The 57,671-nt window shown below is 55.3% G+C and carries 38 protein-coding genes (2 of these 38 cut by a window edge); 20 read left to right on the forward strand and 18 right to left on the reverse strand.

Annotated elements, in window-relative coordinates:
* The 5 genes from hypD to P4G45_RS02120 all read right to left on the reverse strand — a co-directional run.
* A protein-coding gene (gene hypD / locus P4G45_RS02100; protein WP_348268048.1) for a hydrogenase formation protein HypD crosses the window boundary here: on the reverse strand, window positions 1-217 show its start. It extends 929 nt beyond the left edge of the window; only the first 217 of its 1,146 coding nucleotides appear in the window; the start codon lies at window positions 215-217; the stop codon falls past the left edge of the window.
* Window positions 214-570, reverse strand: coding sequence for a HypC/HybG/HupF family hydrogenase formation chaperone (locus tag P4G45_RS02105; protein ID WP_348268049.1), 357 nt, complete (start codon window positions 568-570; stop codon window positions 214-216). Before P4G45_RS02105 ends, hypD begins: the two co-directional genes overlap by 4 nt.
* Window positions 545-2,893, reverse strand: coding sequence for a carbamoyltransferase HypF (hypF, locus tag P4G45_RS02110; RefSeq protein ID WP_348268050.1), 2,349 nt, complete (start codon window positions 2,891-2,893; stop codon window positions 545-547). The genes P4G45_RS02105 and hypF overlap by 26 nt, the downstream gene beginning before the upstream one ends.
* Window positions 2,894-3,059: 166 nt before the next feature.
* Window positions 3,060-5,024, reverse strand: coding sequence for a hypothetical protein (locus tag P4G45_RS02115; protein ID WP_348268051.1), 1,965 nt, complete (start codon window positions 5,022-5,024; stop codon window positions 3,060-3,062).
* A gap of 101 nt (window positions 5,025-5,125) precedes the next feature.
* Window positions 5,126-5,911 carry a glycosyltransferase family 2 protein gene (locus P4G45_RS02120; protein WP_348268052.1) on the reverse strand — a complete coding sequence of 262 codons (786 nt, stop codon included), beginning with the start codon at window positions 5,909-5,911 and terminating at the stop codon, window positions 5,126-5,128.
* Window positions 5,912-6,444: 533 nt separating this feature from the next.
* Between P4G45_RS02120 and galE the strand changes: the two genes are divergently transcribed.
* Window positions 6,445-7,536 carry a UDP-glucose 4-epimerase GalE gene (gene galE / locus P4G45_RS02125; protein ID WP_348268053.1) on the forward strand — a complete coding sequence of 364 codons (1,092 nt, stop codon included), beginning with the start codon at window positions 6,445-6,447 and terminating at the stop codon, window positions 7,534-7,536.
* A gap of 138 nt (window positions 7,537-7,674) precedes the next feature.
* Here the strand turns inward: galE and P4G45_RS02130 are convergent, their stop codons facing one another.
* On the reverse strand, window positions 7,675-7,995 hold the full coding sequence (locus P4G45_RS02130) for a substrate-binding domain-containing protein (RefSeq protein WP_373695292.1): 321 nt from the start codon (window positions 7,993-7,995) through the stop codon (window positions 7,675-7,677).
* 67 nt (window positions 7,996-8,062) lie between these two features.
* Between P4G45_RS02130 and P4G45_RS16940 the strand changes: the two genes are divergently transcribed.
* The 4 genes from P4G45_RS16940 to P4G45_RS02140 all read left to right on the forward strand — a co-directional run bounded on the left by P4G45_RS16940 (window position 8,063) and on the right by P4G45_RS02140 (window position 13,398).
* Window positions 8,063-8,227 (forward strand): EamA family transporter, encoded by a 165-nt coding sequence (locus P4G45_RS16940; protein WP_373695293.1) that lies wholly within the window; start codon window positions 8,063-8,065, stop codon window positions 8,225-8,227.
* Window positions 8,228-8,281: 54 nt separating this feature from the next.
* Window positions 8,282-8,623, forward strand: coding sequence for an EamA family transporter (locus P4G45_RS16945; protein ID WP_373694141.1), 342 nt, complete (start codon window positions 8,282-8,284; stop codon window positions 8,621-8,623).
* Between the two features lie 212 nt (window positions 8,624-8,835).
* Window positions 8,836-11,424 carry a glycoside hydrolase family 3 C-terminal domain-containing protein gene (locus P4G45_RS02135; protein WP_348268054.1) on the forward strand — a complete coding sequence of 863 codons (2,589 nt, stop codon included), beginning with the start codon at window positions 8,836-8,838 and terminating at the stop codon, window positions 11,422-11,424.
* Window positions 11,425-11,535: 111 nt separating this feature from the next.
* On the forward strand, window positions 11,536-13,398 hold the full coding sequence (locus P4G45_RS02140; protein WP_348268055.1) for a beta-L-arabinofuranosidase domain-containing protein: 1,863 nt from the start codon (window positions 11,536-11,538) through the stop codon (window positions 13,396-13,398).
* A gap of 536 nt (window positions 13,399-13,934) precedes the next feature.
* On the opposite strand, the gene P4G45_RS16950 is transcribed toward P4G45_RS02140, so the two are convergent.
* On the reverse strand, window positions 13,935-15,086 hold the full coding sequence (locus P4G45_RS16950) for an AGE family epimerase/isomerase (RefSeq protein WP_373694142.1): 1,152 nt from the start codon (window positions 15,084-15,086) through the stop codon (window positions 13,935-13,937).
* 532 nt (window positions 15,087-15,618) lie between these two features.
* On the opposite strand from P4G45_RS16950, the gene P4G45_RS02145 reads away from it, so the two are divergent.
* Window positions 15,619-18,024 (forward strand): glycoside hydrolase family 38 C-terminal domain-containing protein, encoded by a 2,406-nt coding sequence (locus P4G45_RS02145; RefSeq protein ID WP_348268056.1) that lies wholly within the window; start codon window positions 15,619-15,621, stop codon window positions 18,022-18,024.
* A gap of 10 nt (window positions 18,025-18,034) precedes the next feature.
* Window positions 18,035-19,033 (forward strand): ROK family protein, encoded by a 999-nt coding sequence (locus P4G45_RS02150; RefSeq protein ID WP_348268057.1) that lies wholly within the window; start codon window positions 18,035-18,037, stop codon window positions 19,031-19,033.
* A 93-nt stretch (window positions 19,034-19,126) separates the two neighbouring features.
* Here P4G45_RS02150 and P4G45_RS02155 read toward each other — a convergent pair whose 3' ends face one another.
* The 4 genes from P4G45_RS02155 to P4G45_RS02170 form a co-directional block, all read right to left on the reverse strand.
* Complete coding sequence (locus tag P4G45_RS02155) at window positions 19,127-20,500, reverse strand: sugar porter family MFS transporter (RefSeq protein ID WP_348268058.1); 1,374 nt, start codon at window positions 20,498-20,500, stop codon at window positions 19,127-19,129.
* A gap of 256 nt (window positions 20,501-20,756) precedes the next feature.
* Window positions 20,757-24,221, reverse strand: a complete 3,465-nt coding sequence (locus P4G45_RS02160; protein ID WP_348268059.1) for a glycoside hydrolase family 38 C-terminal domain-containing protein — start codon at window positions 24,219-24,221, stop codon at window positions 20,757-20,759.
* A gap of 123 nt (window positions 24,222-24,344) precedes the next feature.
* Complete coding sequence (locus P4G45_RS02165; protein WP_348268060.1) at window positions 24,345-27,812, reverse strand: carboxypeptidase regulatory-like domain-containing protein; 3,468 nt, start codon at window positions 27,810-27,812, stop codon at window positions 24,345-24,347.
* 810 nt (window positions 27,813-28,622) lie between these two features.
* Window positions 28,623-29,678, reverse strand: coding sequence for a LacI family DNA-binding transcriptional regulator (locus P4G45_RS02170; RefSeq protein ID WP_348268061.1), 1,056 nt, complete (start codon window positions 29,676-29,678; stop codon window positions 28,623-28,625).
* Window positions 29,679-30,191: 513 nt separating this feature from the next.
* Here P4G45_RS02170 and P4G45_RS16955 point away from each other — a divergent pair.
* Window positions 30,192-30,389: a protein phosphatase 2C domain-containing protein gene (locus P4G45_RS16955; protein ID WP_373694143.1), complete on the forward strand. Its 198-nt coding sequence runs from the start codon at window positions 30,192-30,194 to the stop codon at window positions 30,387-30,389.
* A gap of 387 nt (window positions 30,390-30,776) precedes the next feature.
* Entirely contained in the window at window positions 30,777-30,962 is a 186-nt protein-coding gene (locus P4G45_RS02175; protein WP_348268062.1) for a hypothetical protein, read from the forward strand.
* Window positions 30,963-31,147: 185 nt separating this feature from the next.
* Here the strand turns inward: P4G45_RS02175 and P4G45_RS02180 are convergent, their stop codons facing one another.
* A complete protein-coding gene (locus P4G45_RS02180) occupies window positions 31,148-32,026 on the reverse strand; it encodes a dihydrodipicolinate synthase family protein (RefSeq protein WP_348268063.1) in 879 nt (292 codons plus the stop codon).
* Between the two features lie 397 nt (window positions 32,027-32,423).
* Here P4G45_RS02180 and P4G45_RS02185 point away from each other — a divergent pair, with 397 nt between their 5' ends.
* Entirely contained in the window at window positions 32,424-33,704 is a 1,281-nt protein-coding gene (locus tag P4G45_RS02185) for an MFS transporter (RefSeq protein WP_348268064.1), read from the forward strand.
* Here the strand turns inward: P4G45_RS02185 and P4G45_RS02190 are convergent.
* Window positions 33,701-34,459 carry a GntR family transcriptional regulator gene (locus tag P4G45_RS02190; protein ID WP_348268065.1) on the reverse strand — a complete coding sequence of 253 codons (759 nt, stop codon included), beginning with the start codon at window positions 34,457-34,459 and terminating at the stop codon, window positions 33,701-33,703. The genes P4G45_RS02185 and P4G45_RS02190 overlap by 4 nt on opposite strands.
* A 542-nt stretch (window positions 34,460-35,001) precedes the next feature.
* On the opposite strand from P4G45_RS02190, the gene P4G45_RS02195 reads away from it, so the two are divergent.
* Together P4G45_RS02195 and P4G45_RS02200 are read left to right on the forward strand one after the other, a co-directional pair.
* Entirely contained in the window at window positions 35,002-37,491 is a 2,490-nt protein-coding gene (locus tag P4G45_RS02195; protein ID WP_348268066.1) for a hypothetical protein, read from the forward strand.
* Between the two features lie 3 nt (window positions 37,492-37,494).
* The gene (locus P4G45_RS02200; RefSeq protein WP_348268067.1) at window positions 37,495-38,328 is read left to right on the forward strand and encodes an aldolase/citrate lyase family protein; all 834 of its coding nucleotides are present in this window, start codon (window positions 37,495-37,497) and stop codon (window positions 38,326-38,328) included.
* A 432-nt stretch (window positions 38,329-38,760) separates the two neighbouring features.
* On the opposite strand, the gene P4G45_RS02205 is transcribed toward P4G45_RS02200, so the two are convergent.
* Window positions 38,761-39,618 (reverse strand): AraC family transcriptional regulator, encoded by an 858-nt coding sequence (locus P4G45_RS02205; RefSeq protein WP_348268068.1) that lies wholly within the window; start codon window positions 39,616-39,618, stop codon window positions 38,761-38,763.
* A gap of 143 nt (window positions 39,619-39,761) precedes the next feature.
* Between P4G45_RS02205 and P4G45_RS02210 the strand changes: the two genes are divergently transcribed.
* Both P4G45_RS02210 and P4G45_RS02215 read left to right on the forward strand, forming a co-directional pair.
* Window positions 39,762-39,929: a hypothetical protein gene (locus P4G45_RS02210; RefSeq protein WP_348268069.1), complete on the forward strand. Its 168-nt coding sequence runs from the start codon at window positions 39,762-39,764 to the stop codon at window positions 39,927-39,929.
* Window positions 39,930-40,170: 241 nt separating this feature from the next.
* On the forward strand, window positions 40,171-41,775 hold the full coding sequence (locus P4G45_RS02215; RefSeq protein ID WP_348268070.1) for an EAL domain-containing protein: 1,605 nt from the start codon (window positions 40,171-40,173) through the stop codon (window positions 41,773-41,775).
* 452 nt (window positions 41,776-42,227) lie between these two features.
* On the opposite strand, the gene P4G45_RS02220 is transcribed toward P4G45_RS02215, so the two are convergent.
* Window positions 42,228-42,716: a metal-dependent transcriptional regulator gene (locus tag P4G45_RS02220; protein ID WP_348268071.1), complete on the reverse strand. Its 489-nt coding sequence runs from the start codon at window positions 42,714-42,716 to the stop codon at window positions 42,228-42,230.
* 64 nt (window positions 42,717-42,780) lie between these two features.
* On the opposite strand from P4G45_RS02220, the gene P4G45_RS02225 reads away from it, so the two are divergent.
* Complete coding sequence (locus tag P4G45_RS02225; RefSeq protein ID WP_348268072.1) at window positions 42,781-46,269, forward strand: TonB-dependent receptor; 3,489 nt, start codon at window positions 42,781-42,783, stop codon at window positions 46,267-46,269.
* Between the two features lie 221 nt (window positions 46,270-46,490).
* Here the strand turns inward: P4G45_RS02225 and P4G45_RS02230 are convergent, their stop codons facing one another.
* Window positions 46,491-48,770, reverse strand: coding sequence for a TonB-dependent receptor (locus P4G45_RS02230; RefSeq protein ID WP_348268073.1), 2,280 nt, complete (start codon window positions 48,768-48,770; stop codon window positions 46,491-46,493).
* Window positions 48,771-49,357: 587 nt separating this feature from the next.
* Between P4G45_RS02230 and P4G45_RS02235 the strand changes: the two genes are divergently transcribed.
* Window positions 49,358-51,337 carry a TonB-dependent receptor gene (locus P4G45_RS02235; protein ID WP_348268074.1) on the forward strand — a complete coding sequence of 660 codons (1,980 nt, stop codon included), beginning with the start codon at window positions 49,358-49,360 and terminating at the stop codon, window positions 51,335-51,337.
* Window positions 51,338-51,684: 347 nt separating this feature from the next.
* Here the strand turns inward: P4G45_RS02235 and P4G45_RS16960 are convergent, their stop codons facing one another.
* Entirely contained in the window at window positions 51,685-51,903 is a 219-nt protein-coding gene (locus P4G45_RS16960) for an Ig-like domain-containing protein (RefSeq protein WP_373694144.1), read from the reverse strand.
* Between the two features lie 621 nt (window positions 51,904-52,524).
* Between P4G45_RS16960 and P4G45_RS16965 the strand changes: the two genes are divergently transcribed.
* The 3 genes from P4G45_RS16965 to P4G45_RS02245 all read left to right on the forward strand — a co-directional run bounded on the left by P4G45_RS16965 (window position 52,525) and on the right by P4G45_RS02245 (window position 53,652).
* Window positions 52,525-52,806, forward strand: coding sequence for a hypothetical protein (locus P4G45_RS16965; protein WP_373694145.1), 282 nt, complete (start codon window positions 52,525-52,527; stop codon window positions 52,804-52,806).
* 115 nt (window positions 52,807-52,921) lie between these two features.
* Entirely contained in the window at window positions 52,922-53,518 is a 597-nt protein-coding gene (locus tag P4G45_RS02240) for a hypothetical protein (RefSeq protein WP_348268075.1), read from the forward strand.
* Window positions 53,464-53,652 carry an MFS transporter gene (locus P4G45_RS02245; protein WP_348268076.1) on the forward strand — a complete coding sequence of 63 codons (189 nt, stop codon included), beginning with the start codon at window positions 53,464-53,466 and terminating at the stop codon, window positions 53,650-53,652. Before P4G45_RS02240 ends, P4G45_RS02245 begins: the two co-directional genes overlap by 55 nt.
* Window positions 53,653-53,874: 222 nt before the next feature.
* On the opposite strand, the gene P4G45_RS02250 is transcribed toward P4G45_RS02245, so the two are convergent.
* A complete protein-coding gene (locus P4G45_RS02250) occupies window positions 53,875-54,192 on the reverse strand; it encodes a substrate-binding domain-containing protein (protein ID WP_348268077.1) in 318 nt (105 codons plus the stop codon).
* 662 nt (window positions 54,193-54,854) lie between these two features.
* On the opposite strand from P4G45_RS02250, the gene P4G45_RS02255 reads away from it, so the two are divergent.
* A protein-coding gene (locus tag P4G45_RS02255) for a carboxypeptidase-like regulatory domain-containing protein (protein WP_348268078.1) crosses the window boundary here: on the forward strand, window positions 54,855-57,671 show its 5' portion. It continues 897 nt past the right edge of the window; the window shows 2,817 of its 3,714 coding nt (coding positions 1-2,817); it begins with the start codon at window positions 54,855-54,857; its stop codon lies beyond the right edge, outside the window.

The raw sequence follows: 57,671 nt of genomic DNA on the forward strand, positions 1-57,671 counted from the left end.
CGATCATCTCCAGCGGAGTCACGCAAACCGGACACCCCGGCCCATGCACCAGTTCGATTCCTTCGGGCAGCAGATGATCGATCCCATGCTTCACGATCGAATGCGTCTGTCCCCCACACACCTCCATCAGCACCCATGGCCGCGTCTGCACGCGCCGAATCTCCGCCACGATCTTCGCTGCCACATCACCATCGCGATACTCATCGAGATATTTCATTGTCGATCCCCCCCGCCGTTCGTGCCGCCTTTCATCCACGCGGGGGAGGACGGCTTGTCCGTCTCCGGGATCTCCTCGACCACGGGCGATTCCAACTCGGTTAGCTGATCCAGATCTTTCAGCGCCTGGTAGGTGCGCTCGGCCTCCGCTTCATCGACGCGGCTGATGGCGAAACCAACATGGACCAGGACGTATTCGCCCAGTTGCGTGTCGGGTACGTACTCCAGGCATGCTTCGCGAACAATGCCCCCGAACTGGACCTTGGCCATCCGCAAACCGCGTTGGTCGTAGGTCTCGACTACTTTGCCGGGAATCGCCAGGCACATGTTAGTCTCCTCGACGTAACAGTTCATTCGCGATAACGGCTTGTCCTAATGAAATACCGCCGTCGTTCGCGGGCACCAACGCGTGTAAGAATACTCCAAACCCCAAACGCCGCAACTCTCGCGCCGTAAGCCCCAGCAGAATTTGGTTCTGGAACACCCCGCCGCTCAGGCAGACGCGGTCCAATCCATCGCTCTTGCGAATGCAGCAGCAGACCTCGACGATGGCGGCGCTGAGCGTGTTGTGAAAGCAGGCGGCGATTTCGTTTGGCCGTCGCCCTCTGGCAAGATCTCTGACGACCGCCACGACGGTTTGACGAAGATCGACGACGATGGGTTCCGCTTGCTGCAGGCCGTATTCGTAGCGGTCCGTGACGCTTGGCTCCACGGCCATCTCCAGCGCGATGGCCGCCTGCCCTTCGAATGTGACCTCGGAACCTAATCCCAAGAGCGCTGCGACAGCATCGAACAGCCGCCCGCACGAGGAAGTCTGGACGGTTTGTATATGGCGCGAGATCATGGTGTCCACGAGATTGAGCTGTGCGCCAGGAACTGCTTTCAAAAAGGCAATCTCCTCAGGGATCTGGGATCCGAACGAATCCCGGAGATAGCTCAGGGCCATCCGCCAGGGCTGACGTATAGCCGCATCGCCGCCGGGCAACGGCACCGTGCGGAGGTGGCCGCGGCGCTCGAATCCGGCTAGATTGGCCACCAGAAATTCGCCGCCCCAGATCGTGCCATCGGTTCCAAGCCCGGTGCCGTCCATGGCGACGCCGATGACCTTTCCCCGAAGGTGATTTTCGGCCATGCAGCTGGCTATGTGTGCGTGATGATGCTGTACGGCAAATCTGCGATCGATGCCGGAGTCAAGCGCCATGCGTGTACTTCGATAGTCGGGATGCAGGTCATATGCAATGGCCGTAGGCGAAATCTGGAAGAGATGTTTCATCTTCTCCAGCGTCTCGCCGAAGAAGCACATGCTTTCGTAGTTTTCAAGGTCCCCGATGTGCTGGCTCAGGATGGCGTGTCTGCCTCGGGTAAGGCAGAACGTATTCTTCAGCTCAGCCCCTACGGCGAGGACTTGATTCAACTCAATATTCAGGTCGATGGCTAAGGGAACGAAGCCACGGGATCGACGCAGCACGCGTTCGCGCCGCTCGAAGATACGAACCACCGAATCGTCCACTCGCGTGGCTATGTCGCGGTTATGCAGCAGAAACCAATCGGCGATGCTCGACAGCCGCTGGAGCGCATCGGCATTCGATACCACAATCGGCTCTTCGCTGAGATTGCCGCTCGTCATGACGAGCGCGGTAAACTCCGACGCCGATCCCGGTGAATCGCTGAAGAGCAGGTAATGCAGTGGCGTATACGGGAGCATAATACCGAGCGTGTTGTTTCCCGGAGCGAGAACGTCCGGTAGATTGTTGCCACCTGCATCTTCAGGCGAGAGGCGGGACAGAACTACGATAGGCCTGCGCAGATGCTGAAGCGCGGCCTCGTCAGCAGGGGATACGGCGCAGATGCTCTTGATCGCTTGCAGATCGCGCGCCATCAGGGCAAAAGGTTTATCGGGGCGGCGCTTTCGTCGACGCAATTCAGCGGCCGCGGCGGCGTTGCTGGCATCGCATGCAAGCAGGAAGCCGCCCAATCCTTTGACGGCCACGATCTTGCCCTCCCGCAGCAGTTGCCTCGCCATGCGAATCGGTGGAAGCGAATCCTTGCCGGTAAAGGAACAGTCGTCCGGTGAAGCGCCGCTCGGGACAAGACATAGCGAAGGCCCGCAGACCGCGCAGGCGTTCGGTTGAGCGTGGAATCGCCGATCGGCTGGATCGCCGTATTCAGCGCTACACTCTTTGCACATCACGAACTCCGACATCGTTGTCTTCGGGCGATCGTAGGGAATGTCACGGATGATGGTGTAGCGCGGGCCACAGTGGGTGCAATTGGTGAAGGGATAGCCGAAGCGCCGGTTGGAAGGATCTCCGAAGTCGCGCCAGCAGGCATCGCAGGTGCCGGCGTCTGGAGAGACCAAGGCGAATTCACCGGGCTCCTCTCGGCTTTCAAGAATGTCGAATCCTTTGCGCCCTTCGGGCACAATTTCGGAAACGGTTAGATCTAGAATCTCTGCGAGTTGTGGCGGATGGAGTTTCAGGCTATCGATAAATGTTCGAATTGCGGAGGCGTCGCCCTCGACTTCTATCGTCACGCCCGATGAAGAATTGAAGACGAACCCGGCCAGTTCAAGTGACGTAGCAAGTTTGTAGACGAAAGGTCGAAAGCCGACTCCCTGCACGATGCCTCGAACCAGAATGTGGTGCCGTGTCTTCGAGCATGGGAGATAAGACTGCATATAGGCAATTCAGAATAGCCGACTTCCGGTTCGGATTTCACAAGCAAGAGAGTTGCTTTCGTTCTGTTCGGCTGGCAGCCATTTCTCAATGGGGATACGATCTCATTGAGGTTTTCTGCATCTCCTTCGAAATCTGCCGAAGGGAGCGTTGCGTGAGACCGCTTATTCAGCGCACGAACCGAAATTTGAGGCTTTCGTTCGTGTCCGAGGGATGCCATCGGGAGAGATACACAGCTGTATCTGCTCGGGAAAGGATGACAGCGTCGGCTCCCCGTAACCGGGTGGCATAGTTCGCGTGAATACCACTGTGCGCCGCCGGTCCAACGAATCGATACTTTAACACCACGCGCCAATCCGGCCACGAGTTTATAGCGAAGCCTCTCGTCACAAGCTCCATGGAGGAGTTCGAAAATACTGATGGGAGATTGCGGTGATGCGCAGCCAAAAGCTCTCTTCCAAAGGGAGGAAGCGGCTCAATCTCCTGTGTCACGTCAGGTGATACCGATTTCAGCATCGTTTCGCGATAATCCCGCGTGCGCAGCAATGTCGACCATGTCTCTGCAGCTTCCGGCGACAGCCGCAAGCCATCCAATAGGGCGGCAGTCCGAACGTTTTCCGGTGTGAGTAAACCACTATTGACGGAAGCGCCGCGGTCGATATAAATGATGTTGCCCCTATATGAATCCAGATACGACCTTCGGATTGGTGTGATGTCCTGGACAGGAAGCCCTGAATAGAATGTCAGAACTAAATGATCATTTGGAGCCGCGTAGAGTTTTGTTGTGCAATCCATAGGCATGCTCTTTAACTGGTCGAGCACGACAGCATCCGCTTTCCAGTCACCGGACGAAAACCCCTCGTGGAAATTCAGCCTGTGGCCCGTCACGAAGAAAATCACGAACAAGACCAAGGGAGCCAGCAGTACAGAACACCGCGGTGTCAGGGCACGGGCGATGGCCCCAGAGCACACGGACGCGAGGAGGAACAGCGGTCCCCAGTAACTCAGGTTTAACCTACTTGTGTCGAAACTTACGGCGGGCACGAATGCGACAAACGTCACGTATCCACAGATGCCCCATCCCCCAAGAAACAGCAGGACCGGCCCGAGTTGTCTTGCGGGGGCGGACACACGTTCAGAAGCCCGCGGCTTCATCAAAGCGATCCAGGCGGTCAGCAACGCGATTAAGATGCCGACTACCGCCGAGAACACGTGAACAGGAGGATATCGCCAAAAGTCGCCGGGAAGATTCAATAGCGGCCACGCACGAGGGATGTGCCCCTGTTGTCGGTAGAACCCCGTTGCGATGAACCACGGCAGCGTTCCTGCGGCCACAAGTCCGGTGAAAATGAGCAGTTTGCGTACGCCTGCTTCATGACGGCGGGCGATCAGGGGGGTTAGCAACAGACAAAAGAGCCCCGCCGCAAAGAAACTTAGCAGATGTGTGTAAAAGAGCAGCACAAATGCGAAGGCCGTAAGATAAACGTGTTTCCACTTGCCGTTCTTCACGAATAGCCACAGCGAAACAACGCATGCCGTCGTGAGGGCAACCTCGGCAGAGTAATAGCGGGCTTGGCGGGAGATGGCAAGATGATACGGGTAAATAGATCCCACAATCAGTCCTGCCCAGGCTGCGTCGGCACCATAGAGCAGCCTCCCTCCGACAAAAGCCACCCCGAGAAACAACACTCCAAAAAGAACCGCGGGTAATCGCGCCGCCTCGGTACGGCGCATGCGTTCACTTAAATCATGCTTTACCAAACATGTCCCATTTGCTTCATCCGGAGTAATTCCGTGAAGTAAAAACGATCCCGCTATGGCGTACAACGGAAGCCAGCCGTGATAAATGGCGACATGCTTGTCTGAGTAACTCAGATCGCGAAATTCGTACTCCGCGTTCCCGGGCCACGGTTGGATCAGAGTGTTCTCATAGATTGGAATGCCAAGATATGTATCTGTCGGATAGCCGTTTTTGACAATCGTCAGCGCATTGATCGAAGACTCGGCTTCATCCACCCAAAACGGTCGATCATTCAGATAAAGCATGCGAATGGCGAAAGATGCGACCAGCACGAGAGTGACCAGCGAAGCTTCGATAGTCCGTCTCTTTCGAGTTGAAGGGTCTTTTGCCATACTCAAATACTCATTACTCTCCTTTGCGGGTTGGGCCCCCGACGGATGCGAACGATTCTCCACTTCGGTTTGTCGCCTGCGGAAGTGGACCTCGACGAAGCTCACTTTCGGAAGCTGCAAAGATACAGAGAGACGGCGAATGTGAGCGTTCCCGCCGCGAGAAGGGCTATCAGGCGGATGGGGCGATAGATAACAGCGGTTTTGGTAATAATCCCCAAGAAACGGAGGCCGTCTCGGCCAGCCTTCAACTTGGAATCGCCCACACGCTCGTAATAGGGCATATCAATTTCCACAAGATTAATGCGAGCTCCGCGATCGAGCAGCGCACGTGCACTCATCGCCGGTGTGAAGTGCAGACCGCTGGGTAGGGGACGCAATCGGTTATAGGCCTCTCTCCGCACAATGCGCATGCCGCTGGCAGTGTCGCGAATGCGACGTCCGGAGAGCAGACTAAGCAGACCGGCGAAAATCAGATTGCCGGTCTGTCTGAGCAGTGGCATTTGGGTGCCGGCGGTCAGCCGGCATCCGAGTACGACGTCAGCGTGTTCGTTCCACAAAGATCGCGCGAGGCTGGCGAAAAACCTGGGATCGCAGGTGCCGTCAGCATCCAGAAAGGCGAGAAGGTCAGCATCCGATTGTTGCCATGCTTCTTGAATGGCCGCCCCATATCCCCGATTTTTTTTGAATACGATGAGTTGAACATCCGGAGCGTGTCGGCGAGCCAACTCGACTGTCCGATCTGTAGAGCCGTCGCTAATGACTGTGATGGCGACCTCTGTAATCGGCGTGTTGCCGATAATCTCGTCCCGCGCGTCGAGACAGCGCTTGATTATGTCTTCGATGCTCGCTTCTTCGTTCAGAGCTGGAATAGCGATGAGTAGCTTCATTGGATTACATCCATGCGCAAACTCTTGCACGCAGATAACCAAAAGCAAATAAAAATTCCGTTGATCCGGCAGGCTCCTTCATCAGTAGGACCGAGAACCAGACGGTTGGGCGGAAAGTTATGTACTGAGAAGCAGAGTAATTGCCTCCCATCGCAAAAAACTATGCAAACTATGCAAAAAAATGGGACTCCCATACCATGGACCGTCAAAGTTAGCCTCGATTTGAAAATAGATCTCTGAAAAAGCGGTCCTTAGTTTGGTCTTCCATTTGCTTTCAAAGGAGCACAAGAGTCAAGCAACGTACAGGGTGACGCCTCGCATGGTCACCTTCGGGTAGTTGCGATTCTGACGGTGGCTCGGTATTTGGTCGATCAGCATCAAGACCGCGCCGTCCACTCAGTGGAGCACCATGCTACCCCCAGCAACACTCTGACCCGGCGAGGCGGTCATCATTCCGCAGGAGAGAACATGAACAACTTGGGCTGTACTCGTATATTGCGGCTGGACTTAAACCAGAATTCCGTGAGTTTGTTGTGAGAGTCCTGTTGGTAGGGGGAGCCGGATACATAGGATCCCATGTTGCCCTGCGCCTTAGCGAGCGTGGCTTTGTCCCAGTCATTTACGACAACTTCAGCACTGGCCACCGGCGGTTCGTAGATCAATTTGAAGTCATTCAGGGCGAAATGGCCGATTGCGAATGTCTGCGTCACGCCCTTAAGAATATCGACGCCGTGATTCATTTTGCGGCCAAAGCCTATGTCGGCGAATCCATTCTCAAACCCAGGGAATACTACACAACCAACATGACCGACGCCTTAACTCTGCTCAATGCAACAGTAGACGCAGGAATAAGGAAATTTATCTTTTCTTCCAGCTGCGCCGTGTACGGAGTACCGGAGCAGCTGCCTATCCGAGAAACAACCCCAAGAATTCCAATCAATCCATATGGACAGACCAAGGCGGCTTTTGAAGATGCCTTGAGAAGCTATTCGGCAGCGTACGGCCTTAGATTTGTTGCTCTTCGATACTTCAATGCGGCTGGTGCAGACGAGTCGGGAACGCTGGGGGAAATGCGATCGACGGAAACCCACCTCATCCCACTCGTTTTGAAAGCAGCGTTACGGCGCTCCCAACAAGTGAACATTTTTGGGAATGACTATACGACCCCCGATGGCACTTGTATTCGTGACTATATCCACGTCAACGATCTCGCGTCTGCGCACGTCAGCGCTCTAGAGTTGTTGTTTAACGAAGGGGAGTCTGATGTTTTCAATCTAGGAACTGGGGTTGGATTTTCTGTTTTGGAAGTTATTGCGGCAGCGGAAAAAGTATCCTCCTTGCGTGTTCCACGGGCGATTCTCCCCAGGCGCACTGGCGATCCACCAATACTCGTTTGCGATGGAGAGCATGCGCGAAGGAAGCTTCATTGGTCCCCTCAACGTGGTTTGATTGAGATACTTAGAACCGCATGGAAGTGGCAGATTGCCAATCAGGCCGACGATCTGCTCTCAACCCCACTTCGGCAGTCCAGTGCCCAACATCGCCCCTTAAGCATCTACCACGCTCAGGATGCCTATCAATCGGCCGGACGGCAGTCCGTTAGTGATAAAGGTGCGAGTCGCTAGACCGAATTTCGTCTATCAATCTGCCCTTTACCTTCGGGACACCATCGATATCTATGTTTACTTGCTGTGTCGCGCTCCAGGGAGATGTTTCTCTCTCTTATCTCTGGATTATTCTCCAGATGTTTTATGAAACGCACTTTAGCGATTGAATGCCCGCAACTTGCCTTTTCGTGCAATGCCCCTGGACTTACGCACGACTAATTCGGTCTCCAAGGTATATCCCGCACCCTTATGGCGCTTGAGTTTGAGCATCTTTTCCAGGGCGACGAAAGCTTTTATCCCGAGTTGTTCGCGAGGTGCGTTTATCGTCGTGAGTGGCGGCCGCGCCAGAAAGGCGAAGGAGATATTGTCAATGCCCAGGATGGATATATCCTCAGGTACTCTGACGCCAGCTTCCTCAAGAGCGTTCATCGCCCCCATCGCAATGAGATCGCTGCCACAGAAAATAACAGCGGGCATTTCTTTTGCAGCGAGTACTCGCGTACAGCCGAAGCGCCAGCATCCACACGATAGTCACTGTTTGTGATTGGAAACGGCGTCATGCCTCTTTCAGTTAGTCACGGTCGCGACCGCTCTCTATCCCATGATTGCCGTGGTTCTCGCAGTCGTACTTCTTCGTGAGCGGTTTCGATTGGTTCAGGTAATTGGGCTGGGATTTGCCGTAGCTGCGATTGTGGTTTTCTCGCTATAGGAGTGTAGAGATGCATGTTCCACCTTGGTTTTGGTTTGGTCTAGTTACGCTCTTATGTTGGGGTATCGCCGGGTTACTACAAAAGCTCTCGACGAACCACATCTCCGCAGAGTCTTCTCTAATTTGGCTTGTGGTCGGCTTCCTGTTATTCGAGCCTTTTTTTATCCCGGTAAATCCGTATTCGCCTACTCTGCTGAGAATCTTACCTGGGCGCTCTTGAGCGGTGTATTAAATGCACTGGGTGCCTGGGCGCTCTTTGCCGCTTTGAAGAGTGGCGGTAAAGCATCTATTGTTGTCCCGGTTACTGCGTTGTACCCTCTGGTGGTCATCGCACTCGTTCCTTTCATCTTGAAGGAATCGATTACGACTTTCCAGCGCCGCCTTATCTCCAAGTAGTCGGATGTTGGCGAATCAATGAATGGACTGGTATTTCTATGCAAGGTCTTTATTTAGCCTAAGCAATCCAGGTTTTACTCATATCGTACGAGGCTAGGTACGATCCGTAGGAAGTCAACGATATTTCAACGAAAGAATGTCGAGGTATGTTCGTGATGAAAAAGCAATGGTTCGCAGGGTGTTTGTTCCTGGCAATTTCGAGTGTTGCTTCAATGGCGCAAGCTGTTCCTGCGGACTATGGGAACGATGCCCGGATCGACGCCCTGCTGCACAAGTTGACTCTCGAAGAGAAGATGAATCTCATTCGCGGCGAACGCGAAAATCCTGCGACCTATCAGGGCCAAGCAGGATTTCTTCCAGGAGTGCCGAGGCTTCATATACCGTCGCTACGATTCTCCGATGGCCCCCCGGGAGTGTTGACGCGCGTTCCTGCACAGGCTGAGACCGCGACAATGGGCGTCGCTGCCACCTTCAGCATAAAAGATGTGGAAGCAAATGGTGTTGTTATTGGACGTCAGGCGCGGTCGCTTGGGATAGATGTTGTGCTGCAGCCCTTCATCAACATGGACCGCGACATTACCTTTGAACGTGGCTACAACACTTTCGGGGAAGATCCTCTGTTGACGGGAGCGATGGGCGCTGCAGAGATTCGTGGAATTCAGTCTCAAGACGTCATGGCACAAGCAAAGCACTATCTTGCTTACGACTCTAATTCATACAACATGTTCGTCGATCAGCAGACCCTGCACGAGGTCTATGCCGCACCATTTGCAGACGCGGTGAAAGCAGGAGTGTCTTCCATAATGTGTTCGTATAACCGCATCAATGGATCATTCGCGTGCGGCAATGCAGACATCCTAAAGACTTTGTTAAAGGGACAACTCGGCTTTAAAGGCTTTGTTACATCAGATTGGGGAGCAGTCCACAGCGCCTCCTTTATCAACAATGGATTGGACATTGAGATGCCCGGCTTTAATGGCTTCTTCGAAACGGGTCCGGAGAGAAAAACCCTACATCGGAAGCCGAACGATGGGGCCATGGGCGGCATGGAGGTAGGGACGATCCCGGAGGAACCACCCGCAGTAGACCATTCAGGAGCGTTTCCAAAAGATTCAGACCACATGAAAATGCGTGATGCTTTGAAGGACGGCTCCGTCACAGAGGCTACGATCACAACTGCAGCGCGCCGTGTCCTCTATGAAATGGATAGGTTTGGATATCTGGATGGCCATCAGAAGCATACGATCACACCACAGGACATCGAGAAGAATGCATCGGTCATTCGTCAGACGGCGGAGGATGCGGCGGTTCTATTAAAGAACGATCATGCACTTCCATTGAAAGCCACTGAGTTGCAATCAGTGGCACTCATCGGTCCCGGAGCCGGCCAGGTCGCTGCAATCGGTGTTTTCGGCGAGCGGTCAGGAGGTTTAACCGAAAGGCAGATCGGGCCGTTGGACGCGTTGAGGAAGCTTGCGCCTGGTGCACATATAAGCTACTCCGTGGATGACGATATGACCGGTGTTCCCATCGAAGCATCAATGCTCTCGCATGATGGAAAGCCAGGCTTGTTGCGTACGGACGGTACGGGAACCACGACAGTCGATCCGCAACTCGACTTCACCAATAGCAACCATAAAGCGCTCGCTGCGAATGGAACCTTCACTTGGAAAGGCACTTTAACGGTACCCAGCGAAGGTGTGTATTGGATTTATCTTCAGGCACTCGGAGCAAGGGCGGCTTTGCAGATTGATGGAAAGGGAGTCGGTCGAACTGGGGCAAATCAGGGTGATGTCCACGGAGACATTCAACAAGCTACACAAGACAACATCTTTCCTACAACGGATGGACTTGACAACGTACGCCGAACAGTTCGATTGACTGCTGGATCGCATGACATTAAGGTCGAGGCTAGTGGCGACACGTCAGACAATCCAGAGCAGGTGCGGCTCAATTGGCTCACACCCGAACGGCGACTCCACGACCATCAAGCTGCTATTGAGATTGCAAAGAAGGTTCATACACCAATAGTGTTTCTATGGACGCGCGGCGAACCGAACTTCGGGTTACCAGGCGACCAGGACAAACTCGTCGAGGAGATCGCAGCGGTGAATCCCAATACGATCGTGGTTCTAAATGTAAGCCAGCCAATCGCCATGCCATGGCTCAGCAAAGTGAAGGCCGTGCTACAGATGTGGTGGCCAGGAGACGAGGGTGGTTGGGCGACTGCGGACATTCTGCTCGGGAAAGTGAATCCTGCTGGTCGGCTGCCTTTTACGTGGGCTAAAAAGATCGAAGATTACCCAGCGACAGATCCTGCTTATCCTGAGCGTTCGGCCAAAGGCGTCGCCGGCAAGACCACCTTCTCCGAAGGAGTGGATGTTGGCTATCGTTGGTTCGATAAGCAGAAGATCGAGCCTCTTTTTCCGTTTGGCTATGGTCTGTCCTACAGCACCTTTAACTATTCGGATCTAAAGGTAGCCAAAGCCGCGGATGGTGGGCTCGATGTCTCGGTGCGGGTCAAAAACGTCGGTCCTCTGAAGGGCGATGAAGTCCCTCAAGTGTATTTGGACGCCCCTTTGCAGCGTCCGGAAGGAGTTCAATTTGCCCCTAAGACGCTTGCTGCTTTTGAGCGTGTCACGCTTGGCGTTGGCGAAACCGAAGAAGTCAGAATGCATGTTGCGCCTCGTAGCCTCGAGTACTGGTCCGTCGCCGAGAATCGCTGGGTCCGATCAGGGGAGAGGCGGGTACGTGTCGGTGGATCGTCAAGGGACCTGAAGCTCGAATCGGTCGCGAAGTAAGGTGACGTTTGGTCGCCGAGCGCGGGGGAAATTGAGCCTCTTTTGGATTTCAGGTTTTTAGAGAACGTGAAGGATAGATAATGTTGCCATGGTCGAAAGGATTTGGTTCCAATGATTACTGATAGGCAAAGAACGGTAGGGATCTCGCGCAGACGCTTTTTTCAGACAGGTTCGCTGGCGGTTGCGGCTATTGCGGCACGAAGCCGTTCAGGCTGGGCTGCAGAGCTTCCACTGGGAACGCCACTTGCAGAGTTTGGCTATGGCGATGTCTCGATGGCTAGCGAGGCGCACGAATCGCAGCTAATGAACACGCATTCGGTGCTGATGGCACTGAGTGAGGATAGTCTGCTGAAACCGTTTCGGCAGATGTCCGGCATGCCTGCGCCCGGTGAAGACCTGGGTGGTTGGTACACTTACGACCCGAACTACGACTATCGTACGGGCTTCGATAAAGGGTTTGCTCCTGGTTGCACGTTTGGGCAATGGATATCGGCTCTCACACGTGTCTATGCCATTACGGGAGAGGAGGCGACACGCCAGAAGGTGCTGCGGCTTAATCGTCTTTACGCCGAAACCATTACCCCGAACCTCTTCGACAAGAATCGTTTCCCGGCGTATACCTACGACAAACTCTTGCTCGGGCTGCTCGATTCGCACGTTTACGTGAAGGACCCGCAGGCGCTCACAATTCTGGAGAAGACAACCGACACAGCGCTTCCGCGGATGCCGGGGCATGCGGTTGAACACGACCAACCGTGGCGCACGGATAAAGACCCTCATGACGCCTCATGGACCTGGGACGAATCGTATACCAATTCCGAGAACATGTTTCTCGCTTACCAGCGCGGTGCTGGGCGGCGGTATTATGATTTGGGTCTGCAGTATCTGGACGACAAGACGTGGTTCGATCCCTTGTCGCGCAATGAAAATGTCCTTGGTGGAAGACATGCGTACAGCTATGTTAATTCGCTGAGTTCAGCGATGATGGCGTATCTGGTAGCCGGTAGTCAGAAGCATCTGCACGCGGCGCGCAATGCATTCGCCATGCTGCAAGAGCAAAGTTTTGCAACTGGAGGATGGGGTCCGGACGAGCAGTTGCGCGTGCCGGGCAGCAACGACGTTTACAACAGTCTGACCAATACGCACCATAGTTTTGAAACTCCATGCGGTTCCTATGCGCATTTCAAATTGACACGCTATCTGATGCGTGTAACACGAGATGTTCGATACGGTGACAGTATGGAGCGCATGATGTACAACACCGTTCTTGGCGCACTGCCATTGCAGGAAAATGGCAAGAACTTTTACTACGCGGATTACAACTTTGATGCCAATCGGGAGTACAAGGAAGCGCATTGGGCGTGCTGCTCCGGTACGCTGCCGCAGGTGGCCGCAGATTACCGGATCAACATGTATTTTCGCGCGCCGGAGGCTGTGTATGTAAACCTCTATGTGCCTTCGACGCTGCGATGGAGCGAAAACGGGGCTGCACTGTCGCTGACCCAGGAAGGTGAATACCCGTATGAGGATAGAATTGCCTTCACGTTGACCAGCTCTCAACCCACAGAACTCACGCTTCACTTTCGCATTCCTGAATGGGCGGAGGGAGCGCAGATTTTCTTGAACGGAACACGGCAGAAGGAGCTCGCGATCCCGCGACAGTTTGCTGCGATTCGGCGCGAATGGAAGACGGGGGACCGCGTGGAACTGGAACTGCCGCTTAGGATGCGGCTCGAAACCATAGACGCGAAGTACCCCGATACGGTGGCACTGCTCCGCGGCCCCCTCGTCCTGATGGCAGTGAAAAGGGAACACGCGGCTCCGTTGCCGAAGATTACGAGGGAGCAGCTATTGGCGGCGAAGCGCGTAAGCGAACGGCAGTGGGAGGTGGCTTCATCCAACGGGCCAGTGAGTCTGATGCCGTTTACGTGGTTGGGTTCGCGGCCGTACACGACGTACTTGAAGGTGAGTTGACGGACCATTGGCACGAGCAGCGGACACAAACAGCAAACAACGAGACCGAAGAGGTCAACCGTCACCAACCCGACAAAATCGGATTGGAATGGGAGGACATCGACTTGAAGGAGGCAGAGATCACAATTGTCAGATCAATGGTTGATCAAGTCGAAGGTCCGCCAAAAGACTCTAGCCTCACGGCGTCCAATTCCGATGTCTCTCGAACTTGCATCCTCCCTCAATAACTGGAGAAACTAGACCAGTTATGCCAATACGAACGATTGGGTATTCGCCAGTCCTTCACCTCTCGGCGGAAACCATACTGACCGGATGCCGTCTTAAAAGGCATGTCTTGCCAGCAGCAAAAAAGGGCATGAATCGCGAAGCGGATGGGCTGGCACAGCTAGGCTGCAAAATTAGAAACGCGACTCTCGACACCAAGCGTTGATCGTGCAAATTGCGGTCAGACAAGACTACGATTGAAAAATCCCTCCTCCCCTTCGCTAAAAACGAAGGATGATGAGGCAAACTCGTGGCTTGATCATATGACTTGTTCAAGTGGGATCGGAATCGCTAGATAGCCGAGAACCATAGTGATCTTCACACTCAGAGAAGGCGCATACGAGATGGTAGAAACTACTAGAAGGTATGTAATCTACCAACAATTGGTCGTCAATGGTGAGTAGATCATTCCATCCACCAGGGTAAGCCGATCTAAGAAAAGTCTGGTAAAGAATGGTCAGCCACCTGTCGACGGAGGCATATCCATCGGTGGCTTTCCCGGAAAGCCCGGCTTTAATGGCCTCAGTATGAGGCCAAAGCCGAATGAACGGATCAATTACCACGCCGTCATCTCGAACCGCGCTCCACAACCCTCCTTTTTGAGAGCGTCCGTATATCGTAGCGGTGCTCCTCAATGCCTCAATACACGGAGATAAGGCGCAATCGAAGATTTGGCTGTATCTACTAAGGAGCCAAATCCACTCATAATGGTGTCCGGGTTCGAAAAGGCGTCCCCTATCCCCCTCGACAGGCAGCCAGTTAGACCTAAAGTATTCTGTGAGGATCCCTGTTGATGGTTGAAAGAGACGCGTCTCGAGAAGAGAAACCACCTTTTTACTTCGCAACCTGTAGTCATTCTTCGGTGCTACTACGTATAGCGCCAGAAGAGCTTCTAGGAGGTGCATGTGCGGATTTTGCCGAAGTTCAGACTGTGAAGAGTTGGGCAGACTGGATACATAACCTCCGCAACTACTCGCCATCGACGAATCCATAAAGCGCAGCGTATCGTCAGCCAGAACTAGGTAAAAGTCATCACCAGTGGATTCAAATGCAGCCGCTAGTCCGAGAAGCACAAAAGAGTGAGCATATAGGTCTCGAGTAGGATCAACGACAAGACCAGAATTATCGACCGACATGACCCAACCCGGACGACCATCGGCCTCGTAATAGTCCCGCACCATCGAGCGCGAAGCTCTAGCCACGAGATCACCTGCGCCAATCATCCAATTGTTTCGCTCGGCAGTCGCGTAAGAGTAAATTTGTCGCGCTTGCACCATTAGACGACGGGGCATATCACGAATCGGAGCCCCCTGGAGGCTCAGTCTCTCGTGGAATACGCTGCGGTCCTGATCAAAGCCGACTTGAGACCACAGTGGAAGCGCCGTATCGGTCAGCCATAGACGAGCGGTCGACCACGGGGTCATGTCCCTAGCTCTTATCGTAATCTTGTCTTTCACCTTGCGCCCCCCATGGACAGAATGTAATTGTGGTCTGGGCGAAAGAATAACTGCAACGCCAACAGTTTAGTCTCCTCGCGTCAGCTCTTTTTTGAAATTGATACCAATATCAAATGTGTTCCACGATGCACCGCTTGCGGCAGCCATGTCAAGAAGAATGGCAAAGAGTTTTATGCTGTCATCAATGATGAATACATAAAGGGAAGGTCTCCGCTTCAGTATTCTCTTGACATTGGCCAAAGCGAGAAGTTAAAGTCCGATTGACATGTTTGGAACCGATACCAATTCAAGCCGCCTATCTATCTTGACTGTACGCCGCACCTCTCCAGTGCGTGCTTTTACTTTGCAGCACTGGAAGGAACGCGCCCTCCGCTTTCTCCGCCCCGTATCCGCTGTGGGCCTGTTCAGTGTGCTCATATGCACCCCTTCCCTTGCACAGAATGCAACGACGCCAACACCAACGGAATGGGCACCGGAAGCGTCGCACCTTCGGTTGCACATGATTGGCAATTCGCATGTGGACGCGCCGTGGCTATGGCCTTTGTCCGAGGCGACGGCGGTTGTGCATAGCACCTTCCGTTCCGCCCTGGAGCGCATGAAGGAAGATCCAGAACTGACCATGACCACCAGTTCTTCGCAGTTTTATGAGTGGGTGGAGACGACGGATCCTGCCATGCTGGCGGAGATCAAGGCGCATGTGAAGTCCGGACGCTGGGATGTTGTCGGCGGATGGTGGGTCGAGCCGGATGTGAATGTACCGAACGGAGAATCGCTGATCCGTCAGGGCCTCTATGGTCAGCGTACCTTGGAGCGTATTTTCGGACGCCACGCGAATGTCGGTTATAACCCGGACTCCTTTGGCCACAATGGCAACATGCCGCAGATCCTGAAGCTGGAGGAGATGCCGTATTACGCATTCATGCGGCCCAACGCGCTTGAAAAGCCGGGCATTACGCAGAATTTGTTTCAGTGGCAGGGAATTGACGGAACACGCGCGCTCACGTATCGGATTCCCCTGTGGTATCACGACAATGCCGATGTACACGACCACATGGTGCCAACGGTAAAGGCACTTGCCGGCCAGCCGCAAAATACCTTCATGGAGTTTTTTGGCATCGGTGATCACGGGGGTGGCCCTACGAAGGCAAATTTGCAATCCATTCGTCAGATCCAGAAGGAGCCGGGCGCTCCGCACATCTTCTATTCAACCCCGGACAAGTACTTTGCGGAGGTCAGGTCAAAGCTTCCTGCGGGTATCCAAGTGTACAGCGGCGATCTGCAACATCATTCTGTGGGTACCTACACCGCTGGTTCCCAGATCAAGAAACTAAACCGTTCGACGGAAGCTGCCCTGCAAACGGCAGAGAAGTTTGCTGCGCTGGGCGCGGTCTCCTGGGGCGCACCGTATCCGAAGAATGATTTTGCGACGGCCTGGAAGCGCGTTCTGCTGCTCCAGTTCCATGACAGCATGGCGGCAACCACAATTCCGGAGCACGAAGACACTGCGCGCGATGGTTACGGACGGGCACGCGACATCGCTACGGACGCGCTCTATGCGTCGGTGCAACGTCTGGCATGGCAGGTGCCGACCGTGGATCCGGACTCGCAGTACATCGTCGTCTTCAACCCCCATGCATGGAATGCAAAGCTAAACGTGGAATACGATCTCGCCTGGAAGGATCAAACTCCCACCCGCGTGGAAGATGAGACCGGCAAGGCGGTCCCATTCCAGTGGATTCCAGCAACATCCGTGATCAACGGTCGTCAGCGGCTGGTCGCCACTGTGGATATGCCACCCATGGGCTACCGTCAGCTGCGGGTTCGCAAGCCTGCTGCGGAAGACATTCCTCTTGCTGTGAATGCGCCCAAAGTTACGGAAAACACACTGGAGAACGAGCACCTCCGTCTCAGCGTGGCACCTTCCGGCACTATCAGCCTGTTCGATAAAGATGCGAACCGTGAAGTCTTTGCAGACGCGAATAACGGACTACGCGCCGTAGTGCTGGATGACAACAACGACACCTGGGCGCATCAGGTACATGTCTATGACAAGGAAGTGGGCTCCTTCCAGCGGAAGGACCTCCGCATTCTCGAAAGCGGTCCGCTTCGTTCGCGGCTGCGGCAGACGCTGACCTATAACAACTCCACGCTTCGGTTGGATTTTATTCTGTATGCGGGCTCGCGGAATGTTGAGGTTCGCGCAACGCTGGATTGGCATGAGCATCTGAAGCTGCTCAGGTTTTCTTTCCCGGTGAATGTATCGAACCCGGATGCAACCTATGAAACGGCATACGGCGCCATTCATCGCGACAATCGCGGAGAAGAAGATCCCGGACAGCGCTGGATCGATGTTTCCGGACAGGGCGATGGCAAGCTCTATGGCTTTAGTGTGATCAATGACGCGAAGTATGGCTACAGCGTCCGCGGAAACGATCTAAATGTTTCCATTGCTCGCTCCGCAGTCTATGCAAACCATGAACCGCGTCAGCTGATTCCGGGAACGGACTACACCTGGATGGATCAGGGCGAGCAGTCCTTCCGCATGCTGCTGGTGCCGCACAGTGGATCATGGCAGCAGGCTGGTGTGGTTCGATCCGCAGAAGAACTGGTGGCAGAGGCTCCGATCATGTACCAGGGTATACACCCCGGTACGCGCCCCGGCGCCGCAAGCTTCCTTTCCGTCGATGCTTCTGACATTGTCGTGGAAGCCGTGAAGCAATCTGAAGATGGCGATGACCTGATCGTGCGCTCGTATGAGACGGATGGTCATGCCTCTCGCGCGACGCTGCAATTTCCCGCGCTAAAGAAGAGCTGGACCGGGGAATATCATCCGTACGAGATCAAGACTCTTCGTCTTAATCCACATACCGGAGCGATGAAAGAGGTTGACGCGCTTGAGCGGTGAAGCTGGGCACTTGTGCGCAAACATCGATACCCAGCAAACCCGTAAGACGGGGTTGCTGGGTATCGACATCGGAGGGACTAAGACCGCCATCGTTCTTTCGGCATCTCCTCCTAATGTGCTCTGGCGCGAGGAGTTTGAAACTCTGCCCGCTTTGGGTGCGGAACATGCAGTGCGAAGGATCTTGACTCTGGCGCGTCGCGGGGTAGAGGAGACCGGCTGCATCTCAGCGGCAATTGGAGTGAGTTGCGGAGGTCCTCTTGACCGCGTACGCGGCATCATTCAGAGGCCGCCAAACCTGCCCACATGGGATGACATCCCCATCAAAGATATTCTGGAACAGGAATTCGGTGTGCCCTGTTTCGTGGAAAATGATGCGAATGCGGGAGCGGTTGCAGAGAACCGGTTCGGCGCAGGGAAAGGCTGTCGGCACATGGTGTTTCTTACCATGGGAACAGGGCTTGGCGCCGGCCTCATCCTGAACGGTCAGATCTTTCATGGCGCAAATGCCATGGCGGGAGAGATCGGACATGTCCGGCTTACCGACTCCGGGCCGATGGGGTATGGCAAAACCGGGTCAGTCGAGGGCTGGGCCTCCGGTGGAGGCATGGCACAACACGCAGCCTCGTCTGTTCAGGAGGCGTTGCAGGCCGGAAAGTTCACCATGTTGGCAGAAGCGCTTCCGGATATTACAGCTCGCGATGTGGGACAGGCCCTGCTAGCAGGCGATTCTGTCGCAGCGCAGATCGTGCGTCGCACGGGATGGCGGCTGGGGGAAGCCCTTGCCATTCTTGTGGATGTTCTGAATCCCCAGCGAATTGTGATTGGAGGCCTGGCGCTCCGGTTTGGCGAGGCGCTGCTGGAACCTGCGCGGCAGCGGATGAGGGAAGAAGCGCTTGCCGACACGGCTGCCGTATGTGAGATTGTTTCGGCGGCGCTTGGGGAACGCATTGGCGATGTGGCCGCGTTGTGTGTAGCGATGGGCCTGCACACCAATCCGGATGCAGCATAAAGCAAAAGCCGGATTGGTGTGCGGGAAATGACGCGCTTCGTGCGTTTGAGCTTCGCTTAGACACGATCGACGGTGGATGAGAGAGTGCTTCGCTCAACAGGATGCCGAGCGAACTTCTGTGACAGGCTCGCGGCTATCTGGACTCTCCAGACGTTGTTGCAACTGTTCCAAGGTAGCCCCCTTGGTTTCAGGATAGACAAACAGCACCACGAAGAATTGCAATGCGCACATGGTCGCGAAAAAGTAGAAAGGAGTAGCCCGTGAGTAGTGCGCCACCACCCATGGAAACAGTCCGCTCACAATGGCATTCATCACCCAATGCGAGCCGCTACCAAGACTCTGTCCCTTGGAACGAACCAACGTGGGGAAGACTTCGGCGATGTAAACCCAGATGACCGCTCCCTGGGAAAGCGCGAAAAATCCGATGAATGCTACAAGGAGCCACACAATCCATGTGGGATGCATGCCAGAGTGGAAGAGAAGTGCGACTCCTAGAAGGCAGGAGAATGTTCCCACGGAGCCGATCAGAAGAAGCGTTTTGCGTCCCAGTTTATCGATGAGTGCCATGGCGATGAAGGTAGCAACCAGGTTCGAAAGCCCGATGAAGATTGATTGCGAGAAGGACGAGACCCGGCTCAGTCCTGCGGCAGAGAAGATGTCATTTGCGTAGTACAGGATCGCGTTGATGCCAGAGAGTTGATTGAACAATCCGATGCTGACGGCCAGAAAGATGGGCAGTCGCAGCGAGCGGGTGAATAATGGAGCCGCTGCCTCCTGTCGCTCGTGCCGGATGGACGAGCGGATATCTTCCAATTCCCGTTGAGGGTCTGCAGATCCCATCTGACGGATGACGCTTAACGCGTCCTCCAGGCTGTTTTGAGTGATGAGGAAGCGTGAACTCTGCGGAATGGTGAACAGCATGAAAAAGAAAAGCACCGCCGGTACAAGGGCAACGCCCAGTTCCCATCGCCATTCCGTTGCACCTAGATTGAGCGTAGCGATGTACCAGTTCGAGATGTACGCAACGAGGATGCCAATGACAATGTTGATCTGGAAGGCTCCCACGAGGCGGCCCCGCCACTCCGCAGGCGCAAGTTCCGCGATATAAACAGGGCCCAGAACGCTGGAGCCGCCGATGGCCACTCCTCCAACGAAGCGGGCAATCATCAATGCAGGCCAGCTCCATGCGAAGGCACAACCAAGTGCGGAGACAACGTAGAGTACAGCCAGCACGCGCAGCACGTTGCGTCCGCCAAAACGCTGTCCTACCGGACCGGCAGCAATGCATCCCAACACTGTACCCCACAGAGCGATGGAGACCGTGAGTCCCAGAGTCTCCGGTGTGAGATGAAAAACTCGCTGTAATTGCCCGGTGGTTCCCGAGATCACTACCGTATCAAAGCCGAAGAGCAAACCGCCCAGCGCACCCACTACGGTGCTTCGTAAAAGTTTTCCGGTAATCTGCACGAAAGTGTCTCCATTTCAGTTATTTTGGAATTGATTCCAGATTGGGGCAAACAGTGTAGCGCGTTAATCATGCGTCTGGCTAAATTTATCTCTGCACATGGCCGGTATGCGTTTCGGCCCCATGCAGACTTTTATCTACCATGCTGTGTACTGGGGCCACCGATGTTCCTGTCAAGGTGATCAGCGCATGGCCAGTTTGCCATCGGTATAAACGAGAAGGCGGATGCCATTTGCATCCACCTTCTTTCTTGCTGTTTTACTTGCCTTCTTGTTGTGGGTTTATCTCATGCCATGCGTGGCTGCCGCGTGATGGATAAACAAGACGCAGAGTATTGATGGAGTAAGGACTCGCGTCGAAGTCGACCTCGTTGCCATGCAGGACCACCCGCGCGCTGGAGTCGGTAACGGATTGTTCCATCAGGTTGGTTTCCACTGCTTGTGTGGCACCGGCAGGCACGGTGATCTTTGCGCGTGTCTTTTCCCCGGCCCATTCGTAGAAGCGAAGGATCAGGCTATCGTCGTCTTCGCTCTTCTTGATTGCTGTCATAACAAGATTATGAGACGCGATGCGGACGAGGGAATGATTCGCAGGAAGATCGCCAGTATGCGAATCGGTCTGAGAAGCCTTCATTGGATAGTTGAACTCGTAAGCACGCAAAACGGTGTCTGCCTGCTTCCATGAAGCGGCGTGTGGATAAAGAGAGTAACTGAAGTGGTGATGACCACGATCAGCCGTGGGATCGGGATAAAGCGGCGCACGTAGCATCGATAAGCGAAGCGTGTTACCAAGCGCGTCGTAGCCATACTTGGAATCGTTGATAAGGCTGAAGCCGTGCTCGTTGTCGCCTAGGTCGGCCCAGCGCTGTGCAGGCACTTCAAAGCGGGCGGCATCGATCGGATTATCGCGAGTCGTGGGGCGTTCAATGCTGCCATACGGAATCTCGTAGGTTGCTGTTGAGCTGGTTGCGGTAAGTGGGAAGCTGGCTTTGAGCAGGATGTGGGTTTCGTGCCAATCGATGTCGTTCACCACATCCACACGCGGCGTATTGGCGTAAAGAGTAATGTCCTGTACGAAGGTGGATTGGCTCCAGTGACGTGTGATGCGGATAACCTCGCGTAGCGGACCATGTTCGACGGTTTCGAGGCCGGTGAATTGGGTGATGTCAGTTTCCTGCTTGCTGTATTCCTTATCGATGTTCCATGCATCTTCCACGCGGATGCTATCGAGATTGGCTTCAGTGAGGCTGCGACCCGTGTCAACGAAAGTTTCCAGCTGGTTACCGCATTGGCCAGGCGCGATGCTCTCGAACTTCGCGTCCTTGCGATAGAGACTGGTGATACATCCCGTTTTGGGATCAAGCGTAACGCGCAGGAAGCTGTTCTCAAGCGTTGTGCCATGCATGGTGAGATCGCTTACAACATCGCGCCGGCCCGGAACAGCGTGCAATACGGTATATCCAATCGCAGGCACACTCTTCGGCTTCAGCAGCAAATGATAGGTATTGGTTGGCATATCGTGCGACAGCATCTGCATGGGTACAGGCTGGCCGCTGGCATCAAGCACTGTGATGCCGTTGGGCGTTGCTTGCGGCATCTGCACCGCTGCGGTGACTGTGTCGGAGCGATCCCAGCTCAAGCTGTTCCACACGATGATAGGAACACCAGGCTGTGCCGCGGTGTTGATATGACTTTGCAATTCGCGCAATGCGTTGCCCGTAGCCTCGTTGGCAATGCGATGCACTTCATCGTAATCGTGCTGCGCATCTTTGTAGGCCGCAGCGATTGCCGTTCCTGAAGCAACATCATGGAATTCGTTGAATGCCTTTTTCTTCCATGCCTGGGTAAAAGAGTCCCCCGGATAGCTGAGGCCGCCGAGCCATGCAAGAGAGGAATACTTTTCTGCATCAAGCAGCCACTGGTCGCTGTGCCGCATGTTCGCTTTCTGTGTGCTCTGGGTGGTGTAGGTGCCCCGATGGTGTTCGAGATAAATTTCATCGTTCCACACGGGCAAGCCAATTTTGCCTGCGGCTGGTGCCGGAAGCTGAGTGCTGCCTTTGGCAAGCGTTTTGTAATTCCACACGGGCAGGGCGGTAGTGGAGATGTGCGAGATCATGTCGTCGAAGAAAGCCTGTGAGGTGCGGAACTCGACTCGCGGATAGATACGGTTCGTGTTGGACCAGAGAATGCCATTTTGAACGGCTGTGCGGGCATCGTAGAGATTAAGGCGGCCAAGGCTGGGACCATAAACATGCATGAGTTCCTGCTGGCCAGGATTGAGCTGATTGGCGACGGCAACATCGTTTGCCATTTCGATGACTTCGGTATCCTGCACGATATCGTGTGGGAAGTAAGAGAGCACCCGGCTGCCATCCGGTGAATGCCACCAGAAGAGTTTGAGAGGAAGCTGATTGGTATCGTTGTAGCGAAGCTTCTGCGTCACAAAGTAGTCGATGCCGGATTTCTTATAGATCTGAGGAAGCTGCCAGTTGTAGCCGAAGGAGTCGACATTCCAGCCGATCTTGACGTTGAAGTTAAATTTCTTCTTGAAGTACTGCTTGCCTAGCAAAAGCTGACGGACCTGCGACTCTCCGTCGGTCATGTTCAGATCGGGTTCCACCCACATGCCTCCAACTGGCTCCCATCGCCCTTCTTTGACACGCTGTTGAATCTCGGCGAAGAGAGCAGGGAACTTCTGTTCCATCCACTCGTAGTACTGCGCACTGGATTGGGAGAAGATGTACTGCGGATATTCATGCATCATCTCAATCGCGTTGGCGAAGGTGAAGTGGACCTGGTCGACACCTTCCGAGGCGGTCCAAAGCCACGCGGCATCAATATGCGCATCGCCAGTGAGTTGGATAAGGAACTTCTTGAGTAGTGGCCGAAGTGGCTCCAACTCGTTTTGTGCCTCGTTCAGTGAGGCATCGAAGGCGGCTTGATCGTTGCGGTCAAGCGCCCTGAGGTTGACAGCAGTCGCAGCGGAATCAAGAAGCTTCTCCTGCGCTGCGCGTTGATTAGGATCTGTGATGAGGACCGGAAGAATCTGCGCAGCGGAAGCAAGCTCAGCGGCAAGCGCAGTGGGGTCAGGGCGATTGGCCCGGAAGTTGACATGGATGAAAGCGCCTTCAAAGTGCTTGATCTCAGTACTGGGCGGCATCTTCACGGCTATCAGAATTTTGTCGCCGGGTTTTGCATCCTCGATCAGCGTGCGCGGTCCAATGTATGTTCCCTCCGTGTCGAGATAGCCGTTGTAGTAGATCATCTCGTAGAGATAGCCGCGGCCCGGACCGTAGCCTCCGACGTCAACTTTAAGGGTAATGCGTGTGCCGGTGAGGTCATACCCATCGAGTGTCTTGGGGACTTCGATCCAGCGGCGCAGCCAGATCTCTTCCTTGGGTGCGGTGAAGGGGAGATGGACTGTCTTCCAATTGGAGGTGTCGAGGTTAGGACGTTCCCCGTGTTCGATAGGACCCTCATGGTATTGCCAGTCACGCGCGTCCAGGGAGGCAAACGAGGACAGGCGCTGAACCACCGCTTGTCCCTGAGGAGAGAGCTGGTAGGCTGACGCGACGTTCGACTGCGCGAGCTGCGGCCTGGTGAGAGTTGCAAGAAGGGCTAAGAGGGCAAGAAGGCGCGGCGTGAAATACATGTTGAGCGATCCACCTATTGCTTTGGGGGTAAGTTGAAGCATCGGGCTGCTCGTCATCAGCAGTGACTGCATGATGCACTCAGTGCCCATGGAATGGCAAAAGGGGCGGAGAAGCCATCGGCCCTTACCGCCCCTCTGGTTACGGAGGCCCACAACACCTGTGGTTGCAGGTGCCGCGGGGTTTTGGTTTGTGGTTTAAAACTCAGCCTTGAGAGAGAACTGAACAAATCGCGGCAGGTTGCTTTGGTCGCTTACACCCAGGATTCTTCCAAAGTTGGCGCTGTTCACGTCAGAGGTTGGGCCGTTGAAGAACTGTGGTGAGTTGAATGCGTTGATGAAATCCGTCCGGAAGACCGCATTCACCCGCTCGGCAACACGAATATTCCTGGCCAACGAGATATCCGAGTTGTGCACACCTGGCAGACGAACACTGGCCAGGCGCGTCTTCCATGTCTGCAGTTGATATGCCTGGCGGACTGTCCAGACAGGCGTATCACCGGATTGGCAATACTGTGTTGCACCGCTGGCTAGCTGAGTGCAATTGTTGAACCACCGGGCCAGAGTTGGATGGGCCAACCTGGGATTGCCCGTTGGAACGGAGTTTGTACTGTTGGTCAGGTCGAGCGGCATACCTGCCTGCAGACGCGTCAGAGAGCTGACATCCCATCCACTGATCGCCCAGCGAACAGGCGCTGCAAGATGCGATCCAAACGCGCGTCCCGTACCGAAGGGCAACTGCCAAAGAAGGCTGATCTGCATATTGCGCGGAACGTCCCAGGCTGCGATGACCTTCTGCAATCCTGTGTCTTGCGGGTTGGAGTAGAGCTTCTGATCCAGCTGCTTGGACAACGTGTATTGCACGGTGAAGTCCAGTCCGTAGGATAAGCGCTTTTGCAGAACGAACTGGCCGGCATCGTAGCTGGATGTTCCGATCGGAATGAACATTTCGGTGATGCCGCTGGTCCCGGTGATAGTGCCAACCAGGAACTGCGGATAGGGAGCAAGAAGCTGTTGCCTCTGAACTGTTTTGTTGTTCAGGGCCGTTCCGGGTAGCAGACCAGCGAACGGATTCGCCACGCTCTGCGTCAAGTAGGTCGCGCCAAATCCAACTGCGCTCAAAGGAACCGCGTTGATCTGGTGCGAGACAGGAAGACGCCCGAAGCGGGCTCCTACATACGACATGGTCAGCAGGAAATCCTTCGGGAACTGATGCTGAACTCCAAAGGAGAACTGTTGCACCGTGGGAGCTTTGCCGTTAGGACTTGCAAACGAAAAGCTCTGTCCCAGGTATGTCTTCAGTCCATTGGACGCATACGATGGCGACTGGACACTGCTGTTGGGGAACGGATCGGTCAGAGTGTTATAGGGAATCCCGGATTGAACCGAGGTCACCATGTTGGTCGTGTAGCTGAAGCCAGGTGCTTCTCCCGGATCGTTCATAGCCTGTCCATAGAGGAGTCCATATCCACCATGAAACACAGTGCTGTGACCTAGTTGATAGGAAGCGCCAAAACGCGGTCCCAGGTTACCCCATCTCTGGTTCGTGATGCCGCGCTGCTGACCATTCACGCCGGCAAACAGCAGGCCGCCATAGAGCGTCTGTCCTGTGACGGCAAGAGGATTGACGACGGTGGGATCAAAGGTCGCCAATCCGTTAAATCTATCGGTAATGGTTCCCAGATAATCCCAGCGGATTCCCAAATTCAACGTCAGGTTCTTCCTTACACGAATGTCGTTCTGGAGATACAAAGATGTCATCTTCATCTGACGTGTCGGGTAGCTGTTCTTATCGATCGTGCCCGTCTGTGGCGTGCCAAGCAGGAAGGATGCAAGGGCATTGCCGGATGTGGAACTGACGGACAGAGGAGTGGCACCGGTAAACGTCTGATCAAAAACAAATTTGCCAGAGCTGGCGCCAGGACTTTGTACGTTGTTTCGCAGCAAGCGAAGGTCAACTCCTGCACTCAAGTTGTTCGTCCCCGCGGATTTCGCAAGGGACGCACCAACGGTGTAGTTATAGCTCGTTGTCGTGTTTGCCGGAACTGCGCCTGCTCCGTTGTAGTTGGCCCAAGTGAACTGCGGAAACACGTTCGCCGACTGCCCTACATAGTCCGATGCGAAACCGAGGGCGCTGGGACCGGTCGTGGTGTCCTGTGTGGGGATGCTCGCTGTCTTGTAGCGTTCAAGGCCAACACGTGCATTCAGCACGGTGGTCGGGTTCAGAACTCGGGTAAGCTGTACCGTCCCGTTATGATTTTCGCGCGTGAAGGGATTGTTTGAAGTTGTATCTGCGGCGTTCAGCGTAGAAGTCGTCGAATAGCGGAAACCGCGTGCTTCCTGTAGCGCGTTGCGTGAGTATCGTCCGAAGATACGCGTAGCCGGGTTGATTGCATAATCAACCCGAATCATATGCTCCGGGAAAAAGTCTGTAAATTTGCGATTGTTAGGACCGTTGGTCAGATTGTTCAGCCCGGTAATGGGAATATTCTTCACATTGCCTGCCGGAAGCATCGCCAGTACTTTCAAGGCAATTGGATTCATCGGGTAGCTAAGATTCTTGAGGTTGTTGCCTGGAACCGCTTTGCGCCGCAACACACCGTTTGTATCGGTGTATGTGGAGTATGGATCATAAATGACTTGCAGGCTGCCATTCGCGTTATAGGTCTGAGAAAAGTCTCCGACCTTCTGAAGGTCTGTCGGAACAGAAACGATGAAGGGATCCGGGATCACCTGCCGAAGATCCTCGTACGTGTACATGGCGAAGAGCTTGTTCTTAATGATCGGCCCGCTGAGGCTGAAACCGAACGTGTTTACATGGGATGAGGAGCGCGGGGTGTGGGTGTAATTGTTATTGAATGAATTGGCATTTAGAACGGTGTTCTGAAAGTACTCCCAGGCAGAACCATGAATCTCGTTGGTACCGCTTTTAGACAGCATGTTGATGACACCGCCAAGCGTCCAGCCATATGCTGCATCGTAGTTGGTGGTTTGTACACGTACCTCGCTCGTGGCTTCCTGCGTCGGGATGTAAGAGGCCGTGGACGCGTTCTGGAGTGAGCTCATACCATCCACCAGAATTTCATTCGTGCCATTGGGCGATCCGTTGATCGACGTTCCAGAGGTGCCCGCGGTGTCGAAGGCACGCAGTCGCGTGTCGGCAGTGGTGACAACGACGCCGGGAACGGAAAAGACGGCCGAGATCGGGTTGTGGCCCTGCGTCGGAAGAGACAGCAGCTTCTGTTGGCCCAGTTCCGTTGACTGCGTGGCTGTCTCGGTTTCAAGCTGTGCCGTTGCTGCCGTTACAGTCACGTTTTCGTTCACACTGCCAGGAGTGAGAGAGAAGTCAAGCGTCGCGTGTTGTGCAACCTCAACATGAACTCCGTTCCGGATGCTCGTGTCAAACGAGGGCTGCTGCACGATGATGGAGTATTGGCCAGGATCAAGAGAACTGACGTGATAGTAACCATCCGGACCAGAGACGCTGGTCGTGGATACTCCTGTCTGCACATTGCGAATGGTGATTTTGGCGGCGGCCAAGGCAGCCCCTGTGCCGTCCGTTACCTGTCCATCGAGTGTTGCCTGGGTTCCCTGGGCAAAGAGCGGAACCGCACAAAGGAATATAAGTGACGCTAGACCTGGGAGAGTCCACCTACGAAAATTCATTTAAACCTCCAGTAAAGTTGTGCGCGTAAGAAGTTTTTGCTTATAAAGCTGTGGGAATTGCTGTCGATAACTTCATCTGCGAGTTTGAGCTGTTGACTGCCTTGCTAAAGCTGACAAAAACTGGTGCCCCCCATCGCAGGCGGACGCCGTTCCGTGTGACGCGTGTTCTGTGAGGGACGGCGTTTGGCAGCGACACAACTGTGGCAATGGACTGGATGTATTCATCACGGAAGTGCATAAGGGCAGACCTCAGGAGCTGCATTCTCAGAGCCTTGGTTCTTTTTTTGGAATCGGTACCAATATTGGATATGATCCACGATGCTCCCCTTTGCACAAGCATGTCAAGAAAAAATGGCAGAGAATTTCGCCACTACACTTGATGGCCAATGAACGCAGGTCTCAGCTTTAGTATTTGATTGACCTAGCGGGAGAGACCGGCGGGCTCCCGCTAGGTCCCTAATGGATGGAACCCATACCAGTTTGCGGGGCGTCAGCCGGACGCTGTCCGCTCGGGCCGGGATGTATCCCCGCACTGCCCCACCACAGTGCAATGAGACGGTGAGCCCCAAAGGCTCTGCTGTGCGAATCAAAACTTACTGTAACGGACTGGTCATTTCCGAGATCACCGTCGTATCGCAGCTGAAGAACGAGCCTCCAGCGGATCACTACGGCGCCGCGTGAGTGCTATCCGGTCATCCGCACGGAAGGGGGTCTATCTTGCAGCCATTTTGGAATTGGTCCCAAACAGGGGCAACAGTTTAGCACCTCAGTGATGCACCGGGCGAAATGTTCTCCTTACGGGACATCGCGTCAGCGCTTGCGAAGTGGCTCAACCTTTTTCCCGGAAGATTTTCGGGATTGCAAGAAAGGTTCGCGGCACGATCCGCGGACCACAAGCTCCACATTCATGGTGACAGTGCGGCGCTTTTCCCGGTAGGTTGCCATCGCTTCAAACAACATCTCCGCCGCTTTGGTTGCAATGCCCACCACGGGCTGTCGCACCACCGTGATGGGCGGTTCTAGTGTGTCCGCAAGGTCGAAATCATCGAACCCAAGGAGAGAGACCTTTTCAGGAATTGATACGCCCATCTCACGTAGAACTTTGTACGCGTGAATGGTGAGAGCATTCTTGATGCAGAAGATGCCATCGACGTTTTCACGTCCGGAAAGGTGCCGCCGGAGTACATTGCGAACGCCTTCTAGATCGTTCACTTCCAGTTCCGCGATGTAGGGAAGACCGGCTGCTTTCATCACATCGCGATATCCGCGCACCCGTCTTTGGCTGGTGAAGAGTTTGCTGTCGCCCGCGAGGCAGAGGATTCGCCTGCATCCGCTGTGCAGCAAATGTTCCGTGGCCATCTTCGCTCCTCCATGGTTATCGATGAGCACGGTCGACGCGGCATTGCCGGGAAAGGGCCGGTCAAAGCACACAACCGGGAACCCTGCATGCTTGAGAAGATCGGCATCCGCAGCGTCACTCGGTGCGAGGAGGAGGCCGTCTACACGGCGCTGGATGAGGGTCACCATGTGTTCGCTCTCGCGTTCCGGCAGATTATCGCTGGAGGCCAGCAGCACGAGTGTACCGTGGGCGCGCGCCACCTCCTGAACCGCTGCCGCGGTCACCGCAAAAAAAGGGTCGGCTACGCTTGGGACAATCAGCCCGATGGTTTTGGTGCGTGCGCCTTTCAGGCTGCGGGCAGCTTCGCTTGGATGATAGCCGAGCTCGTCAATGGACTTCTGGACCCGGTCTAGCATCTTTCGGCTGACGTTCTGGCCGCCGTTGATTACACGGGAGACGGTGGCCGCTCCGACGCCGGCGTGGCGCGCCACATCCAGTAGGGCCGGAACACTGCGTCTCTTGATCACCAGAAATTTCCTCTCTGCAGATGGCTGGTTTGCGTTTCTGCCATATGCAGATCTCTATCTACCATGCGTCTGTTGCTCTCATTCCGAATCGGTTTCTGCAAAGGCCGACCGACCGTCAACCCTAGACAAGTCATCACTCTTCCCAGGCCAATTAGTATAACCAAAGCCAATTGGACACCAACAGGGCAGGGTGTTGCAATGCTAAGTTGGCCAGAACGAGATCATCATCCAGCTTCGCCGTATCTTTAGACCCTGTCTTCGGTACTTTGTATAAACCATGTCCGCGGTACGTACTGTGGGCGCTGCCCTGGCGCGTCGCAAGGGTCTCCCCATGATTTCTGCGAAAATTCACGGCGCTGCGCTCGCCCCTTCGGGGGAGCGCGATCCTCCCTGCACCTTGCCGCCCTGCCTTCGCCATGAGGTGTTTGGCTAGTATATGCCGCGTTCCATGCGGACGTGCAAAAGCTAAGGGGCGGTCCTACATAGCTAATTTCTATGAGAGTAAGAACTAGGATGGCTCGCTTTGGGAAACGGTCGAGGCCGATCGTCCTTCGCCTTCGCGACTATGCATGTACTTTGTTGGTCGTCGTCGTGGGGACGAAAAAAGCTGCACTTTGGCAAATCGGAGATGGACCGATTTGTTTCCGTACTCAAACGGAAGATGGTGTGCACTATGCATTCTGGCAGCCAGACGAGAGGAGGCGAACGTAACAGAATTTGTTACAGATCCAAATGCTGCTGAAGAATTGAACTTTGGTACTGGCTCGCCCATCCATCCATCTTGGACGTTGTTGTATCTAGCGGCAGCCCCGAACATCTTGCCTTGGATTTCAAAGCTGGCGAGGTTCATGCTGTCATCTTTACCGTTCTGCTTCCTCATCTCTATCGCAGAACAGAAGGGTATTTCGTCGATCCGAGGAGGAGATGAAAACCAAGGGAGAGTTTGTGTGGGTTTTGGAGATCTCCGGGACGGCTCCGGCTGCACACTTTACAGGCGGCTACAAAGACGCGAGCAGCGAGCGCAGCTACCCATGTATCTCCGGTTGGCGGGGGCACACTGAAAGGCAATAGACAGAAGTGGTGCGGAGCCGCGTGTATGTGGAGGACGACACACTTAAAGCCGATGTGGGCCGCGCCACAGTTGTCGACCTGCCGCCGGAAGAGACGACTCGGCGATGGGCGATTACGACGTCGCAATGGCTGATGATGAGCGCGGTGCTGCACGGGGTTTCGCGCGATGCGATGATGGCACAGCACAAGGCTAATCACAGTCAGCGCGGATGAAGCAATGATGGCGAAGTCGCGTCCTTTGAGGCAATGGGGATGGCCGTGTCGTTATGCGGTGTGACCGGCCAATAAAAAAGAGTGGCTTGGCACAAAAGGCGCACCCTTGTGCCAAGCCGCTTTACCACATCGCTCGACGAAAAGTGTCCTCGAAAGCGTGGGCTGCCTGAACTGCTGCCGTGACTTCAGGTAAGTGTTTGTTGATACCAGCCGCCAAACCAGGTGCGGAGCCTGGAGACTTGGGCTTCGCGTTCAGTGGAGAGCGGGAAGGGATAGCTTTCCTGCGTGAATTCGCGGAAGGCACTGGTGACTTTGAGCCCCCATGGCGTGGGGAGGGCACCCAACTGCTCGAGGAACTGCTCGAGGAGAGCGCATTTGCCGGAGAAATCGCCTGTGCCCGCTACGGCGAAGAGCGTAGACATAAGCTCGGGAAGTGTGCAGGCTACGCCGGAGACGACGCCGTCGCAGACGTTTTCGGCGAGGGCCTCACAGAGGGCACCGTCGTTACCGATAAGACGGGCGTGAGGGAGGCGTGCCGATGTCATGGCACGGACGATATCGAGCGAGCCACTGGAGTCCTTGATGCCGGCGATATTGCGATGCCTCGCGAAGAGCGCAAGGACCGTGTCGGCATAGAGGCCCGAGGTAAATTGCGGCAAATTGTAGAGCAGGATGGGGAGCTCGACGGCGTCGGCTACCGCGGAGATGTAAGCCGCCAGATCGTCCTGGCGGTAGGGGAAGAAATAGGGCATCGGGAGGAGTGCGGCGTCGGCTCCGGCGGCCTGTGCAATTCGTCCCTTGCGTATGGTGAGAAAAACGTCTGCGGCTCCAATGCCGCAGAGAATCTGGGCGCCGGGGGCATCGCTGCGAGTCGTTCTGGTGAGAAGTTCGAGGTCGGCGTCAGAGGAGATCGTAAATTCACCTGTTGCACCGTTGATGGCATAGCCGGCAAGGTCGGTTTTGCCGAGTTCTGCGAGCTGCTTGCGATAAGAAGTGATGGCCAGCTCGCCGGTAGCGCTGCGAGGAGTGAGAAGAGCGGCGTATACACCATGAAAATTGATCAAAACATTCACCTTGCCAAACGCGTGAAGAAAGGCCGCAGCTGACGGCTTGAGGGTTAGGGAATCAGAAGAGCGAGGTCCACTCACGTGGAACCGGGGCTATCGTTCCGCTGGTTCAAGCCACTATACACATCATCCGACATTATATGTCGACATGTTGTATGCACTTATTAAAAAATAATTGTGCATCACTGAAAAGGGCTTATCTCTTCTCAACTTGCTGGCTTGTGATGGCCGGGCTGAAAGGGTCGCGCCTGCTGGACGATTCTCGTGAGCCTTCTTCGAAGAGTAGTGGACTGTGGAATGTCGACAGCATATGTAATGTTGCACTATAACCAATGTGCCCGCGGCTTCTGCTCTGCGGATTCCGCGAAACGAAAAAGGATGACGAATGGCGAATATGGCAACCAGAGCTGGACGAGGGTCAGGTAATCCGCGGACAAAATGGTTCACCATCGGCCTGCTGTGGTTCGTCTTTCTGTTCAACTACGCGGATCGCCAGGCGATTTTCTCGCTCTTTCCGTTGATTAAGACCGAGATGATGCTGACGGATGTGCAACTAGGCGTTCTCGGCTCGTGCTTTATGTGGATGTATGCGCTTTGTGGACCGTTCACGGGATGGATGACGGATCGAGTTTCACGCAAGACGCTGATCCTCGGAGCTCTGGTGTTCTGGTCGGTAGTGACAGGCGCGACGGCGTTTGCGCATACATATCACCAGATGATCTGGTGCCGGGCGCTGGGCGGCCTGGGTGAGGCGTTCTATTTCCCTGCTGCAATGGCCATGATCAGCGACTATCACGGACCCAAGACACGGTCGCGGGCGATGTCACTGCACCAGACGGCGGTGTATGCGGGGAGTATTGCCGGCGGATCGATCTCTGCCGTAGTGGGACAGCACGGTGGGTGGCGGGCCAGCTTCCTGCTCTTTGGCGGATGCGGCGTGGTGTTGGGCCTGGTGTTGAGCTTTCTGCTTCGCGAACCTTTGCGTGGGCAGTCGGAGCTAAGGGCGGATCAGCACGCGAAGAAGAAGAAGACGTCGACGGCGCTCAAGGAGATTCTTGGAAATCGCATCGTGCTTGTGCTGATCGGGATCTTTATGGGAGCAAACTTTGTAGCCGTGGTGTTCCTGACCTGGCTGCCCACTTTCCTGTACCAGAAGTTCCACATGAGTCTTTCGATGGCGGGGTTGAATGCCAGCTTGTATCTGCAGGCGGCTTCTCTGCTGGGTGTGATTTGTGGGGGCATGCTGGCGGATCGCTTTTCGAAGAAACGCGGCGGCGGCCGGCAGCTTGCCCAGGCGATCGGGCTCCTGCTCGGTGCGCCATTCTTGTTTCTGACAGGGTGGACGTTGTCCGTGCCCGTGCTGGTGATGGCGATGATCGGGTTCGGTTACTTCAAGGGTTTGTATGACGCGAACATCATTGCCGGACTCTACGACGTGGTTGCGATTGAGAATCGCGGAACGGCTGCAGGGATCGCGAACTCGCTTGGATGGCTGGGCGGAGGGATGGCGCCCGTGATCATTGCGTTGGGGTCCGCGCGCTTTGGCATGGGAGCCTGCATCAGTGCGACGGCGGGAATTTACCTGGTGATCGGCGTGGTGATGCTGCTGACGGCACGGCATCTGCAAGGGATGCGGCGCAGGCAGAACATCGAGGGAGTGGTGGTTCCGGCCTAGAAGTTCAGGTCGGAGCAGCTCTGTTCGATGCTGCTGGCGCGGCGGTTACGGTCGAACTCGTCGAGGCGCTCCTGCTTGCTGATCTGGATGTGTTCGGCTAGGCGCAGCGTGGCGAGTTCGGGATCACGTTCGACAATGGCCTGGATGATGGCCGCGTGCTGCGCGTGGATGTGCTTGAGCTTGGCGACACCGTAGCCGAGGCGGCGCATGGCGAAGATGCGGATCAGCAGGCGGGTTTCATCGACAATTTTGCGGATACGCGGATTGAACGAAAAGGCCATGAGAAGCGTGTGAAAGCCGCGATCTGCGGCGACGAAACGCGACATCTGCTCGGCGTTGAGATGCTCTTCGCCGGATGCCTGCAGCTCTTCGACCAGGGTCAGGATGCCATCGGATAAATGCTCAAGCCGTTTAATGTCTTCCGGGGGAAGCTGCTCCCGCGTCACTTTGGCGACGACGTAGACTTCGAGGGCTTCGCGGAGTTCGTAGAGGTCGACGATATCTTCGCGGGTAAGGCGCACGACAACGGTGCCGCGATTGGGCGTCTGCTCCAACAGGCCTTCGGAGACCAGTTGGCTGATGGCTTCGCGCACCGGTGTACGGCTGCTCCCGAGTTCCTTAGCGAGGAGGAGTTCGGAGATTGCACCGCCCGATGGGAGAGTTCCCTCGGCGATGCGGCTCTGAATGTACTGGTACGCCTTTTCGCGAATCGTGGATTTCGGCTTACCCGATTTCCCTTTGATCTTAGTTCTCATTAGTTTCCGGCGAGAGATAAAGATTGCGCACAAGAAGCAGCATACACAACAAGTATGCGCTTCCTGGATAATTTTGAATGGAACACAAAGTATGCGATCTGTCGACGAAGGATCGACCTAGGTGTTTTTAATCTATCGGGCCCAAATGCCTGATCCAGGGAGTATATAAATCTCTATATTTCCTTCACTGAAATTTGCATTCACCCTCGCAGCGAGAGTCTCCCTCCACCAGCGCTCTGGGTCTCAACGGGAGATAGATACAACATGTATTTCATATGTAGACAACAGATATGCAAGTGCGTATAGTTTTGTCGAGTCAAAATCCGCCCTCTAGCCGGAATGAAGTTTGTAGAAGCCGGGCGACGCGAAGGCGAATCATGAAAAATCTACGCAACAGGCGCAACCCATCCGGAGGGGTCTGTCACGAGCCATTCAAGGAGATTTCAGCTCCTTTGCCCGCACCCCCATAGGACCAAAACCTTAAGGGCGCATTTGGGGCACGGTCCACACCGTGCTCCACTTTTTACAAGGAGATCAGAACGATGAAGCGTAGATCATTTCTACAAGGGATGGCAGCAACCGTTGCCATCTCCGGGATAGGCCGGGCCGGTTTATTGCATGCGCTTGAATCCGGATGGACGGAGATGAATAACGTCTCCCTGGTGCTGCCTGCGCAGCCGACGAAGCGGGAACGGGTGGCCGCAGAGATGATGGCCGACGAGGTCATGAAGCGTTGCGGTGTGGAGTGGACGATTGGATCTGCGGGCGCTGTGAAGATTTACCTGGGGACACGGGCTTCATGGCATGGGCTGGGAGATGCCGTGGCATCGGTGGCGGCAACAGCCGCGAAGCTGCCTGCGGAGTCCTATGCCATTGCCAGCGCGCATGATTGGATCGCCGTCTGTGGAAGCGATGAGCGTGGGCTAATCTTCGGCGCTGGCAAGCTGCTGCGCATGTGCTCGCTGGACCGGCGCAGCGTTGCCGTGAGTATGAGGGCGCTGAACCTGACAAGCTCACCGCATTACGCGATTCGCGGACACCAGTTGGGATATCGTCCGAAGACGAATGCGTACGATGCGTGGACCGTCGAGATGTGGGACCAATACATTCGCGAACTGGCGATCTTCGGCACAAACACAGTGGAGCTGCTGCCTCCAATCTCGGATGATCTTTCGGATAGCCCGCATTTCCCAATCCCTCCCAAGAGGATGCTGATCGAAATGTCGAGGATTTGTGACAAGTACGGGCTGGATGTGTCGATCTGGTATCCCGCGATGGCAAAGGACTATAGCGACAAGGAAACGCTTGAAGCAGAAATTCGCGATTGGGCGGACGTCATGCACGATATGCCGCGGCTGGACATCGTGTTTGTGCCGGGCGGCGACCCAGGGCATACGGAGCCGAAGTACATGCTGCCGCTACTCGAAAAGGAAAAGATAAATCTGCGCAAGACACATCCACAGGTTCAGATGTGGATGTCGCCGCAGTCGTTCAACGCAGAATGGCTGACAGAATTCCACACGATAGTGAATGAGCCGGACACGCAGACGTGGCTGGATGGAATTGTGTTTGGGCCCCAGAACCGCAGCTCGATTGCAGAGCTGCGGAAGGCACTTCCGGCGAAGTATCCGATCCGGTTTTATCCAGACATCACGCACAGCATCCAATCGCAGTATTCGGTGAACAACTGGGATATTGCGTATGCGTTGACGGAAGGACGCGAGATCATCAATCCAAGGCCTGAAGCGGAGGCGGCGATTCTGCGCTCGGAGCTGAAGTACACGTCCGGTTTTGTGAGCTATTCGGAAGGCTGTAACGACGATGCGAACAAGTTCCTCTGGAGCATGCTGGCGTGGGACCCAGATATGACCGCGGCAGCCGCGATGAGGGATTTTGGACGCTACTTCATTGGCGCTAGAGATGGTTCGGGGTTTGCCCAGGGGCTGCTGGACCTGGAGAATAACTGGATCGGGCCGCTGGCAGCGAATGAGCTTGTAGACGTCACGCTGCAGAAGTTCATGTCCATTGAGCGGAGTGCTTCTCCGTTTGTGCTGGAGAACTGGCGGTGGCAGCAGGCGATGTTCCGCGCGTGCTGTGACGCGTATGTGCGGGAGCGGCTGCTGTTTGAGAGCGGGGAACTGGCGAAGGCAAAGAGCGTGCTCGGCAGGATTGAGGACATCGGATTCGCATCGTTGCCCTGGGGTATCGGAGCAGTGCCGGCGAGGGAACCTGCAAATGGCATTGATCCGCAGAATCTGATTGAAAACGCGATGCAGACGCTGCGTCAGAGCACGCTGCAACCGGTGGCTCCGGCGCTGCGGACACGGATCGCGGAACTTGGCTATGCGCTGCTGCAGAGCATCCATCAACAGCTTGCTGTGGAGCGCTTCCAGGGTGAAGCGGTCGATCGCGGAGCGCCACTGGACACAATCGATCATCCCGTGACAGATGGGCCCTACTTCCTGAAGCAGCTTGGCGTGATCAGCAAGATCGAAGATCAGGAGGATAAGATTGCCGCGATTCGCGCGCTTCTGGATCGTACGAATCCCGGGCCAGGTGGCTTCTATGATGAGTTGGGCAACGTGGGCAATCGGCCACACCTGGTGATTGAAGATGTGGAAGGTGATTTCGATTTCCGGCGGTCGCCCCATGTGGGCACAAGCTATCCCGATCCTTATGGGGCGAATGCGCCGATGGCGTGGAAGCACTGGGCAGAAAGCTTGTACGAGGCTCCGTTGAAGATGCACTACAAGGGACTCGATCCGAATGTGGAGTATGCCTTGCAGGTGGTGATTTCGGGCGATTCCCGTGGAGTGAAGACGAAGTTGATGGCGAATGATGCGGTTGAGATTCATCCGCTGCAATTGCGTCCATGGCCACCGGCTCCGCAGACGTTTGCTGTACCCCGTGGAGCGACAGCGAGTGGCGAACTCCGATTGACGTGGACGCGCGAAACGGGACTCGGTGGCAATGGGCGCGGATGCCAGTTAGCGGAAGTGATGTTGAAGCCTGTCACGAAGAAGGGAGCGTAACAGATGGCGGAGGAGTATACGGCTGGAGTACACCCGGCGTCGCCCGATACATGGAGCGTGGTGCGCGAACGTTTGAATGCGGGCGAGTATGTCATAGGGATGACAGTGGCCTCTAACAACCTTGAAACTGCGGCGTATGCTGCTACGCTGGGCTTTCATTTTCTTTGGGCCGAGATGGAGCACTCATCGCTTTCGTTGGAATCGCTACGGAACATGGTGATGGCGACACGTGGTCTTCCGGCACCCATTTTTGCTCGGGTACCGTGGGCCGAGTTGTGGATGGCGAAGCGGGTGCTGGACCAGGGGGTGCAAGGCGTCATCTTTCCGTTTGTGTCGACGCCGGAACGCGCCATGGTTGCGGCGCAAGGATGCCACTATCCGCCGTTTGGGCGGAGAGGATCGGGTGCGGGCTTGGCGGTCTCGACGTGGCCCGCTCTGGGGAGTTATTACGACTCCGCCGATGCGAACGTGCTTGTAGTGTGCGTCATTGAAGAGGCTGCCGCAGTGGAGACAATTGAAGAGATTGTTGCGACCCCGGGTGTGGACGTGATCTTTATCGGTGTCAGCGATCTATCCTTTTCGCTTGGCCTGCGCGGGCGCCAAGATGAACCATTGCTGGATGAGGCGATTGCGAAAATTGTCGCGGCCGCCAAACGGCATGGTAAGTGGCTGGGGCGTCCAGCTGGCAGCGCAGCGGATGTGAAGCGCTTTCACGCGGAGGGGTTCCAGTTCTTTCAGTCCGTGACAGAGCTTGGACTGATGAAGCTGGGAGCACAGCATCTGCTTGAGCCACTGGGGATCAAGGACAAGCCGCCAGAACAAAGCACGTTCTACTAGAGATGAATGAGAATAAGAAAGACAAAGAGAATCGGTTGGCACAGCTTTGTGTGCAGAATCGGCAATCCAGAGACGGCCTAAGCATGAGCCCGATAGAGTGCAGCGATGGTGTCTTGAGCGTGTCGTTTGTCAGCTGTCACCGCTTTTGCATCCGTTTCTAGCGTCATGACCGTGACGAGTGCCGCATATAGTTCCTGCGAAGTCTTGACTGACGCTCCGGAGGACTGCAACCTTGTTGCCAAGGTTCTTCGGAAGCCTATTTCACTGCGCTAAACGATTAAAGTAATGGTCGGGACGACTAGATTCGAACTAGCGACCTCACCCACCAACTTGCATTTCCAACCCGTCTGATTCTGGATACGTGGTAAAGCCTGTTTACGTCAATCGACATTGCGTGGCAGCTGGACTAGCAAGCACGAGCCGTGCTGACAATCACTTGATCGCATCGTCGCTTTTGCGCCACGTCTCAGGAGTTGTTCTTAAACGCTGGCGGAATGCCCGCACGAAGTTGACCGGAGAGCTGAACCCAACTAGTCCACCGACCACCTGCACCGGCAGTTTCGTGGTGAGGAGCAGATGCTTTGCCTTCGCCATTCTTTGTTCCAACAAATACTGGTAGGGTGTTTGGCCTGTGCTGTTGCGGAACTCGTGAGCAAAGTGCGAGGAGCTCACACCCAGTTCTTTCGCGATCGTGTCGAGACGCACATCCTCGCCAAGGTTCGCGTTTATGAACTCCATGGTGCGTTTCAGCCTGGGCATGCCCAGGCCGCCCTTCAAAGTCGGTCTCGTGGCTGGGTTCACAGCGTGATTCTGTATCAGCCGAGTCTTCAAACCCACGGTGAGCAGGTCGGCGTATAAGCCGCCAAGGGGCCAGTGATCCCGGGCTTGTTTTCCCATCTCTGACAGAATCTGCCGCAAGCCTTGATCTCTGAACGACCAACCTGCTCTGAACTCCGGAATATACTCGGAGTCCATATCTTGGGCAAAGCTAGCGAGGGAATGTTGATCGACCGAAAGGATAAGTCGCTCAGAACTTCCTTTCCAACGCAAACGATCTCTGGTGCCGGCGGGAATCAGGATCATTGAGCCGGGCTCGGTTCGGGATACGGCGTTCCTCTTTGCCGACCACCACTCGAAATCCGCATTGCCTGATAATTGAAGATGAAGACAAAGGTCAGGATGCTCGTGTTCAGGAATTTCGCTGGGTTGGACCAGGTGCCTTTCGAGCAAGAGATCCTTCCATGGCTGCTCACCCAAGCTTTGCTTCTCCTTATCGCCGAGAAGCGGCACCAAAAGCTTATCCCGCATGACTGAAATGCGTCGCGGCGCTCCGTGCTCCTCCGGAATGTGCGGAGTCCTCAAGCCTTCATTTTCGCAGGAATTGCATATCGCCGTGCCCGTTGGGGTCCGAAACTGAAGCTCAGGAGGAAAGTATGAGAAGCCTGATTGATTTTGTTAGCGAGAGCTTCATCTGGGGAGTCGGTATTACGCGTCCACAACCTTCACAGAGGCGGCGAGCGGCCCTTTACATCACTGCAATCCTCATGGGAACAGTTGTAGCTGCGGTAGCATTTTTCTTCCTCTTCGTCGGACGCATCTAGAGCTACATTTCCTCGCGAAAATCTCTGGACTCGGTGCAGCTTCCGTCTTTCCGTTGTCGGACATCCACCATGCATTCAACGATCCTGCATCCTGCTCGCGATCATCGGAAGAGGCGTATCCACTTAGTTCAAAATCGCGCACTGCAATACCGCCTGCGCCTGACGAAACCAGGTTCGACAAAGGGACTAGAACAGGCAGATACTTTGTCCCGGCGAAGTCCGGCGAGGTTCTCCTATGCACATGAGCGCTGAACAGGTTCGAGCAGGCTTGCGGCGCAGCGAGTTTGTTCCGTTTTTCCAGCCAGTCGTGACCCTTCATACAGGCGAAGTTGCTGGCATGGAGGTGCTCGCCCGGTGGCAGCATGCAAGTCGTGGCGTTCTGCCTCCCGAGGCATTTATCCGCATCGCAGAGCAGGCAGGCCTCATCGGCGAGCTGACCGCCATGTTGATGGAGAAATCCTTCAACGCCGCTAGTATGCTGCCCAACACGCAGTGGCTCGCCTTCAACGTCTCCCCTTACCTCCTGCACGATCTCGCGCTTCCAAAACAGATTCGAGAGGCAGCCAACGCCGCTGCATTTCCTCTCAATCGCGTCGTCATCGAAATCACCGAGAGCGCTCTCCTCGAGGACCTGCAGCATGCGCAAACCATCTCAGCGGAGCTCAAGGCGCTCGGGTGCCGCCTGGCCCTCGACGATTTCGGCACAGGCTACTCCAGCCTGCTCCATCTCCAGTCGTTGCCCTTCGATGAATTGAAGGTAGACCGCAGCTTCGTTAGCTCGATGGCGGAACGGCGGCAGAGCCGCAAAATCGTTTCCGCAGTCGTAGGCCTCGGCCAGAGCCTCGGCCTGACCACGGTCGCCGAGGGCGTGGAAACCGAGGAACAAGCCGAGATGCTGCTGTTGCTCGGCTGCGAAATGGGCCAGGGCTGGCTCTTCGGCAAACCTGTTCCCGCCGAACGCCTCAGCGAGGCAATAACCATGCACCCACCGGTCAGGCTGCGCCCCACCTCCAGCGTCTGGCGGGATATCTCATACAGTTCACCTCCGGGCCAGCGTCTCTCTCACCTGCAGGCGCTCTACGACGGCGCCCCTGTCGGCCTTGCCTTCCTCAGCCCCGACCTGCGCTACATCAGCATCAATCAGCAGCTCGCCGAGATGAACGGTGCTCCGATCCACGACCATCTCGGACGGCTTGTCAGCGAGATGATCCCGGCTGTGTATCCACAGCTTGAACCCTACCTGCGTCGCGCCTTGGCAGGAGTGCCGGTCAATGCCGTGGAGATCACGCAGAGAGCGGCTGACGGTGGGCACGAGGAGGCATTCCTTTTCTCCTACTTGCCAGCCTTCGACGAAGCCGCCGAGGTGGTAGGAATCTCCGTTGCAGTCGTCGATATCACCGGCCGAAGGCGAACCGAGACGGCGCTGCGGGAGAGCGAAGACCACTACCGTCACATGGTCGAGTTGAACCCGCAGATCCCATGGGTGCTCGACGAAGAGGGCATGGCGACGATGATCAGTCCGCGATGGCAGCAGATTACCGGGATGAGCGAAGAGGACTCACGTGGACGAGGATTCATCAGCGCGCTCCACCCGGACGATCAAGAGCGGGTGGCGGAGAGCATCGCACGCTCACTCCAGACCGGAGAGCCCATTGACGTGGAGTGTCGGGTCCGCACTTCCACCGGAGAGTGGCGCTGGATACATTCACGCGGAGCGCCGCGACGTGATAAAGCCGGAAAGATTATCCGATGGTACGGCAGCGCTGCCGATATCCATGCACAGAAACAGCTGGAGGAAGAGCTGCGAAGGCGAACAGGTGAAGACAACTCGCCTAGTACCTATTAGGGTGAGCTTGAATTGTCTGCACGTCCGGGCTCCTCCCAAGGAACATAGGCAAGGAGCACGCTTTCCTTCACTTCACAACCGATGAGGGTCTCCTTCAGCCCTTGGGTAAGTGATAAATCGCCAAGTCACTTTTCGAGGATGAGCCAGCCTGGAAACGCGAATTGGCCTTCCATGAGAAGGCCGAAACACAAATGGCAGCATCGACTCTCCTCTCGAACCCCAACCGGCACCGAGCTTGCATCAAGACAGCTCATCCAGAGTGCATATAGAAACCCGGTGGAGAGCAACATGCGGCACAACGAAACCAAGAACAAAAACAAAACCCCTATGAAGGAAAAAACGACGGGCAAACCTTGACACCAGTGACCTGCTCATAGAAAGTCGTCTTTTCGGCATTGCTAAGCCCAAAGAATGAACATTTTGCTCCGACCTTTCTGTTTCTTCTGGACCCATCAGAGACCGCACCTGCAGGTCACGCCGTGAGCAGGTGGCATGGTTCCATCCAGAGCCGGGATGCAATGGCCATGGGGGTCGGCTGTTGGGTTGCCGAGTTTCGTCGCAATCCGCTCCTCAAACGATTCCGAGATGAAATGCTCCAGCCGCTCGGCTTCGTCATGAAGCTCATCCATGGGATAGTCGAGCACCTGAAAGAGAAACGTCTCGACCAATCGATGATGCCTCACGATCTCCAGGGCTCGTCTTCGTCCGGCACCCGACAACTTCACGCCCTCGCCGCGCTTATAGTCCACCAGCGACTTCGGATCGCTTGCGAGCTTCTGGAGCATGTTCGTGACCGAGGCGGGGGCAACCTCAAGGCGCACTGCCAGCTCTGAGCCGCCGACTCGTCTGCGTTCGTCGCCGCCAATCGAGTAGATGGCCTTCAGGTAGTCGTCTACGGATTCCGTGTTCCGTTCCCAGTTTGCTCGTTTCGTCTTCTTCAACTCTTAACCTGTCGCTTGCCTCGTGTTTTAGGTTACCCTAAATAAGCGTTAGGTACACCTAAATATGCGCTCCATACTTAAAACTCTCTTTCTGCTGCTACTCTTTTGGTTCCTGCCGCTCATTGGCGCCCGTGCGCAGAGTGGCATTTCGAGCGCCCTAGCCGGGACCGTGACCGACAGCAGCGGTGCTCTAATTCCCCACGCCACGGTTACAGCAACGGACGTAAGTACAAAGGCCGTGCGCACTGGACAAACGGACGCAAGTGGGCACTACCTGCTTTCCCAAATCAATCCAGGCACCTATCAGGTGGCGGTCACCTCCTCCGGATTTGGAGTGGCGTCTTCGGAAGCGACACCGGTCGGGGTAGGGCGTACCATCACGCTGAACTTCACTCTGTCCGTAAGCTCCGCCTCGGAAAGTGTCGAGGTGACCGCACAACAGGGCCTGCTCAGTCTGGACAATCCGAACACGACGACAACGCTCGAAGCGAAGACGATCAACAGCCTTCCAAATCCAGGACAGGACCTGACCTTCGTCGCTCAGTTTGCGCAGGGTGCGTTGATGAATACAGCAGGATCATCCAACGATGCCAAGGCCGCAGGTGGCTATGGCAACGTCGAATTCAATGGGCTCCCCGCAACCTCGAATGGGTACATTCTCGACGGTTACGACACCAACGATCCGTGGCTGGGGCTGAACATCGGCTTGTCGACCAATCTTGTCATTGGCCTCGATGCCGTGCAGGAAGCCACCGTGAACACGAACTCTTATGCAGTCGACCAGGGCCGCTACGGCGCAGCGCAGGTCAACTACTTCACCAAATCGGGAGGAAGCCGCTTCCACGGCGATGTGTACGAGGTGTGGAATGGGTCGCTTCTGAATGCCCAGAATTACTTCCTGCACGCGAACGACTCTCCCGGCAACATCGCGAAGAAGCCGCGGTCCACGGTGAACGAGTTTGGCGTTAGCGTCAGCGGTCCAATCCTGCCGCAGAAGCTCTTCTTCTTCGCTCACTATGAAGGCATTCGCATTGCGCTGCCGGTAGTGTCGCAGGTCACAGCTCCGTCGCCTGTCTACCAGCAATATGTGTTGCAGCGGCTTGCGGTGGGTGGCGTAGACCCAATCACAGGGGTCACGCTGTCAGCGCAGCCAGCGGAAATCCCGCTTTATCGTTCTATGTTTGCGCTCTATTCCAATACGGGCGGAACGCCAGTGCCGGTGAGCACTTGTCCCTTTGACGAGAATGGGACATTGCTTCCTGCGCCTGCTGCTGGAACTCTTCTGAACGGCAGCGGCTGCGCGAATCAGCGACAGGCGTCCTTAAACAACAAGGATAGCGAAGATCTGATCGTGCTGAAGATGGATCAGACAATCAACGAAAAGAACAGCGTCTGGTACCGGTTTCAGCAGGATACCGGACTGCAAGCTGCCTATACCGATCCGATCAACCCGATCTTCAATGCCTTCTCTCCCCAACCACAGCGCACCCTTGTCCTGGGGTACACACACCTCTTCACGCCTAACCTGGTGAACCAGATCAATCCCGGCGCAAGCTGGTATGCGAGCGTCTTCGAGCCGAACAACTTCGCTTCCGTCCAGCAGCAGTTCCCGATTGTTCTCGCGGCAGGAACTTCCAACCTCCCTTTCACCACGATCGGCGGCAATGACCAGACCTATCCGCAGGGGCGCAAAGTCACGCAATGGCAGGTGAACGATAACCTGATCTGGACGCTGCATCGCCATACGCTGAAGTTTGGAATCAATACACGCCGCGTGGACGTGAGCAACTATGACCTCGGGCAAGGGACTGTACCGCTCGTGACGGTGAACGATCTCGCTCAGTTCACCTACGGAGCGGCTTATACAGCGACACAAAGCTTTCCAGTGCGAACACGGGAGCGCGTCGCGAATGGCAACTTTGAGTTCTATGCGATGGACAGCTACAAGCCGTCAGCCAGACTGACATTGACTGCCGGGATGCGGGTGACCTGGAATACGAACGTCGTCAACGATCAAGGCCTTTTCGCGCGTTCGGCGGGCTCGTTTCTCGACATGCAGCACAGCAACGCGCAGCCGCTGAATCAGGCGATTCTTACGGGTATTCATAATCTCTTCCCAGCCACACCGCTGTTCATCTATCAGCCTCGCGTGTCCATCGCGTATCAGGTCGAGCCGCACACTGCCGTTCACGCGGGCTTCGGAGTTTTCAGTGACATCATCCCCGCGCAGATTGCCGATCTGGCTTCGACCAACGCGCCTTATGCTCCCAGCTTTGTGGGTGGCCTGGCCGGACAGGTCGGTGGCGTGGCCATCTTTCCGGGGGTTCCGGGCAGCGCAGTTGACGCTCTTGCCTCCGCGAACAAGGCCCTGCAAACGAGCTTCAGCACCGGCGCTCCGCCGTGTACTGGCATCGCTTCTGGAGATGCGGTTTGTCCGCTGGCGGTCGGGCTTAACACCTTTCCAACCGGCACTCTGAAGACTCCCTTGTACTACCAGTACAGCGCCGGGGTGGAGCAACAGGTCGGCGGCAAAGGCGCAGTGCGTGTGGACTTCGTCGGCACTCGCGGCCTTCACGAGCCGTATCAAGTAGAGCTAAATGGCTACCAGAACGTCTGCGCAGGCTGCTTTTCACCGTATGCCTATAGCCATCCACTCGATCAACGCTTCGGCAGTGTGAACGAGTTTCGGACAGATGCGAACAGCAGCTACGCCGGGCTGCAAACGAGCTATACCCAGCAGATCGCCGGACTCACTCTGCGCGGTAACTACACCCTCAGTCATTGTCTCGATGAGGTTTCGAACGGCGGGCTCCTGTCGTTTTCCAGCCAGGGAATCCTCTCGCCTCTGGCCGGCGAGCTGAGCCGCAGCTATGGAAGCTGCGATTATGACGTTCGCCACAACATCTCTGCATTCGGCCTCTACCAGATTCCCTTTCACTCGCATCAGGCGCTCCTGCGCCAGATGCTTAGCGGATGGGCTTTCTCGGAAACGGCCTTCTTCCATACGGGATTGCCCTTCACGATCCTCAGCCAGCCATATACCGCGAATGGAAACGGTGTCTTCCAGTCCAGCGGTCCGCAGTTTGCCCGGCGTGTTCCTGGGGTACCGCTCTACCAGAGATCCGCCGTCAGGGGCGTCACTGTAGCTGGTACGCGGCAGTGGATCAATCCGGATGCATTCGCCTCGGTCGTCGACCCTTCAACGGGAGCCTGCACGGGTGGGGACTCGGTGGCCAACTGCCAGTTTGGAGATTCGGGAAGGAACACCGTTCGAGGGCCACATTTCACGGATTCCGACATTTACATCACCAAGACTCTCAAACTCCACGAGGGCGTAACTTTCCGCTTCGACGCCCAGATGTTCAACGCCTTCAATCACGCGAATTTTGCGCTGCCCAGCAACGTGGAGGCCGGTGTGCCGGGCTCTCTGATCCCAGCTCGCTTTGGAACCCTGCAAAGCACGATCTCACCGCCGACAGGGCTGCTCGGCGTCGGACTCGGCGGCGATAGTTCGCCTCGCATGATTGCTTTCCAAGGGAGGATCGAGTTTTAGACGGCGACCTGCAGGAAAGCGCTGCCAAGGATCGATAAACGCGCTCATCTTCAAGAAGTCATTCTGGATTGATGCGAAATCGCGAAGGCCGTCATTGAGGGCATTGCCCTGTTCCCGCAAGTTGACGATAGCGGACTGTACTGACAATGCGGCGGAGTTGAATGCGGGACCGGCACCACGCCTGAAAGCGCTGCGTCGGTCCTGCCTTTCTGGTTGGTGGGCTAGAACTTGAAGCGGTAACGGATCTCGGCGAAGGTCTCGCGCGGGTCGTTGTAGTGGAAACCGCCGAAGGTGAGGCTGTTATCGAGCAAAACGCGGCGGTTGGCTACGTTGACTGCCGTAACGGAGGCGGTGAGGTTCTCGCCGAAGCTGTGGCCGATGGAGAGATCGAAGGTAGTGTGCTGAGGTAGATAGGCATTGGGGTAGGGCGTGGTGGGGTCCGGGTTGCCGTTGTGGAATCCGGAGCCATAGTAGACGTTGGTAGAGACGGTGGTGCGGAGGGGAAGCGTCGCGTTGAACCCTACGTTAAGAGTGTTGCGTTGGTCGTGGTCAACGGGTGAGTAGTCGAAGCCGGCGTCGCAGGAGGGGTCACCGATGGGGGTACAAATGAGGCCCCCAGTGATGTTGCCGCGCTGCTCAGCGATCTGGTTAGAGTAGGCGAGGTGAGCCTGTCCCAAGTGCCAGAGTCGCGGTGAACGAAGGCTGAGTTCCCAGGCGCGGACAAGTGCTCCGTCGACCGTGACTGGAAAGTAAATACTAGAGTCGCCAAGGTTGGAGTGATCAAGGAAGTTGTTGATGCGGGTTTTGAAGGTGTCGGCATCGAGGAGCCAGCCGCGAAATGGTATTTGTACGCCGAACTGGTGCTCTTCGTCGCGCTCGCCGTGGAGGGAGACGAAGTCGGTGTTGTTGGCCTGGGCAAACTGCACGATGGGGCCCTTGGCGGTGAGCAGCGGCGGAGGCTGATAGAAGCGACCGTAGAAGCCTCGGAAGACCCAGTTCAACTTAGGAATGCGGACAGCAACGCCGAATCGTGGGTCGGTTTCATTTTCTGCGAACTGGCCTTGGAAGTGGGTCTGACGAAGACCCGCAATGAGCGTAAGCCACGAGGTCGCCTTGTAGTTGTCAGAGACGTATTCCTCGATGACACCTCCGGATGCGGAGTCAGGGGTCGAGAATTTGGGACTTCCACTCCCATCGTTGAAGATGGCGCCGAAAAGATAGTTATCGTGCTGGCCGAAGGAATAGAAGCCGGCCTGCAAGGTGTTGCGAGCGATCTGAGTCGTGATGGAGGCTTGGCCGCCGCCGTAGGTTGAGGAGCGGTTGACCGTAGTTGCTACCGGGACATCATTGGGATTCGATTCATAATCGGCCTTGTTGTAGTGGAAGAAGGGTGAGACCTGCAGGACAGTCGAGGGATTGAAGGTGCGGAGCCAAGAGAAGGCAGCCGTGCCGTCGGTCTCGTGCTGACCGTCGCGAAGACCACTAGAGTCGTACTGCTGGTTTTCAAAGCTGTTGGGATCGGGGTCGTAAGGGATCTGGAAGTAGTCCTGGCGAAGTTGCGTGACCAGACGGAACTGGTCCTTTGGGGTGCGGTTATAGATGAAGGATGCGAAACCGCCGTAGCCGTTACTGGCGTCGTGCAGCACCTGGCTGACAGGTGGCGCAAGGCCGTAATCGCTACGGTTGCCGTTGAGACTGGCGTAATAGGCGAACTTTTCGGTATGGTCGCCAAAGTTGATCTGGTCGTTGGTCTGGAAGAAGTTACCGGCGCTAAGAACAAGCTCAGCCTCGCGGTTGCGCTCGAAGCCGGTGCGGGGAACCACGTTGAAGACCCCGTAGGTGCGATCGCCGACATCGGAGGTGTAGCTTCCGCGTTGGACTTCGATGTAGTCGATGTCCTTGGGATCGATCTGTGCGCCGAGGTTGCTGGCGATGTTGGTGTTTGGGATCTGGACACCATCGATGAGCCAACTGACCTGGTGCCCACCGCGCATGTGAAGCATATCGTGGGTCATGTAAGCCCCAGGGACGTAGTCGGTGATCATGGCCATGCTGTTGGTGCGGTCTGCACCAGGTGTCAATGCGATGTCCTGGCGGCTGATGAGAGCGGTCGGGGTAACAGTGTTGATGTTGACCGTGTTCGTGTCGGTCGTGACAGTTACGGCCTGCTGCACAGCACCGAGTTGTAGTTCGAAGTGCAGGATGGGTGAGGTATCTGAGGCGAGCGCGAGGGTTTGCCGGACGCTGGCGAAGCCAGTTTGAGACGCCGTAACGACATAGTCGCCGAGCGGAACCGCTGGAATGGAGAAGGAGCCATCCTGGCCAGAGAGCGTGGTTTTAGTGAAAGCAGAGTTGGCCGCGTGAAGTTGGATGTGAACTCCCGCGATAGGGCGGTGCTGTGGATCATGGACGACACCGTGAACCTGACCGAAGATCGTAGCGTGGGCGGCGGGACTGCAAAGCAGTCCCAGAAAAATAAGGCAGGCAATAAAACGGCGCATAAAGCGACCTCCTGATCACAGGAACGTGACTTGTCGAAATCCAAACACTGGCAGCGCTCGCTTAACGGCTCCAAGGAGTCCGGAACGGATGCTGCCAAAGGGCAAGAATTAGCCGAGGAAGGAAGGTGGTCCGCGCTTTTGACGTGACCGGTCGCGAGAAATCCGCCACTTAGATTCCGTTTGAGCTATACCGCCAGTATGGGTTAGAAAAGGAACGAAGATGCTAGCCGAAGTTGCAAGCGACATCGGGTCTGAATGCATCGTCACAACAGTTCGCGGGCAATACGGGCACTTTTCGACAGGGGCAGTGAACTGCGTTCCCGTCTGGGCCGAGTTGCCACGGTCAGCCATGTTCATCAAACAATGATGCTTTCCATTCTTGCGACAGCAGATCGGCACACTCGCATCTGCATCTCTCATGGAAGCAAGGAGAGGCGAAACAAGAGGGAAGCTGAACAGTGCCAGCAACAAAATGGAGATGAGCTTACGCAATACCCTGATTGAACCTCAAAAACGTCCCGACTGCAACGGAAAGTCCGTTATTCGGCAGCCTCGTCGAGTGCGGACAGCGCAAGTATCATCAAGCCATGCCCCGCCCGTCGCTAACCCAGCTACTTGCAACCGTTACTCTCGGCATAGGGTTGGCTCACTCAGGATCAACTCAAACGTCAGTAAAACAGGTTGAATTATCGGGAGTTGTCCGCGACCAGTCCGGCCGATCTGTAATCGGGGCTGAGATCGAAGCCGCTGGCAAGACAACGTTGACAGACTCCTCTGGAGCGTACTCTCTGGCCGTCGTTCCCGGCCTTACGAAACTTGAGGTGAGCCTGCATCACCAGACTAGCTTCCGCATTGCGCTCGATGTGACACAGGATCGAACCTTCGATATTGCGCTCAGGGAGAACGATAGCGTGACGGTGCGGGCGGACGAAAATGCGCTCACACCCGATCCTTCGACCCAGGGATTCTCACGTTCCGATCTGCTCGATGCCAATCCGGGACGTCCTGGCGTTCCGCTCTCGATTCCCGGCTATCCGACCGAAACCGCTTCGGGTGGCATCAAGGCTCCCCAGTATTTCGCGCCCGGTGTCGCCGGCGACCACGGTGAGCCCATCGCGCAGTTCTTTCAGATCGGCGGGTTTCTCTTCCAGAACAATCTCACAGCGAATGCACATGGGAACGGCTATGCCGATCCCAACTTCGTCATCGCCTCCACCGTCGGTGGCGTCTTGGTCGATAACGCGGCCTACAACGCCCGCTATGGCGACCATTCCATCAATCTCGCGATCACCTATGACGTGAAAGACCGGCTGCCTTCGTTTGTCCAGGTAACAACGGACGGGCGCGATGGAGCCATCTCTGCAGGTTGGAGTCCAGAGAATATTTCGAAGAGAGGATGGGTCGCCGTTGAAGCTCTCTTTGGCAATGGCTTCCTGAAGCGGGCCGAGGAGAGGCAGCAATATAAGATCAATGCCTCGCGTACCTGGGAGATAGGAAAGCACGAGCTTACAGCCTACGGTCTGGGCTATTACGGTTTCTCCAGAATTCCTGGTCTAATCCCGATCAACACATTCGTCCCGAATGACTCCATTGACCTTCGACAACTCGACTTGACGCATACGAGTCTCGCGCTCCTCGCCGATCACTGGCAAATCTCGGAGAAGAGCGCACTGACAACGGGAATCTACTTTCGGACATACAGCCTCAAGTTGCAATCGAACTTTGGCGATGGTCTGATCCGTCAAAGCGAGTTCCGGACCGTGCAGGGCGGCAACGCAACCTACTCCGATCCACTCGGCCAAAACTGGCTTCTTCTCGTCGGCCTCGATGCACGACGCGATGCTCCGAGAGGTCTGGACCTCGCCAAAGCGGATGATGCAGGCCAGTTCCAGGCTGTGACCAGCAATGATTTGACGATCACGAATGTCTCGCCCTTCGTCGCTGTGACCGGGCAAATGCTACCGCAGCTTCAGGTCTACCTCGGACTTCGGCGGGACCAGATCCGTTTCGGCAATCGCGATAACATCCAAGCCGCAAACTCTTTCGATGCGTGGCCAGGGACAACAAGTCCTAAAGTAAACTTCACCTTTGGCAGGGCCGATGCTCCGGTTCTTCCTCAAATTGCTCTGAGCTGGGCGAAGGCTTTCCATGCCAATGACCCTCGCATCGGCGATGGCTCTGGTCGCGGAGATCTCCTCATTCCGGCCCGCGAATATCAACTGTTTGCGACGAAGCAGGTGCTTGGGAATGAAGTACGGCTGACGCTGGCGCACATCACCAATTCGGCAGAATTGGCAAAAATCGACCCCGATACTGGACTCCAGGAAGATGTCGGTCCTTCGATCAACCGCTTTCTGACGTTTGCCATCCGCCGCCGGATGAATCGTGGTTTCCTGCAAGTCTCATGGTCCGCGGCAGACGCGAGAGACAGGCGGCTTGGGCAACCGATCCCGGAGGCTCCGCGCACGATCATAGATGCCGTAGGCGGGCTTCCGCATCGTGGCAATCCGGAAGTAATTCCGCGTTACAAATCTCAATTGATGACAAATCGCCGATACACTCATTGAGAACTCCCCTCACATACACCCACGCGGCTGACAAGTGATGTGGAGTGCGTGGTGGCTACTTAGGTGCGACTGGCGGTTCGGCTTCGTAGTCGTCGATTTGGATATCCATCGAGATTCGCCGGACATTTGTAGACGGGCTTCGCTTCTTGGACCCTTATGGACCCACGGATGGACCTTTGAGTCCAGAGCTATATGAATAAGTAATTGAAAGTAAATGGTCGGCACTGGTGGACGATTTTCGAACTTTTCCTGACCTTGAGGTAACGTAACCACGATCCTATCTTTTGGTAGCGGCCTAGCCCCATCGGCCGTATTGGGGAACCGAACTGACGACCTCGACTCCGCCGTCAAAGGGAATAGGGAATAGAAGGATGCGACAAAGAACGTGTATAGAATACCGCCGACCGATACCGTTCCGAAGAAGCCAGTGTGCTGATGGCCGAAGTTGAGGTTGCAAAACTGTCTGTGGCCGGAAATACCGCAGTCAATGGATGTGTACCGGCCGCAAGAGAGGAGGTGACTAAGGTGGCTTGGCCCGAATTATTGACAGTGCCCGCGCCAGGCATTCTGGACGCGTCATAGAAGCTGATCGTACCGCTCTAACGGCGGAGGCACCTGCCGTAACCGATGCAGAAAGAGTAACCGCCCGGCCCAGGTTCCCAGGATTGGGAGAGGCGGAGAGGTTTGTCGTGGTGGCAATAACGTTTGATGGAATGATCGTCTCGATAAGGGAAGCCGAGCTGGGCAATAGACCCGACATGCCGCCGAAGCTCGCCGTAACAAGGTAGCTGCCTGCAACCAGTGTGCCAACGGTGTACGTAGCAGAACCAGTCGCATCCGTTGTGAACTCTACTGGAGTGCTCGGACCAACCAGGAGGACGGGAGGTCAATGAGCGTCTTCTCGTCGATTCCGCCAATGATACAGGCTCAATACTTTCGATCGCCTATGGGGAATCTGAAATTGAGGCCATCAGCACCGGTTTGGCACCAGGCCCACAAGGTGGCAACTTCCTCGGAACGAACCTGCTTAATGTGCCGGCAAACGGTATCGCAAGGGGCCCTAAGTCCGCATTCCGCTTTGCGAAAAATTACTTTTCTGCGGAGCTCACCCATCACGAGATATCCGTGTCGAAGGCATTTATTGTCCGGTCCAATACCAGGGATCGTTTGAGTCCTCTGACCCATTATTGAACCATATCTGGGAGACAGGCGCCTATACCGCGCATCTCTGCATGCAGGATGACGTTTGGGACGCTCCCAAGCGTGATCGTGGACGCTGGAGCGGTGACCTTGATATCTCTGGCAGAGTGATTTCCGATGTTTTCGGCGATAGTTTACTGCTGGAGGATACACTGCGCAATTTGATAACAGGACCCGATAGAACGACTACGGGTATACCCGACTATACAGGTCTGTGGATCACCACGCTCTACGATCTCTATCTGCACAGCGGCGACCGAGCTTTTTAGCGACGCAGCACGACAACATTGTGAGCCTTCTTGAAGGCATGGATGCAAACCTGGATAGTTCCAACATATTTACAAACCCAAAGCATGCGTGGATGTTCGTCGATTGGTCCCAGGAATGAGCACCTACACGAAGGACGCTCGCATCGGTACGCAGATGCAGTATGTGCGAGCCTACGTGGCTGGTTCAAAGTTACTGGCGGAACTGGGAGATGCGGCGACACCGGCGAAGTTTGCGGCACACGCAAAGCGGGTAGCCGATGCTGCTATTGCAAGCTACAAGAATCCGAAGACCCAAACTTACGGGAGCACCTGGCATCTCAATACACTCGCGGTCCTGGCATTGGGTGAGGAGTCAAACCATGCGATTTGGGATAGCGTGCTCGCAAAGGTCAAACAGGACTCTCCCACAGATGAAGTCGTGAGCCCCTACTTCAATACCTATGTGCTGGACGCGATGGCGAAGATGGGCCATCGCGAAGATGCACTGATGTGGATAAGGAAGTATTGGGGCGGTATGCTGGCGGAAGGAGCCACCAGTTTCTGGGAAGCCCATGATCTCCGGTGGCAGAAAGCTAATCCGCACCTTGGCCTTCAGGCAGATGGAACCACGGGATACTTCATTTCCATGGCCCACGGCTGGTCGGCAGGACCGACGGCATGGTTTCAGAGAGAAGTGCTTGGGATCAAACCTACATCTTCTGGATTCAAGTAACGCTCGCACCTATAACGTCGGTCCTTATTGCGGAGATTTATCCGAATGGCGTTCGTTCCCGCGGCATATCAGTATCTATCAGCGCTCTCTGGGTAGCCTCGTTCCTGCTCACGTATACCTTTCCCATATTTTAAATAAACTGCTATGCCCCGGGGGAGTTTTTTCTGCTCTATGGGTCGTGTGTGTAGGCGGAAGTGTGTTCGTTGCAATGGCAGTGTCTGAAACTAGAGGTCGATCTCTCGAGGACATCGAAGCAACGACGACATAGCGTGGTCAATCGCACATGCTTCTGCCCGGCTCATGCCCCCTGAGAACTGTACGCAGCGTGGGCATGCTGCTACTGCGAGAGATCGTCTTCACCTTTCGATTGGAGAACGACGAAAGGTTACTGCGAAAAATGACGTGGGTGCGAGCCTGAGAGTTAATCGCAGGTTTCCTTGTTTCAGCAAATGCGCCAACAGGTTTTCGTATGCCACTTTTCCTTGAGTGTAAGGTCGCTGATAAATCGATGCCAGGACCTTGCCCTCTTCGATAATCGGGATCAGCTCCTGAAATAGATCCGTGGTTACGATCTGTACTTTTCCCAGCAAACCAATTTTGTCGAGCGCGTCTAGGACGGGAAGGCTATTTGCAGTGATGAGCTGGAGACCGTCAGGGCGATCTTTCCTCTTCATCAAAGTGAGCGTTTGCAATCGAAAATCGTTGATCTAGATTGAGGATCCAGCCGGCGAGGTCGTTTTATAACTCAGCCTTTCGACCATCTTGAGGACACTTGCTTTCGTACCTTGCTTACGCCGGCTCGTCCATGGAGAGCTCGATCAGCTGGCCCAATCGAAATCTTGAGTGCTCCTGCAATGTCCTTGATGCCTGCGACGTTATCTCTGGTATTCATGGATTTTCTCTGCACCTCATCTTTCCTCCACAAGAATGGAGCCGACTGGCGTTCTCGTTACCGGAAACATCGCATCTCGTAATGCAGCGCCCATAGGCCTGCATTCCTTAGTCTGGAGTTGGGTGGGGGCCCGCAACTGACATTTGCCAAACCCATAACTCCGATGAGGGGAATAGGAAGAGGTCCAGCAAGTACGGCGACCACCCTATTTTCAAGGTCAGCTATTTTTACAGGTGGAAGGAAATATTCGCTCTTGACAATCCGATGTTCGTGTGGAATCGTTCTATCCGGCAACGTACACGGTATCGAGCGGAAGTGACTAGACAGATGTCAGACAGGCTGCTTACTTGAGTCTGCCTTTCATTGAGGGCAAGCTGCATCCGCTTTCGACGATGTTTGGTTTGTAGAAACGACTACCTGGTTCATCTTGAGGAGGCAGTACAAATGAACGTGATGAAAGTTGTGACGAAAGAAGGTTGGTTAGGGATTTGGTTGACGAAGTCCGTTCCCATCTTTCTTCTCGTATTGATAGTGTCTACAGCCACCCTATGGGCTCAGAGCGGTATCGGTTCCATTCAGGGAACGGTGCAGGATTCGAGTGGTGCTGCTGTACCGCAGGTTTCAGTCCATGTAAGCAATGAGGCTACCGGTGTGGCGGTAGACACCATGTCGAATGCCACAGGTTTTTACTCGGTCCCGTCGCTGTTCGTGGGAAACTACACGATCACGTTCATCGCCCCTGGAATGAAAAAGTACCAAACCAGTATCGCGCTGCAGGTGGCTCAGGTCGCTGTCATCAATCCATCTCTTTCAGCGGGCGAGGTATCGCAACAGGTCACTATCTCGGCGAACGACGTGCAACTAGCCACCTACGATAGTGGAACCATCAGTTCCACACTGGATAATTCCCGCATTATGGAATTGCCAGAAAACGGACGCAATGTGCTGAACCTGACTCAGCTCACGACTCCGGGCCTGGAAGTCGGGGGTCAGCGAGCCAACGGCAACCTCGCCGAGGCACTCGAGTATGTCGAGGACGGCGCGCCTATGCTCAATCGCAACTTTGGCGGTGAGGGGAATTCTACGCAGGCGCAACTGCCAGATCCGGATGCGGTGGCAGAGGTTCGCCTTGAAACCACCAACTCCAATGCACAGTTTGCTACACCGGCGACAGGCATTATCACCACAAAGTCGGGCTCGAACGGGTTTCATGGTTCCCTTTTTGAAACGGCCCGTAACAATGCGATCGGTATCGCCAAGGCACGCCAGAATCCCTCGAACTACTCCGCTCCTCATTACGTTCGCAATGAGTTTGGTGTTTCATTGGGCGGGCCCATCATCATCCCAAAGCTCTACAACGGAAAAGACAGATCTTTCTTCTTCTTCGCTTTCGAGCGCTATTCTCTTCGCAGCTATACGAACGAACTTGTCACTGTTCCGACGGTTGCCATGAGAAATGGTGATTTCAGCAATGACTACAACAGCGCCGGCGTTCTACAAACTCTGTACGATTCCACCACGAGTAATCCCGTAAACTTTCAGCGTACTGCCTACGCCGGCAACAAGATTGACATCAGCCGCATCAGCCCGCTGGCGAAGATTCTCTATGCCATCACTCCTCTGCCGACTTCCGCCGATAACCCACTGGTGGCGAGCAACTACAACGCGCCTGCGCTCAATAACGCGACAGCCCCGAACGCGACGTTTCGACTCGATCATCTTGTGAATGAAAGCAATCGCCTGTTTCTGCGCTATACCCAGACCAAGATAACGACAGCGGCGCTGCGGAACTATCCTTCGAATTCACCGCAGACTATTGCCGGTGCCGGTCTTCCCGCAGGCGCCAGCGGTCTGCAGGAGATTCCTGTTACGACAATCAGCAGCGCCCTTGGGTATACCCATATCTTTTCCCCAACATTCGTCTCTGAGTTCGTTGTCGGTAATGAGTGGTTTAATCAGTATGTCCAAGGCGGCGGTAACCCATACCTGGATTATGAACAGTTGATGGGGCTTCCCAATAATTTCGGAGAACTCGGATTTCCGAACATTAGCGGCGGAATCATGCCATACGGCGGCACTCAGTTCAATTACGGCGTCGCCCAGATCATCACCAACGTGGACGAAAACCTTACCAAGATTATCGGTCATCACCAGGTCCTGTTCGGCGGTCGATACCGGCATGAGCGGTTCGGCTCTCTTCCAGACCGCACCAACGACACAGTGAGCTTCGGCGCTTATGCCAGCGCTGATGTTGATCCCACCTCGGGAGCAAATTACACAGCCAAGGCGAACACTGGTGATGGGAATGCCGATCTGTTCCTCGGCGCCTCCAACAACTACGCCGTCGCAAAGAGCGGACCCTATGCCCACTACCGTGATATGGAGATCGATTCCTATATTCAGGACAATTTCCACATGACCAAGAATATTACGATCAATGCCGGACTTCGCTGGGAAATCCATCCGGCGCCGTACACCAGGAACGGTACAACGGAAAGTTTCGACATCGCACGTAAGGCCATCGTTCTTGCAAATCCTTTGCAGTTCTACATAGACAAGGGATACACCACGCAAGCGATCGTCACAAACCTCGAAAAACTTGGCGTGAATTTTGAAACGCCGCAGACAGCGGGAATCCCAAACACCATGTTTTTCAACGATGACTTTACCTTCAGCCCTCGTCTCGGAGTGGCATATGCGCCATTCGGCGGCAGGCATGGCACTGTTTTGAGAGGCGGTTACGGGCGGTACATTTATCCAATCCCTCTGCGCAACTCGCTGGTGCAGACAGGTCATGACTCTCCCTTCACGGCCAGCTACTCCCAGAGTTACATCACGGCAAACCAGTCCCCGGACGGCTTGCCGAACTACCTCTTACGTACTCCTCAGACCGTCGTCGCTGGATCCAATAGCGCCAACGTGGTGAATAGCGCCTCCATCAACTCCATTCAGCCCGGCATTAACCTCATCACGCTTGACCCGCATTTTTCGCCAAACTATGTAACCCAGGTGAATGCCACGGTAGAGCAGCCTATCAAATGGAACTCCGTTCTGCGCGTGACCTATCTTTATGATCACGGCTCTGGACTGGGGCAAAACAATCTGTACAACGAGCATCCGTCCACCTATGTTTATGAAACCGTAAACGGTGTAGTGCCTCCAGTTGGCACCTACGCTTCGGTAGCGACCGGCCCGTATGATCAGACGACCTATGGTGGAAGCGCTGCCGTGATCCAGAAGACGGGCTATTCAAACGACAAC

Origin of the sequence: Edaphobacter paludis (assembly GCF_039993895.1) — a bacterium.
Taxonomy (GTDB): domain Bacteria; phylum Acidobacteriota; class Terriglobia; order Terriglobales; family Acidobacteriaceae; genus Edaphobacter; species Edaphobacter paludis.

What these genes read in the sequence shown, in the direction of transcription:
- P4G45_RS02130 (WP_373695292.1), bottom strand. Translation starts at nt 7,995, where the DNA reads ATGCCCGCTGTTATTTTCTGTGGCAGCGATCTCATTGCGATGGGGGCG.
- P4G45_RS02235 (WP_348268074.1), top strand. Translation starts at nt 49,358, where the DNA reads ATGCCCCGCCCGTCGCTAACCCAGCTACTTGCAACCGTTACTCTCGGC.
- P4G45_RS02240 (WP_348268075.1), top strand. Translation starts at nt 52,922, where the DNA reads ATGAGCACCTACACGAAGGACGCTCGCATCGGTACGCAGATGCAGTAT.
- P4G45_RS16945 (WP_373694141.1), top strand. Translation starts at nt 8,282, where the DNA reads ATGTTGGGGTATCGCCGGGTTACTACAAAAGCTCTCGACGAACCACAT.
- P4G45_RS02185 (WP_348268064.1), top strand. Translation starts at nt 32,424, where the DNA reads ATGGCAACCAGAGCTGGACGAGGGTCAGGTAATCCGCGGACAAAATGG.
- P4G45_RS02245 (WP_348268076.1), top strand. Translation starts at nt 53,464, where the DNA reads ATGGTTTCAGAGAGAAGTGCTTGGGATCAAACCTACATCTTCTGGATT.
- P4G45_RS02140 (WP_348268055.1), top strand. Translation starts at nt 11,536, where the DNA reads ATGATTACTGATAGGCAAAGAACGGTAGGGATCTCGCGCAGACGCTTT.
- P4G45_RS02135 (WP_348268054.1), top strand. Translation starts at nt 8,836, where the DNA reads ATGGCGCAAGCTGTTCCTGCGGACTATGGGAACGATGCCCGGATCGAC.
- hypF (WP_348268050.1), bottom strand. Translation starts at nt 2,893, where the DNA reads ATGCAGTCTTATCTCCCATGCTCGAAGACACGGCACCACATTCTGGTT.
- P4G45_RS02230 (WP_348268073.1), bottom strand. Translation starts at nt 48,770, where the DNA reads ATGCGCCGTTTTATTGCCTGCCTTATTTTTCTGGGACTGCTTTGCAGT.
- P4G45_RS02200 (WP_348268067.1), top strand. Translation starts at nt 37,495, where the DNA reads ATGGCGGAGGAGTATACGGCTGGAGTACACCCGGCGTCGCCCGATACA.
- P4G45_RS02165 (WP_348268060.1), bottom strand. Translation starts at nt 27,812, where the DNA reads ATGAATTTTCGTAGGTGGACTCTCCCAGGTCTAGCGTCACTTATATTC.
- P4G45_RS02115 (WP_348268051.1), bottom strand. Translation starts at nt 5,024, where the DNA reads ATGGCAAAAGACCCTTCAACTCGAAAGAGACGGACTATCGAAGCTTCG.
- P4G45_RS16955 (WP_373694143.1), top strand. Translation starts at nt 30,192, where the DNA reads ATGGCTCGCTTTGGGAAACGGTCGAGGCCGATCGTCCTTCGCCTTCGC.
- P4G45_RS02250 (WP_348268077.1), bottom strand. Translation starts at nt 54,192, where the DNA reads ATGAAGAGGAAAGATCGCCCTGACGGTCTCCAGCTCATCACTGCAAAT.
- P4G45_RS02210 (WP_348268069.1), top strand. Translation starts at nt 39,762, where the DNA reads ATGAGAAGCCTGATTGATTTTGTTAGCGAGAGCTTCATCTGGGGAGTC.
- P4G45_RS02160 (WP_348268059.1), bottom strand. Translation starts at nt 24,221, where the DNA reads ATGCAGTCACTGCTGATGACGAGCAGCCCGATGCTTCAACTTACCCCC.
- P4G45_RS02225 (WP_348268072.1), top strand. Translation starts at nt 42,781, where the DNA reads ATGCGCTCCATACTTAAAACTCTCTTTCTGCTGCTACTCTTTTGGTTC.
- P4G45_RS02105 (WP_348268049.1), bottom strand. Translation starts at nt 570, where the DNA reads ATGAACTGTTACGTCGAGGAGACTAACATGTGCCTGGCGATTCCCGGC.
- P4G45_RS16960 (WP_373694144.1), bottom strand. Translation starts at nt 51,903, where the DNA reads ATGCCTGGCGCGGGCACTGTCAATAATTCGGGCCAAGCCACCTTAGTC.
- P4G45_RS02195 (WP_348268066.1), top strand. Translation starts at nt 35,002, where the DNA reads ATGAAGCGTAGATCATTTCTACAAGGGATGGCAGCAACCGTTGCCATC.
- P4G45_RS16950 (WP_373694142.1), bottom strand. Translation starts at nt 15,086, where the DNA reads ATGACCCCGTGGTCGACCGCTCGTCTATGGCTGACCGATACGGCGCTT.
- P4G45_RS02120 (WP_348268052.1), bottom strand. Translation starts at nt 5,911, where the DNA reads ATGAAGCTACTCATCGCTATTCCAGCTCTGAACGAAGAAGCGAGCATC.
- P4G45_RS02190 (WP_348268065.1), bottom strand. Translation starts at nt 34,459, where the DNA reads ATGAGAACTAAGATCAAAGGGAAATCGGGTAAGCCGAAATCCACGATT.
- P4G45_RS02215 (WP_348268070.1), top strand. Translation starts at nt 40,171, where the DNA reads ATGAGCGCTGAACAGGTTCGAGCAGGCTTGCGGCGCAGCGAGTTTGTT.
- P4G45_RS02145 (WP_348268056.1), top strand. Translation starts at nt 15,619, where the DNA reads ATGATTGGCAATTCGCATGTGGACGCGCCGTGGCTATGGCCTTTGTCC.